This window comes from Methanohalophilus sp. (assembly GCF_030156785.1).
Lineage (GTDB): Archaea > Halobacteriota > Methanosarcinia > Methanosarcinales > Methanosarcinaceae > Methanohalophilus.
Genome location: NZ_JASGLW010000010.1, coordinates 1 through 57671, shown reverse-complemented (window position 1 = coordinate 57671; position 57671 = coordinate 1). Strand labels below are relative to the sequence as shown.

At 40.9% G+C, this 57671-nt stretch carries 59 protein-coding genes, 3 tRNA genes and 2 pseudogenes (1 of these 64 running past the window's edge); 35 read left to right on the top strand and 29 right to left on the bottom strand.

Translation table 11 applies throughout. The features are described from left to right. From PWQ49_RS06770 to PWQ49_RS06735, 8 genes and pseudogenes are all read right to left on the bottom strand, one after another. On the bottom strand, positions 1-11 hold the start of the coding sequence (locus PWQ49_RS06770; RefSeq protein ID WP_300609256.1) for a 50S ribosomal protein L15e. 580 nt of this gene lie to the left of the window's left edge; 11 of the gene's 591 nt are visible here — the first part of the coding sequence; the start codon lies at positions 9-11; the stop codon falls past the left edge of the window. Positions 12-168: 157 nt separating this feature from the next. Beyond that, positions 169-369 (bottom strand) — tRNA-Trp (locus PWQ49_RS06765). Between the two features lie 73 nt (positions 370-442). Continuing rightward, positions 443-1495: a nicotinate mononucleotide-dependent phosphoribosyltransferase CobT gene (cobT, locus tag PWQ49_RS06760; RefSeq protein WP_300609254.1), complete on the bottom strand. Its 1053-nt coding sequence runs from the start codon at positions 1493-1495 to the stop codon at positions 443-445. A 27-nt stretch (positions 1496-1522) separates the two neighbouring features. After that, positions 1523-2959 (bottom strand): annotated as a pseudogene (gene proS / locus PWQ49_RS06755) (proline--tRNA ligase). 265 nt (positions 2960-3224) lie between these two features. Next, entirely contained in the window at positions 3225-3938 is a 714-nt protein-coding gene (locus PWQ49_RS06750; RefSeq protein WP_300609252.1) for a UPF0280 family protein, read from the bottom strand. Between the two features lie 11 nt (positions 3939-3949). Next, positions 3950-4336 carry a 4Fe-4S binding protein gene (locus PWQ49_RS06745; RefSeq protein WP_300609250.1) on the bottom strand — a complete coding sequence of 129 codons (387 nt, stop codon included), beginning with the start codon at positions 4334-4336 and terminating at the stop codon, positions 3950-3952. A gap of 2 nt (positions 4337-4338) precedes the next feature. Beyond that, positions 4339-5841, bottom strand: a complete 1503-nt coding sequence (locus PWQ49_RS06740; protein WP_300609248.1) for a homocysteine biosynthesis protein — start codon at positions 5839-5841, stop codon at positions 4339-4341. Between the two features lie 106 nt (positions 5842-5947). Then, entirely contained in the window at positions 5948-7609 is a 1662-nt protein-coding gene (locus tag PWQ49_RS06735; protein WP_300609246.1) for an ATP-binding protein, read from the bottom strand. 296 nt (positions 7610-7905) lie between these two features. Between PWQ49_RS06735 and PWQ49_RS06730 the strand changes: the two genes are divergently transcribed. Both PWQ49_RS06730 and PWQ49_RS06725 read left to right on the top strand, forming a co-directional pair. Further along, positions 7906-8631, top strand: coding sequence for an FKBP-type peptidyl-prolyl cis-trans isomerase (locus tag PWQ49_RS06730; protein WP_363321830.1), 726 nt, complete (start codon positions 7906-7908; stop codon positions 8629-8631). 59 nt (positions 8632-8690) lie between these two features. Beyond that, positions 8691-8775, top strand: a tRNA-Ser gene (locus tag PWQ49_RS06725). Positions 8776-9010: 235 nt separating this feature from the next. Here PWQ49_RS06725 and PWQ49_RS06720 read toward each other — a convergent pair. Further along, entirely contained in the window at positions 9011-10582 is a 1572-nt protein-coding gene (locus PWQ49_RS06720; protein ID WP_300609244.1) for a hypothetical protein, read from the bottom strand. Positions 10583-11130: 548 nt separating this feature from the next. Here PWQ49_RS06720 and mtaA point away from each other — a divergent pair. From mtaA to PWQ49_RS06695, 5 genes are all read left to right on the top strand, one after another. Further along, positions 11131-12162 carry a methylcobamide:CoM methyltransferase MtaA gene (gene mtaA, locus PWQ49_RS06715; protein WP_300609242.1) on the top strand — a complete coding sequence of 344 codons (1032 nt, stop codon included), beginning with the start codon at positions 11131-11133 and terminating at the stop codon, positions 12160-12162. Between the two features lie 53 nt (positions 12163-12215). Continuing rightward, on the top strand, positions 12216-12728 hold the full coding sequence (locus PWQ49_RS06710; protein WP_300609240.1) for a deoxyuridine 5'-triphosphate nucleotidohydrolase: 513 nt from the start codon (positions 12216-12218) through the stop codon (positions 12726-12728). 45 nt (positions 12729-12773) lie between these two features. Beyond that, entirely contained in the window at positions 12774-13565 is a 792-nt protein-coding gene (locus PWQ49_RS06705) for a 2-amino-3,7-dideoxy-D-threo-hept-6-ulosonate synthase (protein WP_300609238.1), read from the top strand. 237 nt (positions 13566-13802) lie between these two features. After that, positions 13803-15545, top strand: coding sequence for a glycine--tRNA ligase (glyS, locus tag PWQ49_RS06700; protein ID WP_300609236.1), 1743 nt, complete (start codon positions 13803-13805; stop codon positions 15543-15545). A gap of 75 nt (positions 15546-15620) precedes the next feature. Next, positions 15621-17864: a DEAD/DEAH box helicase gene (locus PWQ49_RS06695; protein WP_300609234.1), complete on the top strand. Its 2244-nt coding sequence runs from the start codon at positions 15621-15623 to the stop codon at positions 17862-17864. On the opposite strand, the gene PWQ49_RS06690 is transcribed toward PWQ49_RS06695, so the two are convergent. The 9 genes from PWQ49_RS06690 to PWQ49_RS06650 all read right to left on the bottom strand — a co-directional run bounded on the left by PWQ49_RS06690 (position 17865) and on the right by PWQ49_RS06650 (position 25849). Then, positions 17865-18383 carry an Sjogren's syndrome/scleroderma autoantigen 1 family protein gene (locus tag PWQ49_RS06690; RefSeq protein ID WP_300609232.1) on the bottom strand — a complete coding sequence of 173 codons (519 nt, stop codon included), beginning with the start codon at positions 18381-18383 and terminating at the stop codon, positions 17865-17867. 196 nt (positions 18384-18579) lie between these two features. Beyond that, positions 18580-19770, bottom strand: coding sequence for a geranylgeranyl reductase family protein (locus PWQ49_RS06685; protein ID WP_300609230.1), 1191 nt, complete (start codon positions 19768-19770; stop codon positions 18580-18582). Between the two features lie 36 nt (positions 19771-19806). Beyond that, the gene (locus PWQ49_RS06680; protein WP_300609229.1) at positions 19807-20262 is read right to left on the bottom strand and encodes a hypothetical protein; all 456 of its coding nucleotides are present in this window, start codon (positions 20260-20262) and stop codon (positions 19807-19809) included. A 12-nt stretch (positions 20263-20274) separates the two neighbouring features. Further along, positions 20275-21750 carry a dihydropteroate synthase-like protein gene (locus PWQ49_RS06675; protein ID WP_300609227.1) on the bottom strand — a complete coding sequence of 492 codons (1476 nt, stop codon included), beginning with the start codon at positions 21748-21750 and terminating at the stop codon, positions 20275-20277. A 77-nt stretch (positions 21751-21827) separates the two neighbouring features. Continuing rightward, on the bottom strand, positions 21828-23000 hold the full coding sequence (ftsZ, locus tag PWQ49_RS06670) for a cell division protein FtsZ (RefSeq protein WP_300609225.1): 1173 nt from the start codon (positions 22998-23000) through the stop codon (positions 21828-21830). 36 nt (positions 23001-23036) lie between these two features. Next, the gene (locus PWQ49_RS06665) at positions 23037-23213 is read right to left on the bottom strand and encodes a type II toxin-antitoxin system ParD family antitoxin (protein WP_300609223.1); all 177 of its coding nucleotides are present in this window, start codon (positions 23211-23213) and stop codon (positions 23037-23039) included. Between the two features lie 598 nt (positions 23214-23811). Further along, complete coding sequence (locus PWQ49_RS06660) at positions 23812-24570, bottom strand: sulfite exporter TauE/SafE family protein (RefSeq protein WP_300609221.1); 759 nt, start codon at positions 24568-24570, stop codon at positions 23812-23814. A 57-nt stretch (positions 24571-24627) separates the two neighbouring features. Further along, on the bottom strand, positions 24628-25242 hold the full coding sequence (locus PWQ49_RS06655) for an FmdE family protein (protein ID WP_300609219.1): 615 nt from the start codon (positions 25240-25242) through the stop codon (positions 24628-24630). A 533-nt stretch (positions 25243-25775) separates the two neighbouring features. Further along, a tRNA-Thr gene (locus PWQ49_RS06650) sits at positions 25776-25849 on the bottom strand. Positions 25850-25920: 71 nt separating this feature from the next. On the opposite strand from PWQ49_RS06650, the gene PWQ49_RS06645 reads away from it, so the two are divergent. From PWQ49_RS06645 to hisC, 8 genes are all read left to right on the top strand, one after another. Then, complete coding sequence (locus PWQ49_RS06645; RefSeq protein ID WP_300609217.1) at positions 25921-26472, top strand: aldolase; 552 nt, start codon at positions 25921-25923, stop codon at positions 26470-26472. Between the two features lie 36 nt (positions 26473-26508). Continuing rightward, positions 26509-27126, top strand: coding sequence for an archaetidylinositol phosphate synthase (pgsA, locus tag PWQ49_RS06640; RefSeq protein ID WP_363321829.1), 618 nt, complete (start codon positions 26509-26511; stop codon positions 27124-27126). A gap of 31 nt (positions 27127-27157) precedes the next feature. Beyond that, positions 27158-27595, top strand: a complete 438-nt coding sequence (locus PWQ49_RS06635) for an archease (protein WP_300609215.1) — start codon at positions 27158-27160, stop codon at positions 27593-27595. A 16-nt stretch (positions 27596-27611) separates the two neighbouring features. Beyond that, a complete protein-coding gene (locus PWQ49_RS06630; protein WP_300609213.1) occupies positions 27612-29072 on the top strand; it encodes an RtcB family protein in 1461 nt (486 codons plus the stop codon). A 234-nt stretch (positions 29073-29306) separates the two neighbouring features. Beyond that, positions 29307-29777, top strand: coding sequence for a PUA domain-containing protein (locus PWQ49_RS06625; protein ID WP_300609211.1), 471 nt, complete (start codon positions 29307-29309; stop codon positions 29775-29777). 436 nt (positions 29778-30213) lie between these two features. Next, positions 30214-31059: a polymer-forming cytoskeletal protein gene (locus tag PWQ49_RS06620; protein WP_300609209.1), complete on the top strand. Its 846-nt coding sequence runs from the start codon at positions 30214-30216 to the stop codon at positions 31057-31059. 23 nt (positions 31060-31082) lie between these two features. After that, positions 31083-32234, top strand: a complete 1152-nt coding sequence (locus PWQ49_RS06615) for an acetylornithine transaminase (RefSeq protein WP_300609207.1) — start codon at positions 31083-31085, stop codon at positions 32232-32234. Continuing rightward, positions 32221-33303, top strand: coding sequence for a histidinol-phosphate transaminase (hisC, locus tag PWQ49_RS06610; RefSeq protein WP_300609205.1), 1083 nt, complete (start codon positions 32221-32223; stop codon positions 33301-33303). Before PWQ49_RS06615 ends, hisC begins: the two co-directional genes overlap by 14 nt. Here the strand turns inward: hisC and PWQ49_RS06605 are convergent. Together PWQ49_RS06605 and PWQ49_RS06600 are read right to left on the bottom strand one after the other, a co-directional pair. Continuing rightward, a complete protein-coding gene (locus PWQ49_RS06605; protein ID WP_300609203.1) occupies positions 33295-33660 on the bottom strand; it encodes a dihydroneopterin aldolase family protein in 366 nt (121 codons plus the stop codon). The genes hisC and PWQ49_RS06605 overlap by 9 nt on opposite strands. A 207-nt stretch (positions 33661-33867) precedes the next feature. Continuing rightward, on the bottom strand, positions 33868-34365 hold the full coding sequence (locus PWQ49_RS06600) for a hypothetical protein (protein ID WP_300609201.1): 498 nt from the start codon (positions 34363-34365) through the stop codon (positions 33868-33870). Positions 34366-34431: 66 nt separating this feature from the next. Here PWQ49_RS06600 and PWQ49_RS06595 point away from each other — a divergent pair, with 66 nt between their 5' ends. Further along, positions 34432-34731, top strand: a complete 300-nt coding sequence (locus PWQ49_RS06595) for a carboxymuconolactone decarboxylase family protein (RefSeq protein WP_300609199.1) — start codon at positions 34432-34434, stop codon at positions 34729-34731. 29 nt (positions 34732-34760) lie between these two features. Here the strand turns inward: PWQ49_RS06595 and PWQ49_RS06590 are convergent, their stop codons facing one another. Continuing rightward, positions 34761-34898 carry a hypothetical protein gene (locus tag PWQ49_RS06590; RefSeq protein ID WP_300609197.1) on the bottom strand — a complete coding sequence of 46 codons (138 nt, stop codon included), beginning with the start codon at positions 34896-34898 and terminating at the stop codon, positions 34761-34763. 249 nt (positions 34899-35147) lie between these two features. Here PWQ49_RS06590 and pyrF point away from each other — a divergent pair, with 249 nt between their 5' ends. The 3 genes and pseudogenes from pyrF to PWQ49_RS06575 all read left to right on the top strand — a co-directional run bounded on the left by pyrF (position 35148) and on the right by PWQ49_RS06575 (position 37977). Next, complete coding sequence (gene pyrF, locus PWQ49_RS06585) at positions 35148-35801, top strand: orotidine-5'-phosphate decarboxylase (protein ID WP_300609195.1); 654 nt, start codon at positions 35148-35150, stop codon at positions 35799-35801. Positions 35802-35914: 113 nt separating this feature from the next. Beyond that, positions 35915-37042, top strand: a pseudogene (locus tag PWQ49_RS06580) (adenosylcobinamide amidohydrolase). Positions 37043-37224: 182 nt separating this feature from the next. After that, positions 37225-37977, top strand: coding sequence for an HD domain-containing protein (locus PWQ49_RS06575; protein ID WP_300609193.1), 753 nt, complete (start codon positions 37225-37227; stop codon positions 37975-37977). A 136-nt stretch (positions 37978-38113) separates the two neighbouring features. Here PWQ49_RS06575 and PWQ49_RS06570 read toward each other — a convergent pair whose 3' ends face one another. Beyond that, the gene (locus tag PWQ49_RS06570; RefSeq protein WP_300609191.1) at positions 38114-38344 is read right to left on the bottom strand and encodes a hypothetical protein; all 231 of its coding nucleotides are present in this window, start codon (positions 38342-38344) and stop codon (positions 38114-38116) included. Between the two features lie 249 nt (positions 38345-38593). On the opposite strand from PWQ49_RS06570, the gene PWQ49_RS06565 reads away from it, so the two are divergent. From PWQ49_RS06565 to PWQ49_RS08350, 4 genes are all read left to right on the top strand, one after another. Then, positions 38594-39244: a thymidylate synthase gene (locus PWQ49_RS06565; protein ID WP_300609189.1), complete on the top strand. Its 651-nt coding sequence runs from the start codon at positions 38594-38596 to the stop codon at positions 39242-39244. A gap of 2 nt (positions 39245-39246) precedes the next feature. Further along, complete coding sequence (gene aroA / locus PWQ49_RS06560) at positions 39247-40533, top strand: 3-phosphoshikimate 1-carboxyvinyltransferase (protein WP_300609188.1); 1287 nt, start codon at positions 39247-39249, stop codon at positions 40531-40533. Between the two features lie 9 nt (positions 40534-40542). Beyond that, positions 40543-41088 (top strand): NAD(P)/FAD-dependent oxidoreductase, encoded by a 546-nt coding sequence (locus PWQ49_RS08355; protein ID WP_363321828.1) that lies wholly within the window; start codon positions 40543-40545, stop codon positions 41086-41088. 249 nt (positions 41089-41337) lie between these two features. Further along, positions 41338-41748 carry a hypothetical protein gene (locus tag PWQ49_RS08350; protein WP_363321827.1) on the top strand — a complete coding sequence of 137 codons (411 nt, stop codon included), beginning with the start codon at positions 41338-41340 and terminating at the stop codon, positions 41746-41748. On the opposite strand, the gene PWQ49_RS06550 is transcribed toward PWQ49_RS08350, so the two are convergent. Beyond that, positions 41742-42245 (bottom strand): amino acid-binding protein, encoded by a 504-nt coding sequence (locus PWQ49_RS06550; RefSeq protein WP_300609186.1) that lies wholly within the window; start codon positions 42243-42245, stop codon positions 41742-41744. The genes PWQ49_RS08350 and PWQ49_RS06550 overlap by 7 nt on opposite strands. A 250-nt stretch (positions 42246-42495) precedes the next feature. On the opposite strand from PWQ49_RS06550, the gene PWQ49_RS06545 reads away from it, so the two are divergent. After that, positions 42496-43812 carry an isopropylmalate synthase gene (locus PWQ49_RS06545; protein WP_300609184.1) on the top strand — a complete coding sequence of 439 codons (1317 nt, stop codon included), beginning with the start codon at positions 42496-42498 and terminating at the stop codon, positions 43810-43812. 46 nt (positions 43813-43858) lie between these two features. On the opposite strand, the gene PWQ49_RS06540 is transcribed toward PWQ49_RS06545, so the two are convergent. Beyond that, entirely contained in the window at positions 43859-44872 is a 1014-nt protein-coding gene (locus PWQ49_RS06540; protein ID WP_300609182.1) for an isocitrate/isopropylmalate dehydrogenase family protein, read from the bottom strand. Between the two features lie 157 nt (positions 44873-45029). On the opposite strand from PWQ49_RS06540, the gene PWQ49_RS06535 reads away from it, so the two are divergent. The 7 genes from PWQ49_RS06535 to PWQ49_RS06505 all read left to right on the top strand — a co-directional run bounded on the left by PWQ49_RS06535 (position 45030) and on the right by PWQ49_RS06505 (position 50644). Beyond that, positions 45030-45872, top strand: a complete 843-nt coding sequence (locus PWQ49_RS06535; protein WP_300609180.1) for a TatD family hydrolase — start codon at positions 45030-45032, stop codon at positions 45870-45872. A 339-nt stretch (positions 45873-46211) separates the two neighbouring features. Beyond that, positions 46212-47222, top strand: a complete 1011-nt coding sequence (gene trpD / locus PWQ49_RS06530; protein WP_300609178.1) for an anthranilate phosphoribosyltransferase — start codon at positions 46212-46214, stop codon at positions 47220-47222. Between the two features lie 5 nt (positions 47223-47227). Next, a complete protein-coding gene (locus PWQ49_RS06525) occupies positions 47228-47407 on the top strand; it encodes a hypothetical protein (protein WP_300609176.1) in 180 nt (59 codons plus the stop codon). A 12-nt stretch (positions 47408-47419) separates the two neighbouring features. Continuing rightward, entirely contained in the window at positions 47420-47905 is a 486-nt protein-coding gene (locus PWQ49_RS06520; protein WP_300609298.1) for a phosphoribosylanthranilate isomerase, read from the top strand. After that, positions 47902-49476, top strand: coding sequence for an anthranilate synthase component I (trpE, locus tag PWQ49_RS06515; RefSeq protein ID WP_300609174.1), 1575 nt, complete (start codon positions 47902-47904; stop codon positions 49474-49476). Before PWQ49_RS06520 ends, trpE begins: the two co-directional genes overlap by 4 nt. Continuing rightward, positions 49473-50072, top strand: a complete 600-nt coding sequence (locus PWQ49_RS06510) for an aminodeoxychorismate/anthranilate synthase component II (RefSeq protein ID WP_363321826.1) — start codon at positions 49473-49475, stop codon at positions 50070-50072. The genes trpE and PWQ49_RS06510 overlap by 4 nt, the downstream gene beginning before the upstream one ends. A 26-nt stretch (positions 50073-50098) precedes the next feature. Further along, complete coding sequence (locus PWQ49_RS06505; protein WP_300609172.1) at positions 50099-50644, top strand: adenylate kinase family protein; 546 nt, start codon at positions 50099-50101, stop codon at positions 50642-50644. Between the two features lie 182 nt (positions 50645-50826). Here PWQ49_RS06505 and PWQ49_RS06500 read toward each other — a convergent pair whose 3' ends face one another. The 3 genes from PWQ49_RS06500 to mer are packed head-to-tail and all read right to left on the bottom strand — an operon-like array spanning position 50827 to position 53361. Continuing rightward, entirely contained in the window at positions 50827-51342 is a 516-nt protein-coding gene (locus PWQ49_RS06500; RefSeq protein ID WP_300609170.1) for a nicotinamide-nucleotide adenylyltransferase, read from the bottom strand. Positions 51343-51346: 4 nt separating this feature from the next. After that, positions 51347-52375 carry a F420H2 dehydrogenase subunit FpoF gene (fpoF, locus tag PWQ49_RS06495; RefSeq protein ID WP_300609168.1) on the bottom strand — a complete coding sequence of 343 codons (1029 nt, stop codon included), beginning with the start codon at positions 52373-52375 and terminating at the stop codon, positions 51347-51349. Further along, positions 52375-53361 (bottom strand): 5,10-methylenetetrahydromethanopterin reductase, encoded by a 987-nt coding sequence (gene mer, locus PWQ49_RS06490; protein ID WP_300609166.1) that lies wholly within the window; start codon positions 53359-53361, stop codon positions 52375-52377. The genes fpoF and mer overlap by 1 nt, the downstream gene beginning before the upstream one ends. A gap of 222 nt (positions 53362-53583) precedes the next feature. Here mer and PWQ49_RS06485 point away from each other — a divergent pair, with 222 nt between their 5' ends. Genes PWQ49_RS06485 through PWQ49_RS06470 form a run of 4 tightly spaced genes read left to right on the top strand, consistent with a single transcriptional unit; the run spans position 53584 to position 54590 of the window. Then, positions 53584-53709 (top strand): desulfoferrodoxin FeS4 iron-binding domain-containing protein, encoded by a 126-nt coding sequence (locus PWQ49_RS06485; protein ID WP_300609164.1) that lies wholly within the window; start codon positions 53584-53586, stop codon positions 53707-53709. 38 nt (positions 53710-53747) lie between these two features. Then, a complete protein-coding gene (locus tag PWQ49_RS06480; protein WP_300609162.1) occupies positions 53748-53984 on the top strand; it encodes a DUF2180 family protein in 237 nt (78 codons plus the stop codon). 11 nt (positions 53985-53995) lie between these two features. Continuing rightward, a complete protein-coding gene (locus PWQ49_RS06475; protein WP_300609160.1) occupies positions 53996-54214 on the top strand; it encodes a DUF2180 family protein in 219 nt (72 codons plus the stop codon). A gap of 25 nt (positions 54215-54239) precedes the next feature. Next, positions 54240-54590, top strand: coding sequence for a carboxymuconolactone decarboxylase family protein (locus tag PWQ49_RS06470; RefSeq protein ID WP_300609158.1), 351 nt, complete (start codon positions 54240-54242; stop codon positions 54588-54590). Between the two features lie 372 nt (positions 54591-54962). Here PWQ49_RS06470 and PWQ49_RS06465 read toward each other — a convergent pair whose 3' ends face one another. Further along, the gene (locus PWQ49_RS06465; protein WP_300609156.1) at positions 54963-56114 is read right to left on the bottom strand and encodes an ATP-grasp domain-containing protein; all 1152 of its coding nucleotides are present in this window, start codon (positions 56112-56114) and stop codon (positions 54963-54965) included. A gap of 16 nt (positions 56115-56130) precedes the next feature. After that, positions 56131-57171 carry a 60S ribosomal export protein NMD3 gene (locus PWQ49_RS06460; RefSeq protein ID WP_300609154.1) on the bottom strand — a complete coding sequence of 347 codons (1041 nt, stop codon included), beginning with the start codon at positions 57169-57171 and terminating at the stop codon, positions 56131-56133. Between the last annotated feature and the right edge of the window lie 500 nt (positions 57172-57671).

The window sequence follows — 57671 nt, the reverse complement described above, 5'->3', positions numbered from 1 at the left end:
GGTTTGGACATTTTTTCCACCTGTGCTCCGTTCTTTATGATTCAGCCCCTGAGAGGCCACATGCCAACGGGTCTCTCCCCGTAAACGGAAACTCTCGATAATAGATGATACTTACATTTAAAGGTTGTTGTCACGCAAAAAAGCCGTACAAAATAAATAAAAAGAACGTGGGGTTGGTGAGATTCGAACTCACGATCGACGGGTCTCTCCGAACCGCTGCACATAGCAGCATTTGAAGGTTCTGGTGAACACATATCAGTGCTCCAACGGCTCCTCACAGACCTACCCCGTCGGATAAGTCTCAGTAGACCCGTTGCTCATCATTTATCCGCTGGAGCCCGTCGCCATTCCTGGCTAGGCCACAACCCCTCGCTCATGCGTAAGGGATCATGTGGATGCAATTCATCAATAATATAGTTAGCGGTAGGAAAAGGTAATACGCTCACTCCTTTTCCTCAATCAGATCCGCAAGTTCCTCACAGATCTTTTCTACTTCCTCGCGTACCTGTTCGCGGGTAACACCTAAAAGATGTGCAAGGTAAAGCGCTCCTCCGGCACCTACACCCTCTTTAACATGACCCTTTTCATACTGCTGCAAACCCACATGACAGGATTGACCATATCCTGGGTCAACATGGAACATTTCTGCACCAAGCTGATCAATCAAATAGTTGAATGTGGCAGACTCGTCATTTGCCACGTAACTGGTGGTTACAATTGATAGATTATCCGTATTTATACCCAGATGCTTGATGATAGCAAAAACCGCAGCCATTTGCGTCCCGCCTGCAAGGATAATGCGACGATCACCTATACCTGAAACAAGACCGGCAACTGCAGGCATCATGGGATCGCCAACACAATGAATAGCCTCAAAAGGATCGTTTCTAAGGCTTCCATGAGTTATCCCGGAAGACTTAAGAGCCTCATTTACAACTTTTTCCTTTAGGCTTACAGGGTTTACAGAAGAACTGCTGCTGACAATTCCATCATAACCCATAGCATCCAGTACCGCCCAAGCAGTGGTGGTTCCTGCAGGAATGCTTTCCCCGATTACAAAAAAATCGTATTTTTCCCTGAGTTCCTTTCCAACAGTTTCCGCCTTTTCAAAAATTCCCTGAGGATCTTTAACCGCAACTTTATTGCGTATATCGGCCCCAGCTTCTACTTCAAGATCAATCATCGGAACTTTGGGAGTGAGCTTCATCCCTGATCTCACGAAAACATGGGGAACACCCGTAAGGCTTAGTACTGCCCGCGTAGTAAGTCCCGGAGTGGGAGTATTATACGGTGGAGTCATGGGAAGCACCGGAACACTCACAATGTTCCCGGTTTCCAGAATCTCGGCATCTCCCGCCGGGGTATAATCTGTTAGTTTTGCTGTTTTTCCTGCTGCCGAAAGACCCTCAATGTAAGCGGTCTCGGTGTTTGCCAAAACACAAACAAAGACTGGATTCTCAGGTTTTTTATTATCTCTTGGGAGAAGTGTTTCCATAATAATCACTGGAGATGGGGTTTATGATCAATAAGTCCTTGCAATATATATACTACTTGTAGCTTGTGAACCGCACATCGGACAGGTTTTGGTATCACATGAAGGTTGATCCGTGGGTATTCCAAGAATACCTGCACCAATTACTTCTTCCATCTCAAGGCCACACTCCTGCCTTCCGCACCAGTACGTTCTCACGATTCCTAAAGTAAGATTTTCTTTTATGGAATCGATGGTTTCGGATTCATAGATGTGATCTTCAAGATACTGAAGAGCATTGGAATAAAGGTTTTCCTGAATATCTGCAAAGGTCTTTCGGACTTCGTCAACTATGCCGTCAAGTGGTACAGAGACTTTTTCACCGGTGTCACGTCTTGCAAGTATTGCAGCATTGTTTTTAAGGTCTCTTGGACCAAGTTCTATCCGCAATGGGACACCCTGCATTTCCCAGCGATAGTATTTGGCGCCAGGTCTTTTGTCACTTGCATCGATTCTGACACAAATACCTGCATCTTCAAGTAGTCCCTTTAACTCTTCACAGGCATCAAGCACTTCTTCGGATTCTTTGAAAATAATTGGGATAATGATTACCTGAACCGGAGCAACTTCTGGCGGAAGAACAAGCCCTTTGTCATCTCCATGAATGGAAATCAATGCAGCAAGGGATCTCTCTGAAACACCGTAGCATGTCTGGAAAGCATAAACCTGCTCCCCATTTGGATCTTCATAGGTTATTTCAAAGGTTTTTGCAAAGTTATCGCCGAGATGATGGGCAGTACCAACCTGTAATGTTTTGCCATCAGGCATCAGGGCATCCACAGCAATCGTATAGTCAGCACCCGGGAATTTATCCCAATCAGGGCGTTTGGACGGAAGTACTGGAATTGCTAGTCTCTTGTAGAACTCAAGGTAGATACGTATTGCTTCATCAACCTGTTTTGCCGCATCTTCCCATGTAGCATGTACGGTGTGTGCTTCCTTGAATGATGTGATTTCCCTCAGGCGGATAAGTGGACGTGTGTGTTTTGTCTCATAGCGGAAAGTGTTGACAATCTGGTAGATCTTCAGAGGCAAATCCGCATGGGAGCGAACCCATAACTTATACATTGGGTATATAGCAGTTTCACTAGTAGGACGAAGGGCAAGCTTCACATCCAGAGGAGATGTTCCACCGTGTGTTACCCAGTAAACCTCATCCTCGAAGCCTTTGATATGCTCCGCCTCTTTCATAAATTCATGTTCTGGGATCAATAACGGAAACTGTGTTTCCTCATGATCCTTATCAAGAAGCTAACGCATGATGTTATAGACTTTTTTCCGGATGGAATAACCAAAAGGATACCAAACATACAATCCTTTTACAGGATACCGTACATCCATGATCCTGCCTAACTGTAGCAGTTCATTGTACCATTCACTGAAATTCTCTTTTGGAGGTAAAGTTGCCTCTTTTTCCTGTTGGGTCATAATGTCACCGGGAATTGTTCCAATGTAATTAGCCAGAATAGACAGAAATGTTATTTAAATGCTATTCAACTGTGTGTTGATGAGATTGGGAGATTAAATCGCTGGAGAAAAGCTGACAAAAAGATCGTGGATAGAGTCTATTTTGAAATAGAAGATCAAGGGATGGTTGTAAAGCCCCATAAGGGGGTCTCCATTCAGGTAGCCATCTCACAGGAAGGGCGCTTTGATGGGATAAATATCTGATATCGATGATATATCCCGTTTTTCATCCTTTTGTAATACAATCAGGGTCCACTTTTGCCCGTACAATTTCGGGAATATTTCCCCACATACCTATATTCTCTCCCTGAATAACCACAGCACCATCGATATCATTTACTCCTTTAAGGACTCTGAAAGATTCTTCAACACCCCTTGATCCGATTTCAGTGGCATTTCCAAGTGCTGTAGCGGCTGCGTCTGCCAGTGATACATTATCTGAAAAAACAATGGCTGCATCTGCCATTCCGAAACTAATAGATGGCCCGACTGTTCCCGAAGATGTGCATATACCTTTAACATGGTCACTTGGCTGGACTACAAATGCCAGATCTTTAACTGGTGATGTGCCGGCATAGATTCCTACGAGAAGTGGTCTGTCGGTGATATAGGCAATATCGCCCCCATTATCTACCATTGCATAAGAAGCTCCTGCCTCTACCATTGCTTCTACTGCAAATGCTGAAATTGTTCCGGCTACTGCACTCATCGGACCAATTCCAACCTGTCTGGAAGCATCAGCCATCCTGAGAGCAATTTCAGGTGCATTGTCCAGACAGTCATGTGGTTCAAGTGTGATCTTAAAATAAGGATCCTTTAATATATACTGCTCAAGGAGGAGACGGCTTGAAATAATTGATTGTTTGGCAACTTCAATATATTCCTGCTCATCGGCCTTTATTGTGACAATAGTTTCTTTGAGTCTATAAAGCTCTTTCATATTTATTATCCTTAAACCTCAAGAATAAGAGCATTGTGAGGACACATTTTAAGGCAAGTTCCACACTGAATGCATTTGTCAGCATCTATCTGGAGATTCCATTCTCTATCAAATGAAAATACCTTCACTGGACACACGGAAATACAGGCGCCACACTCAACACACTCTTCTTCATCCCTCATGATTGGATTGTCAAGGATTGCAACTTCAGCACCCCGTGAAATCAGAGCATCTCTTATTTTAGGGAATTGCGACATCTCAACTTCTGCTATGATTTCCCCGTGATTTGAATCAAAATGTGCTTGTGAAATGTTGAGGATTGTTCCAGTTTCAATGATAGATTCCGCAATGATTGGCTCCCCAACAATGTCTGCTGAAATATTGACTTTGATCATCATTTTTACTGCCTCCTTGCAATGAGTTTACTTATATCATCACTCGTCACTATACCAATGACTTCCTGTTTGCTATTCAGCACAGGCATTGCCGAGAGACCATTAAGATCAAGATTTCTGGCAGCTACTTCAACCGGATCTGTGGCATTGGCGGTAATTACTTTTTTTGTCATGATATCTTTCACAAGTTTATAATTTTCTTCTGCAACTGCCTTTGAAATATCCCACGCAGTTACAATTCCTGCAATGGTTCCATCTTTTTTTACTACAGGAAGGTGAGTATATGCATTTTCCACTATAGTTTTTGCTGCCTTGTGAAATGTTGCATCCTGATTAATGGTAATAACCTCTGTTGACATTATATCCTTCACAAGCAAGTTGCGATCTCTTTGTTTCATGGGTTTGCAACTCGTATTTTTTGGGAGTAATTCAACAGGTTCAGAAACAAAGAAATCTCCACCTTTTATCCATTGCTTCAACTCGCCTGCAATTTTGCGTGCCATCTTGAAACTTGACATGGAGGAGGTGGGAATATCTTTTCCGTTGATTTCAACAGTACCGGATCTAAGTTCTTCGTATGTAACTTCGGCCAATTTTGGCCTGTCTCTGCTTGGAACCCCATAATCCAGCACATTAGTTGTAATATCTGCATCTGTTATTGCGGTAGCTAAAGCCACTCTCTCGTTTATTATAGGTATTGGAATTCCCATGCCTACATAAAGCGAAGTGCCATATCCTTCAAATGTAGCTGCCCTGATATAATCAGAACTCATTTCTTTTAGATTTCCACGTACCATTAGAGTTCCGAAATTATTCTGTGGGGAATGTTGGGTTCCCTCACCAATGATGTATCCCTGGGAACCGCCGAGGAATATTCTGGAACCTATGCCAATCGTTTCATAATTAGGATCGTTACACAAGGGAGAAAGAACGCCTGCTCCAGAATAGGTTACATTTCCACAACTGGGTAATAAGGTGCCCATATAAGTGTATATTTTGTGATTAGAACCGTTGGTTGCAGCATTGTATTTTTGATATGCATTACGAGGATTTATCATAATTGCCTGGTTGAGATCGTAGATGTTAAGAGTGGTGTCTAGTAATTTTCGTGGATAACAGTCAGTGCCATATGCAGTGGCATGGACATCGATGGATTTCCCCCGGATAAGGTCTTCTATTACATGGGCACCGCCATAGTTCATCCCTTCTGTTTCGGAGAGCTGAGTCGCTCCAATAAATGCATCAACAGCTGCAACGCCTGTATATGCCTCAACTTCATTGAGCCATATTTTACTCATCTTGATAGGAGGTTCTGAGTGACCAAAATTAAGCCAGACACCGGAAGAACACATAGCTCCGAATGTGCCTGTAGTAACGACATCAACCTCTTTTGCAGCTCCATCGGCTCCCAAATCTGCTACAATATCCACCATCTCTTCAGCAGTTACAACGTTAACGCTGCCATCTTCAATTCGACTATTGATTTCTTTAATCGATTTCTCAACCATATTCCAACCTCATTGTTCTACTGCAGTAATAGTTGCCGGCGTATATATTACTTCTGGTTATATTATTGAAATCTAAAAATTACATTTGACATTGTGGATAAAAAACTCATTTTGGAAGGAGAATATGTGTGGTTGTTCCAACTCCTTCCAGACTTTTCACCCAAATGGTTCCATAGTGTACTTCAACAATTTTCTTGCAAACATGGAGTCCAAGCCCAACACCGTCATAGGATCTCGTTGTAGAGCCATCTATCTGATAGAAAAGATCAAAAATACGGGGAATTTTTTCTTTTGGAATTCCAATTCCATTATCTTTGATCTTTATATGTATATTATTATCATCTTCCTTGATAGTTACTTTTATCTGACCTTCTTTATGGATGAATTTTATTGAATTATCAATAATGTTTACAAACATTGTAGTAAGGCGCTCACGGTCTCCATGAATCGAGGACAGTTGCTCAGGTAAGCTGGAAATAATTTCTATGCCCTTGCCTTTGGAGTGGGTCTTAACAATATCCATAGCATCCTGTATGATTTCCCGTAAGTCAAGGGGTTCAAAGCTATACTTATAGTTTCCCTTTTTTTCCAAACTTATATACAACAGGGAGTCAATCAGGCGTTTTAACCTTTCTGAATTGCGCACAACTGCAGAATTTGCCTTCTTTTGCTCTTCATTCAGTTCTCCAAACCTTCCCTTGTCCAGAAGCTGGCTGAATCCTTTTATGGAAATGAGTGGGGTTTTGAGTTCATGAGTTAAATTTGCAAGGAATTCATTCTTGAGTTTGTCAAGAGATTTGAGATCTTCGTAAGCTCTCTGAGTTACTTCGAAAAGCTGTGCATTTTCAATGGCAACTCCAATGTGTTTTCCTACATGCTCAAGAACCTGCAGGCTCTGTTTACAAATCTTACGTTCTACTGGAAAAGTAAGTTGTACAAATCCAATTACATGCTCTTTTGAATGCAAATGGAATAACAAATGCGTGCGTCTTTGTATCTCTCCGCCTACATTTACGGTTCCTTCGGCAACAAGAGGTCTGAAGGGTGTATCAGCTGATCCCTTTAAAAGGTTTTCAACAACTGAATAATGAATTTTCTCGGGATATTCTCCATTAGGACCAATATACGCCCTCAAAGCAGCTTCTCGGGATTCATGATCAATAATGTAAACGCCCCCTGCACAGATGTCAAGTAAATCTCCCATTTCCATAAGAACTTCATTAAGGAGATCATCCACATCAAGTGATTGCGAAGCAAGGCTTGAGGCTGAATATAGAATTGCAATATCCCTCTCTTTTTTGAGTAAAGTTTTTTCTGTCTCTTTCCGGGATGTGATGTCAATAATAATGCTGGAATAATTCAGATCATTTTCATTTTTATGGCAAATAGCCGTTTCAGAAACCCACTTTATAGCACCTGAACTATCATATAAACGGTATTCAAAAGACACACATTCTTGTCTTCCTTCTATAAGTTTGAGCAAATGTGCCTGAACATATCCAAGATCTTCTGGATAGATAAGATCATCAAAAGCTAATTTACCGGATTTTAGCAAATCTGCATCATAGCCAAATTGGCTTATGTTTTCAGATAGAAATTCAAGTTTCTTTCTTTCGTTACCCTGCCAAAAAAGAATAACTGCAGGACTGTTATTAATCAAACAACAGAGCATCTTTGCCATGCTTTCATTATTTAAGAATTCTGTCACTGCTTGGGGCGGTATGTACATAGCATCCGCTTCAAGTTTGCTCTTTAGAGCAGTAACCATTAGATTCATCCCCTCATATACTGGCTGAAATAGATAAATACGCACTTGATTTTTGAAGTATATAAATATGGACATGTTTTTCATTGTAGATTTTAATATTTTTATAGTAATATTAATTTGACATATTATATTATTAGCAAAATGATAATGGAAAAATAGATATGTGGTATTTTCATGCTTATCCACTAATAGCAAAAAGTTGCTTTGCCTTTGTTCCAAAAAGTTATATAAAGGCAGAGTTCTATAGCCAGAAGACCTCTAAACATTTACCATACTTGAAATATACAGAGTTGATTATGTTGACAATCGAGAAAGGCGATTTTATAAAAGTTTCATACACAGGGAAGTTTGACGAAGACAACATCTTTGACACAACTGACGAAGAACTCGCAAAAGAAAACGATATCTATAACCCTCGTGGAGTATATGGCGGCGATGTAATTATTGTTGGTGCAGGACACACAATCCAGGGCCTCGATGAGGACTTCATCGGTAAGAAGGTTGGTTACTCCGGAACTGTGGAAATCCCTCCAGAGAAGGGGTTCGGTGCACATAATCCAAAACTTGTAGAATCCATTCCAGTAAACCGCTTTGAGAAGAAAGATGTTTCTCCAGGAATGAATGTGGAAGTTAATGGCAGACGCGGTGTTGTAGTCAAAGTAATTGGTAGGCGTGCACGTGTGGATTTCAATCATCCTCTTGCCGGTAAAACTGTAACATATAACTACACAATTGATGCTAAACTTGAGGACGATGTTGCCAAGATCAAAGGGCTGCTGACCTTGTACACCGGAATTCCTGAAATAGAGGTTTCCATTGAGGGCAAAACTGCGGTAATTGAAGTCCCTCTGGGTCTAACTTTCAACCAGCGCTGGCTCATGGCTAAAGGTCAGATTGCAACCCAGATTATTGATAATGTCGGAATGGAGAAGGTTCAATACGTAGAAACTTATCCAGCAGAAGCTGTTACTCCTGCCGCAGAAGAAACAGAATCTGAAGACACTGAAACCAGCGAAGAATGATTTATCTTCGCTATCCTTTTATAGCATTAATACTGTTGTCAGTACACTCATTTCCTATTGCTGAGGTAGCCAAGTGGACTACGGCGCCGGTCTTGAAAACCGGTGGTGCAACGCGCCGCGGGAGTTCGAATCTCCCCCTCAGCGTAAAATTAGAAGTTCAATGCTTACACACGTTCACCTGCTTGGTTTCTTGTATATTAATGTACAGAGTCAAGATACAAGAAGTTGGTAAGCATGCAATTGTACAAGTACAAAAAGATCTCAGCAGCTGAAAAGCAAATCGCTGACTCTACTTATTCTGCCACAAAAAAGGAACTTATTTTTCAATTTAATAATTTTAAAAATAACAAAGAAATTGGCACTTAAGTGCCAATTTGGTTCACTCACAGAGTTCACACATCGGGTCGTACGTGAAGTATGTTGCCCAGTTATTACCCTCAAATCCCTGAGGATCTTCGCAGTCAGCTCCCCAAGCGCTCTCATCTTCTATCTGTTCCAGATAATTTATCTGTATAAGATAGTTGAGTCCAGCTTTATTGTCACCGCGGTTGTCAGCAGTTATCAACAATTTGTTTTGTCCGGCTATTGGATATATATCGTGAGAGGTTACATTACTCCACACTGCATCTTCTCCAATATATTCATCATTGAGATAGAGCACATAAGCATCGTCACATGCAATCTTTATTGATCCATCTATATGTGCGGCATCATCTGGTATCTCAAACATATGTGTGAAGTTTACAGTTTCAATAGGATCTACTGATAGTTCATATGGGTACCAGATCCAATCTCCACCTTCATAATCACTATATCCTAATGAACTTGGTTCGCCAGGCCATCTTGGTCCAATATCTGCATCTTCAACTTCGATTGCCAATCCTGTGCCACCGCTAGCATTTGTCCAATTTACGTCTGCTGCATTACTAAAGAACTCTTCCTCAAATCCGCCAATCTTTACAACGGCTGCATGAGTTGCTATTGTAATATTGTCACAGAATCCGTCGGGCAGATCTGTAAGTGGAATTGTTTCTAAATACTCTGTCACATAGTGAAGGTTATCATTTCCATAAGCAAACTGTCCTGGTATTGGATTGTTCTTTTTGGTTTGAGGAATATCTGAAGCTTCGATTCCAATATCAAAGTGTGTCTCAGTGAAATACCAATTCTCATAGCTTTCATTGATCATATATTTCACATACAGGTTTGCGCAGTCATGCCAAACATCGACTGTACCTATTGGAATGTCCTGACCTGCAAATAGGCAATATGTTGAAAGAGTTGAGAGAGTTGGATCATATGCGTCGAAACAGATGTTGTCGATTGCGGCACCATAATCAGTTCCTGCTTCTCCTCCGTTAAGTGAGAGTTTTACACTAGCAATTCCTAGGGCTTCAACTTTCAGAGGAACTAATCCATTTTCTGCATCGTATGCTGGACCTACCGCACCTGCACCAATTGTGAAGCTGTCAGTATCGATTACATTATCATCGATGTCATATGCCACCAGAGTTGCATTAAGATCTGAAACACTAGACGGATTCCAGTCACCAAAGTCAAAGAGTTCAAGTGAGAAATTGTTTGCAAGAATTGTTCCGTTGAATGTAAATTCAAATACGTCTCCACCATCTTTAGCTCTAGTTGCAGGGAGAGCAACACCATTGCCTGTCAGATATCCTTGGGGATAAACGTTTGAAGCCGTCCCATCGTTGGCATTGTAGGCAATAACTGTAGAATCATTCTCAGCAACAAGTAATGCATTATCAGTAGTGCAGTCTATCATTAGTATGTCGCTCCAGTACATTCCTTCTACTGAATCTGCAACATCAACTCCCATTGATGCGTTGTCTTCGAAGTCTATACAGATCATCTCGGCTGAAGCACTGGAGACTAATGTTATTGATGCTAAGGCTATAAGCCCAAGCAATGCTATGGTTCTTAATTTCTTCATATTACCCCACCTTTGTTTGTTTTAACAGTAATTATATAATTACTCCCAGGATATTTAACAATATCGATATGCAGCGGTGCATTATAATTATTATAATGAGCATAGAGTTAGATATTAGCTAGGTGTATTAGAAGCAATCACCTATCGCCATCTGACCTAAATCCCTTCGGATTACAATACAGCATATGTCAGCGTATTGATCGTCATGGGTACCGGTTGGAAAAGCTGTCAGCTCATCTTTCGAGATCGATCAGCCATTGCGCCCCTCTTCCCCTCAGCGTTATATTGATAGTTCCATAGTACCAAATTTTGAAAAGGTTCAATCCTTTGTGTGGTTTAACTCCTTTAGTGTAGAACTGAACTCCGAGTTTTAAGCCGTTTTGAATGTCGAAAATAAGTCATTTAATATTTACTGACATATATGTCCCACCCATGAAAAATATGTATCAGCAAGTTTAAAATAAATTCAAAACTAAATTACACCTGAATCTACTGGCACAATCATTATTTCTTGATAGCAGTATCAAAAAGAACGCAGATGAAAAATCATGATAGACATTACATTAAGAGAAAGGTTCATAAAATCCGTGAAAGGAGAAGCGGTTGACAAAGTTCCGGTCTGTTCCGTAACCCAAACCGGAACTGTAGAACTCATGAATCTGACTGGTGCTCACTGGCCTGAAGCACATTATGATGCTGAAAAAATGGCCACTTTAGCAATTGCGGGATATGAAATTGCAGGATTTGAAGCTGTACGCTGCCCTTTTGATGGAACTGCAATTGCACAAACTCTTGGATGTACAATTAATGAAGGAACATCAGACACCCAGCCAAGCATTGTTGATTTCCCCTGTAAAGAGATTGAAGACATTCAAAATATCGCCATTCCAGATAATTTCCTTGAAAGTGAAAGGATATCCACAATCCTGAATGCTACGAAGATTATCAGGGAAAAAGTTGGTGATGATGTACCTGTAGTTACAGGAATGTTAGGTCCGGCTGCTATTTCATTTGCCCTTGCAGGAGCCCGGAACTATCTCATGTGGTCAGTCATGGAACCAGATGCCTTGAAAGAATTGGTGCAAATTGGAACAGAGGTTTGCATTGAATATTCAAACGCTCTCTTTGATTGTGGAGCGGATGTGATTTGCATCCCTGATTCCGAAGCCGGTCCTGATCTGGTACCCCCGGAATTTTTCAAGTCAATGATACTCCCAGAATACAGAAAAATAGCATCAGGAACAGATGGGCTGATGATATTACACATCTGCGGGGATGCAACTGCAATTCTCGATTTGATACCGGAATCCGGATTTGAAGGAATCAGCATTGAAGAAAAGACGGATGTCGGATATGCCAGAGAAATTATAGGAGACAGAGCATGCCTGATAGGAAATGTTTCGCCTGTGCGGGTTCTTCTTATGGGCTCTACAAAAGATGTGAAAGAAGATGCAAAATATTGTATTGATAAAGGTGTAGACATACTTGCACCCGGATGCGGGCTTGCACCTCATACCCCGCTTACAAATATGAGAGCGTTTGTAGATGCAAGAGACGAATATTACAGTCAACTTGATTGAATCAAAAATGATTCCCAAAAGGGATAAGAACTTTTGGTACCTAAACCAGATACATGGCACTACTCTCAAAAAACAGATTACTGGAATTGATTCACAGCAACCAGCCGCTTGTAGAAGGAATGAAGGATGAGTGTCTTCAGGTACAGCCTAACGGAATCGAACTTACCCTTAAAGAGATTCATTTGATAGAAGGTATGGGAACAGTTGATTTTGACAATTCCGAAAGAGTCATTCCCAAAACCACACCCCTTAAATTCAGTTCTGACGGCTGGATTGAACTTGGGACAGGCATATACAAGATTATTTTTAATGAAATCGTTAACATCCCGAAAGATACGGCAGCTCTTGCAACACCACGTTCCAGTATCATACGATGCGGTGCCACCTTAGAGACTGCGGTATGGGATGCAGGCTACAGAGGGCGTAGTGAGTGCCTTTTGGTTGTTTTTAATAAAGACGGAATTCGGCTGCAAAAAAATGCACGCGTAATCCAACTTGTATTCTATTCAATGGAAAGTGCCGTGGATAAAGGATATTGCGGTCGCTACCAGAATGAGAATTGTTAAGCACATTCACAAAAGATATGTACAATGATGCCTTAATGCAAACATATGAGTGAAATTGGAAAATCAGTGAGGATAGAACGTATATTCGATCGTAATACCGGGAACACCATCATCATTCCCATGGATCACGGTGTTGGTGCCGGACCTTTAAAGGGACTTACAGACTTACCATCAATCGTTAACAAAGTAGCGGATGGAGGGGCAAACGCCGTACTGGGCCATATGGGACTTCCAAAATATGGACATCGCGGATACGGAAAAGATGTGGGGCTAATCATTCACCTTTCAGCATCAACTTCTCTTGGTCCTGATCCAAACCACAAGGTTCTTGTAACTACTGTGGAAGAAGCAATAAAGGTAGGTGCAGATGCAGTTTCTATTCACATAAATGTAGGTGCAGATGACGAAGCAAAAATGCTTCAGGATTTTGGTCACATTGCCAGAAAATGTGATGAATGGGGAATGCCATTGCTTGCTATGATGTATCCCCGAGGACCAAAGGTTGCCTCGGAACATGATGTTGAGTATGTTAAACATGCTGCAAGAGTAGGAGCTGAACTTGGAGCAGATATAGTTAAAACAAATTATACCGGCGATATTGATTCATTTAAAGAAGTTGTCAAGGGCTGTCCTGTACCTGTTGTTATTGCAGGCGGGCCTCAAATGGACACCGATGAACAACTTCTGCAAATGATCCATGATTCTCTCATTGCAGGAGGAAAAGGCGTAGCAATTGGAAGAAATGTATTCCAGGCTGAAGATCCAACTAGAATGGTACAGAGAATCCACAAAGTTGTTCATGGTGGAAAAAGTGTGGAAGAAGCTATGAATTCATAAGGGATATAAAATAACAAGATCAGGCATTGGGTACTATACCCAGATAAATGTATATTTGTGGTGAGGTGGTAGCGGTGTTGATAATAAATGCCTGTCTTGTATAATTTTTTAGCATCATAGTAATCATATATTCAATATACTTATCATCATATTTTTGCCTGCGATAACATTAAATGCTATGGAAATATGGAGGAGGTATCTCCTTATTACTATTAACAGCTATCATGAGGAACCATCATGGACATGTATGAACAGGTAATTGAACTCGCTAAAAGACGTGGTTTTTTATGGAATTCTTTTGAACTCTACGGAGGCACAGCCGGATTTTATGATTATGGTCCTCTCGGAAGCACTTTGAAGCGTAGGATTGAAAATATATGGCGCCAGTTGTACGTGATTGAAGAAGGATTCATGGAAATTGAAACACCCACAATCGGTATTGAAGAAGTTTTTGTAGCTTCCGGCCATGTGGGTGGATTTTCCGATCCGCTTTGCGAGTGTACCGAATGTGGCGAGGCATACAGAGCAGATCACCTAATTAGCGGTATTATAGAAACTGCCGATGCGCTTTCAAACGAGGAAGTTGACAAAATAATTCTAGAGCATAACATTACCTGTCCCGAATGCGGTGGCAAGCTTGGAAATGCCACTGAATTCAACCTGATGTTCCAAACAAAAATTGGTCCCGGAAGCGGACGTAACGGTTACCTGCGTCCTGAAACAGCACAGGGAATGTTTGTAAATTTCCAGAGACTTGCGAAATTCTATCGTGAAAAGCTCCCATTTGGAACAACCCAAATAGGTAAATCCTACAGAAACGAGATTTCCCCACGCCAAGGAGTTATACGTCTGCGGGAATTTACACAGGCAGAAGCGGAGATTTTCATAGACCCCTCTGAAAAAACACATCCAGAAATTGCACGTTTTGAAAATGATGTCCTTACACTTTACTCACAGGATGCACAGAAAACGGGTAAACCCGAATCAATGACAATTCGTGAAGCAATCGACAACAATATCATTGCACACGAATTCCTCGCATACCAGATTGCACTTGCTAATAATTTTCTGCAGCGCATAGGAATTTCCCCGGATAAACTCCGTTTTAGGCAACATCTGAAAGACGAAATGGCTCACTATGCTATCGATTGCTGGGATGCCGAGATCTGGATGGAGCGGTTCGGATGGGTTGAAACCGTAGGAATTGCAGACAGAACCGATTATGATCTGATGGCCCACGCCAAGATGAGTCAGGAAGAGCTTGCAATCTATAAGGAGTACGATCACCCCAGAATGATCAGGAAATTTGTAGTTAAGCCGGATATGGCAAAACTTGGACCATTATTCCGGAAAAAAGCAAAAGCAGTTGCTGATGAGCTACAGAAGCTTGATGAAGAATCTCTGTCACAGGAAGAGATCAGTGTTATCGTAGAAGGTGAGGAATACAAGATACCATCCGAACTCATTACTTTTGAAGAAGTGGAAGAAAAAGTTAGTGGAGAAACTGTCGTACCTCATGTTGTCGAACCATCCTATGGTATTGACAGGATTTTCTATGCATTGATGGAACATGCTTTTAACACCGAAAAAGTTGCATCAGATGATGCAGAGGAAGAAGAAAGAACAGTCCTGAAATTAAAAAGCGAAGTTGCACCGATTCAGGTTGCTGTGCTACCCCTGATGGGCAAAACAGAGCTATCTACACCTGCAAAAGAGATCGTCAGGAAACTAGCCAACCGCGGAATCCTTGCATCATATGACGAATCCGGGACTATCGGAAGACGATACCGCCGTAATGATGAAATCGGAACACCGTATGCAGTTACCATCGACTATGACACACTTAAAGACAATACGGTGACAATTCGCGATCGCGATACAATGAAGCAGGTCCGTACTTCAATAGATACACTTGAGAATACACTTTTCGAACTGATTCATGAGAAAATCAGGTTTGAGGACGCAGGCGTCCCTCTATAATAGTTTTAGCTCCCCTTTCCAAAACATTAAAAGGGGAAATCCCCTATTTTTTATAAAAATGCTTTCTGCGAGACCATGCAGTACATAAATCATCCATTAATCAAACCGGACACAGTTGAACAACGACTCTACCAGCTTGATCTGACTTCCCGTGCACTATCTTCCCCGACACTTGTGGTCTTGCCCACTGGACTGGGGAAAACAATTGTCGCACTTCTTGTTATTGCTTCAAGACTTGAAAAAGTAGGAGGCAAAGCCCTGGTACTTTCGCCTACAAAACCTCTTGTGGAACAGCACGCCGACTTTTTCCGTAAGGTCATGAACCTTCCAGAAGATAAAATTCTCACATTTACAGGCATTATCCCACCATCCAAAAGGGAAGAACTATGGAAAAACGGGAAGATAGTTGTATCAACACCGCAGGTTATTGAAAACGATCTTCTTGCAAAACGTATTGACCTAAGAGAAGTTTCTCACATTACATTTGACGAAGCACACAGAGCTGTGGGAAAATACGCTTACACCTACATATCTGAGCGTTACTTCAAGGAAGCTATAAACCCGCTAAGCCTTGCGATTACTGCAAGCCCTGGAAGCACTGATGATAAAATAACCGAAATATGTAAAAATCTTCATATCAAAAATATTGCAGTAAAAACTGAAGAGGACTCTGACGTAACTCCGTATATTCAGAAAAAAAACATTGAATGGATTCAGATCAACCTACCGGATGAGATGAAAAAAATTAAAGACCTGTTGAACAAAGTGCTTGATGACAGGTATAAAAAACTTGCCGATCTCGGGATTCGTACACCATTTGGAAAAAAGACATCCAAAACAGAACTTCTTGCACTCCAGAGAAAAATGCAGGGAGAAATACGAGGAGGTAAACCGGATCCTACTGTGTTTAGTGCATTATCAATTATTGCAGAAATCATGAAAGTGAACCATGCCATAGAAGTTACGGAAACACAGGGAATTGAAGCCCTTGACAAATACATGGAAAGGCTTGAGAATGAAGCCGGCTCAAAAAACGCAAGTAAAGCATCCAGAAGACTTGCAGAAGATCTTCACATACGACAATTATATCACCGCCTCAAGGAATGTGGATCTGAACATCCAAAACTTGAAGCAGTAAAGAAAATTGTAGCTGATCAGCTTGAAGAAAAACCAGATTCCAGAGTGATTGTCTTCACAAATTACCGTGATACAGCAGAAATTGTTACAGCTGCACTGGAAGAAGTGAGTGGCATTTCCCCTGTCAAGTTTATAGGTCAGAGCTCAAAGTACAAAGATAAGGGACTTACACAGAAACAGCAGGTTGACATTGTAAGCAGATTCAAGCAGGGTAAATATAATGTTCTTGTTGCAACATCCGTAGCTGAAGAAGGTTTAGACATTCCATCCACGGATCTTGTACTATTTTACGAGCCGATCCCCTCGGAAATACGCAGTATTCAGAGAAAGGGACGTACCGGAAGAAAGAACGAAGGCAGAGTCGTTGTCCTTGTTACAAAAGGAACCCGGGATGAAGGTTACTACTGGAGTAGCAAGCGAAAAGAGAGAAATATGCAAAACAGCATTCGAATGTTGCAGGATTCAACTGGCAACACCGCGGAGGAATTAAAGACACCTGTAGAAAAGCAGCAAAATCTGACAGATTTTGAATACAAGGATGATATTCAAGTTATTGTAGACCAACGTGAGATCAGGAGCACAGTTGCACGCAATCTGGAAAAAATAGGAGCAAACCTCATCCTGAAAACCCTTGAAGTAGGAGATTATGTTGTCAGTGACAGACTTGCCATCGAGAGGAAAGATACCGGAGACTTTCTGAACTCACTCATTGAAGGGAAATTATTCGAGCAGATTTCAAACCTTTCCAAGGCTTACAAAAAAGGAATCTTGATCCTTGAAGGAGATGGATTGTTCAGCAGCAGGATGATAAGTCCTAATTCCATACATGGAGCATTACTCTCCATCAACCTTGACTTCGGAATCGACGTTATTTACTCAAGAGATGCGGAAGATACTGCTTCCCTGATTTACCTTGTTGCAAAACGCGAACAGGTAAATGAGAAAAGACCAGTCCGCGCACATGGGAAAAAGACTGCGCGTCTGCTTTCGGAACAGCAGGAATACATTGTATCATCAATCAATGAAATAGGCCCTGTTGCCGCAAGAAACCTGCTAACACATTTTGGATCCGTGGAAAAAGTAATGTCTGCAAGCGAAGAGGAACTTCGAAAGGTAAAACTCATTGGACCAAAAACGGCTGCAAAAATAAAAGAAATTGTTTCCAGTGAATACAAGGCATAATTAGATTTTTTTTACACGTTCAGCAAGGGTCAGAGTTCGTTCGATTAAATCAAGCCTTTGTGCCAGTTTGCTGATATCACTTTCCCCAACCAGCTTTAACGCAATATCTTCAATATTGAGCAAAAGAACTTTTTTAATATATTGGAATTCAACATCCTTTGTAGAAACTGTAGAAGAAACCACATCATTAACAGCAGGTTTCTGTAGCTCAGTGGACTTCACGGAAGCAGAAACTTCTTTTGATGAAGTGGATTCAACTCCTGCAGGAGATGTCGTAGCAGCCGATGATTGAGACGATGCAGAAACAGGTTTTTCTTCATTAGAGGCTTCTTTAGATGAAGTAATCGGTTGCTCGCCAAAAGTACTGCAAACAGGACATAATATTTCACCATGATAACGGAAAAATGGAGCCCCGCACACATTACAATGCTGTGCAAGCATGGTCCCCCCAGATTCCAATAGCCTTGAGATCTGTTTGACTTTATAGTTGTCATCTTTTATGCTTTCAGAAACTACCATGTGACAACTTATAATGTGCCTAGTATATATTCTTTATTTGACTCTGTAGAAAACCTATTTTTAAATACAATTTAGTTACTAGATTATTTATAAAAAGAATGCACCCATATTTGTTTGATCAAGAAAACACAAGGGATTAATGGTGTTTTGTTCCAGATTTAAAATCTGGAACTTTCAATTAAATCAGAGAGCTTTGTTAATTAAGTCCAAAATTCAGCTTTAGGAGTGCTTTCTTCACTGAAGATGGGAGTCTGCCGCACTGTATCTCTTTCATTTGATCCGGAGATATTAACCTGATAGCCGTTGACATGAGTGTATCGGATTTCATGAGGTTATCCATTAATTTACGTATATATACAGCGGTTTTGATCTCAAGTCCCATTTGTTTTCTCCAGCGATTTTCATACTCTTCAAGCCTGCATTTCCCATTCAGGTGATCAGCAGCCACTTCCCCGGCAATCTTTCCTCCGACCATAGCCGTAGCAATTCCTCCACCGTTTGTTGCAATAATTTGCCCTGCAGCATCTCCTGCAATAAGAGTGTTTTTTGTTGCAGTTTTTGAAGGGGCACCCCCAACCGGCACAAGTCCCGCTACAACAGAAATTATTGTACCTCCCTCCAGTTTTTTGGAAGCCTGTGGATGTTTATGCATAAAGCGATTCAGGTAATCCCGTGCACACATATTTTCATCAAAAAGTGCTTCCCTTACACCCACTCCAATGTTTGCATTGTCATCTCCTTGGGAAATAATCCATGCATAGCCTCCTGGAACGTAGTTTTTTCCAAAATACATCTCTACAGCATCCTTGTCAACCTCAACCCCGGAAACTTCATATTCGAATGCTGTTCCGACCCCCATAGGGTCACGTTTCCTGACCAGACCTCTGGATTTTCCAACAAGGGAATTGGGTCCGTCAGCCCCAATAAGGACTTTGAAATTGTAATTAGCTTTTCCAAAAATTCCATCTGTAATGACGGTATGTTGGCTAATTTCTGTGACATTAGTCCCGATTAGGACTTCAGCTCCTGCTTTAGCCGCTTGTTTTACGAGATATCTGTCGAATTTACGTCTATCTAAGGCATCGCCTTCGACTTTAAAACCTTTAGAATAACCATCAGGAGCAATAAATCTCTGAAAACTTGTTGATGTGTGAACACATGATTTCGAGTACTCGAAAAGCTGATATGGGAGTTCGGCATTTGGCAGTAATTCCCTTAGGGTCTCTTCATGTGTCAGGAAACCTCCACATTGTAGGGGAACACCAATATCCTTTTTCTTATCTATCAAAAGAACGGATGCTCCCGATTGCGCCGCATAGGCAGCAGCAGTTGCACCTGCCGGACCTGCACCCACTATTACAACATCATATTCGTCAATTTGAGACATTTGGATACCTTTGAGATGAAATTTTTTGGGGACTGCTTAGATTCCTCCGCCGATTTGCATCAACTCAAATTCAATGTCATCCGGTACTTTTACATTGAATACAAAAATCCTGTAGCGTAATTTCTTAGCTTCCAGAATTGCATTTTTCTGCTGCGGATTAAGTGAGCCTTCAGCAGATGCAATGCAAAACATTTTATGATCGTTCATTGCAAGAAAATCAAAATTATCAGAGTATGCATTCAGGAAATCCACAAGATCTTTCAGTTCATCCCATCTTTTACACATATGTATGCTTTTGGTCGCAGAATTCTCCACATGCCAGTCCTTGCTCATGTACGGGTATTCTCTGTACTGATCCTCGATATCTTCATATGCTTTGAATATTCGGTCCACATCTTTTTTCAGGTTAACCCACTTCCAATTCATCTCTGAAAAATATTTTTCAGCCAGTATCTGCGCAATTTCTGTTTTGTCCTGACTATTAAGCTTCAATTTTTCACCTCGTTAGAAAACATCATCCTGCTCATAACTTCTGTTAAATTGGAGTGCAATTTCGGCTTTTTTAAGTTCCATTCCAAGATAGCCTGCGTGATCAAGTTTGCTGATCAATCCCTCACTTATAATAGAATCGAGAACCTCTGATGCATTTTTACCAATTATGGTAGCCCTCTCATGTTCTGCAACAATATAGCCCCTGCCCTCAGGATCATGTGCGATTCCTATCCTAAAAGGTCCTTTTGGATCAAGCTCCCAATAAGTATTAGGTTTTGCTGAAATGAAATTTTCCGGTATTTCTCTTTCTTTTCTTTTTCGTTTTTCTTTTATGCAAAATAAATCAAAACCGAGATCTTTCGGGGGACTCTTGCGGATTTCTGCAAGCTTCATCATTGCAGCAGCAGTTTTTAGTTCTGAAATGGAACCCTGTGTTTTGTCGCTGTATTCTGGAGTGAAAAGAATTGAAGAACCAATGTCTGCGGCAATTGTAGAGAGCAGGGCATTGATTCCTATAGAATCTGCGTCAAAGAGTTCGGTAACGTTTCCCGCTCCAAAGAAAAGGGGTATCCCTGGATATTGTTCTGCAACATTTTTGTATCGAATAATCGATTCCGTGAAACCATGACCTGCTGGATCAAGAATCGGGTCAGCAATGATTTTTTTGATCCCGTATTCCCGGCATTTTTCCATATTTTTTATAAGAGTGTCACAGCTTTCACCCGGATCAGGTATTACAACCACAGCGATCTCTTTTTCTGCTATGTGCTTAGCAGTTGAATCAATATTTGAACTGTTCAGGCTTAGTACAAGATCAACACCATTTTCCACTGCGCAAATGATGTGCTCGGCAATTGTTGTATCTATACTTAAGGGTCCTTCCGTAACTTTTCGTGCTATCTGGACTGTTCTCTCGACGTCCTCAACCGAGCTTGTCATTGAGATGCCAAGATCGATAATATTCGCTCCTTCTTCAAGAAAATGTTTGATTTTTTTCCTGAGCTCAACCTCATCCATAGATGCGGCATCAACAATCTCCGCCATGACTTTCATGCCGGAATTTCCTCCGATTTTAAGATTCCTGAGATTAAATACAGAGGATGCATTATCTTCCAGATCATGTAAGGTTTTCAACGCTTCTTCTTTCCTGATTCCATCAATCAATTCACAGGCAGGTATTTCTGTGGAAAAGGTTATTTCATCTGCATACCGGATTACGGTGTCCAGATCATATGCATGTTTTGAACCACGATAAATGGGGCAGCCTATTTTGTTGGCAACGCCGGAGAAATCTCCAGATACAAGTCCGGGGACAAGCAATATATCGAATTCGCCGGATCGGTGGTTCTTCATGTATGCATCCAGAAGTTTGCCGGGAGTTATGAATGCTGCAACCTCGGTGTCAATTAGCAGGATTTCAGCGTTATTGCCAACGGCATCTTTTACTGTATCTATAGCAAGATGACCTGTGGCTATCAGGATATTCATGAGTATAGAAAGTTCAGTGAAGATAAAAAAAGTTATTCCAGCCGAACAGGGAACCGTCCCTATCCGGCAAAGGAATTTTAGTTTATTATATCAATTATAGAGCCGCCGTTCCCGGAGTTGTTGATTGGTTCAACAATTGCACGCTGCCCATTCTTTACACGTGTGTAGCTTCTTGATGTGTTGCGCACAGGATTCCTTTTTTCGACAATATCTGTCTGGTATTGAGGACCAAGCACCTGTGCTGACTGCACTCCTGTCATGATGGCCATTACCCTGATCTTTCCTTCATAGTCATCCCTTATCCTTGCTCCCCAGATTACATTTGCACTGGGAGCGAGTTCATATGTAAGGGAAGATGCAACTTCTTCTGCTTCCTTGAGGCTGAGGTCAGGTCCGCCTGTGATGTGTACAAGGCTTCCGGTAGCACCACGATAGTCAACGTCAAGGAGTGGGTGATTCAGGGCTGCCCTTACAACATCATCACTCTTATCCTGGTTTTTGCTCTCGCCTACAAGCATTACTGCAACACCGCCGCACCCCATGATTGCACGAATGTCTGCATAGTCAAGGTTAATCAGGGACGGTTGAGTTATTGTTTCTGTGATACCTTTAACGGTTTCAGCGATAAGCTGGTCCATTACTGAAAATGCCTGCTCAATTGGTAGGTTGGGCACGTATTCCAGCAATCTGTTGTTGTCAAGCACAATTACGGTATCAGCAGCCCTGCGCAATTCTTCAAGTCCTTCTTCTGCTTTGACTGTCCTTGCACGTTCAACACGGAATGGACTGGACACCATTCCTACTACAATTGCTCCCTGCTCTTTTGCAATTTCTGCAACCACTGGAGCAACACCGGTACCTGTTCCTCCGCCCATACCGGCTGTAACAAAAACGAGATCGCTGTCCTTGAAGACTTCTTCAAGTGTTCCACGAGCGAGATCCGCAGCCTTTGCACCGACTTCGGGATATCCACCAGCACCAAGTCCACGTGTTAATGTTTTTCCAACAAGGATTTTTTTATCGGCACGAATATGGTCAAGATGCTGTTTGTCAGTATTTATTGCAATGGTTTCAGCGCCTTCAATGCCGATATTATAAAGTCTATTGATGGTATTGTTTCCAGCTCCACCACAACCAACAATGGTTATTCTTGGCATTCCGAATCCAAAATCATCTTCATCATCTAATACTTCTCTAAACTGCTTTTCCTGTTCTGTTAGTCTTAAAGCTTCCTGCACTATTGACTGCATGTGTTCATCCCCTCTTAGAATACACAAAAAAGTCTGTTATGATAGGGCTTCTATCATCTCCGATCTACGAAGAAGCTTTTCACCCCGCTCATCAATTAATTCTCTTACTGCTGTCCGAATTGCTTCGCTTGCAGATGGAAATTTACCCTGCGCTACCATATAGCTAATCATATCAAGTTGCTGCTCCGGCAATCTGATTGTGATCCTTTTCATGATAACACCGTATGTCCGACAGTAGTCAGCTTAAAAGACGACGGAAAGCCGACATCCATCTGCAATCCATCAGTCTATAAAATCTGACTTGTGTCTTACCTATCTTTTATACATATTTATATATAAGACTATCGACAATTGTCGGAAAGCACATAGTCACTGGTGTGTCGGATACGTATTTTTATATTCACTTATTTAAATAATTACTTACATCGATTATTTTGATTATTCTATCAAAAGGCGTAATGCAGTTATCTCATAATTTTCCTGAAATCGAGGGTAACGATCAAATCCAGATTCTGTCAAAATCCTTAATATTCTGGCACGAACTTATTTAAAAATATTATCAAATGTTGTTACACGATATTGTATTATGCTAAATTATTTTAATAATATAGCTTTTATTTAAAAATAATTTGTGAGAAACGTTTGCTAATTATATTGCACTGCTTGCTGATCGAGAGTACTATATTACGCAAGGTTGTACTTTGAATTCCTCATAAAACATTAAAAGATATAATCCCTTTGGATCAATTTTTCTCAATTTATAATTTATATCGGAAAGCATACGGGTCATATGCTTCCCCACAAATTAAAATCACATCAACCCATAAACAAGTTTGATAGCCATTATCCACAAAACCACAGCAAACATCTGTTTGATTGTTTCTGATTTCATTTTGCTATGCATTAAATGTGAACCTACCTGGCCTCCTATGAATGCAGCTATTGCTGTATAAATCATGAGATTCGTGTCCAGATGTCCTGTAGTCAGATGACCAAAAAGCCCTGAGAAAGAAGAGAACAATACAATAAAAGCTGATGTGGCAGAAGCACGTTTTGCTCCATAGCCAAGTGCTATCAAAACAGGGACTATGAATACGCCGCCACCAATTCCAAGAAGTCCTGCAATAATACCAATTACAAAACCTAGAAAAATACCAATGGTTAAACTCTTCCTATTATCTGTAGAGATGGATGAAATTTCAGATTCTGTATTTTTTCCCCCAGAGAATAACATTCTTACTCCGGCAAAAACCAGCACGGCACTGAGTATCCATAACAATATTTCAATGGGGACAAACTTAGTAAAGTAAGCACCAATAGGTGCTCCTATAATGGAAGCTATTACAAAAGGAGCTGCTACATGGAAGTTTATCATTTTTTTCCTGTAATACGTGATTGCTGCTGAACTGGTAGTTATACCATTGAGAAGCAAGGCGGTAGGTATTGCTATGAGCATATCGATGCCAAGCCAGTAAAATAAAGGTACATATACCAGGGATCCACCTAGACCGAGCATTGAAAATATAACGGCTAAAAAAAAGATAATTACAGCAATTACGATGACATCCATGCAACCAAATCCAGATGTTATTACAATGGATTAAATAGGATTTAAGTGCAATTGCACTTAAATCTGATGCACCTTTTCCAGGCATGGTCGGCAGACTATCTCGTCGTCGAGCACACGTGCATATTTTTCGATCACCATTTCTTTACATTTGGAACACTGTACTCTTTTGAATTGAACCACTGGTGAATCTACTTTGTAGTCAAAAACTTCGCTGACTTCAATGAAATCAGAATCTGGCATTGACATAATCATATTGATTGCTGGTTGTGAGATTTCAGTGGGTACTTTTGATGCAGGAACACCAGAACTCCTTTGCTGGATGAAAGGAGATTTCTCCATTTTAGCAAACAATTCAGGTAGTGCATGTACCCTAACTGCCTTGTTATCTTTAGTTGAGATAAGGGTCAGTGCAATTTTACCAGCATATGTTTTCTTGATATTTCCTTTTCCAAATGTACATCCTGTAGCAACCTGCACTCCATCTCCAAAACAACCGGCACAGTGTGCATCACCTATTTCTACAAGGGCCATAAGCTCTCCATCTTTTGCTCTTGATACACCAAGTTTTTCCATGGCTGCCCAGGCAAGTCTCAGTCCAAGTGGCATTCCTGGACAACGGTGTCCATGGAATTTGAATCCAATTTCAAGCGTTTCATCTTTACTCATTTCCATATTTGATATCTCCATTGCTGATTTGTAAGATTGTGGGGTTAGCCCACAAAACATCTAATTTACAATTGTTTTACCAGTACTTAAAAGTAGTGGTTTCAAATAAATTTGAAACATGGGGGATATTATATGCCATCATGGAACATGATATTTTACAAACAAGCCTACTCTCACATAAATTGCAAGTGTCTTGAATAATATAGGCCAACAAGTACGATAATAGGTGCAGTATTTTCTTACCTTTCTAACTCACGGAAAGCTTATTGACAATTCTCTTATCCTTGATACAGAATAGACTAGAAGTATCGAAAAAACATTATAGACAAAGTGGTTGCAAATACCAAAGATATGATTATCGGACCCTGTGCGGCCAAAGCTATAGGAATAAGCATACCAAAGAAGAGTACAGCACTGAAAGGGCAAAATGAAACCAAGCAGAAAAAGGCCCAAATACACTTTATTTTCTAATTTTTTCCCAGTGTGTACTGATTACACCATATCCTTTAAAAGAAGATATACCAATAGTAAGTACATGAAGCCCCGGGCGTGATTTGAACACGCGACCTAGTGATTACAAGTCACTCGCTCTGCCAGGCTGAGCCACCGAGGCGTATTGAACTACCCCTTACATACAGATTATAGCAAATAAATTTTATGCTTGCTTGCACATATATAGCATTCATGTGGCATGAAATGGCGCGTATCGGAAGCAAGCTTGTAAACCACGGGTTGGTTGAATCGAATTTTGGGAACATCAGTGTCCGAAAAGGTGAAAATTTTATAATCACCCGCACTGGTTGTTTTCTCGATGAAATTACTGAAGATACCGTTGTGGAAGTACCCATAGATCGCAATTCCTTTCTGGACAAAATCGCCTCCTCTGAAACTATAGTACACCGGCAGATCTATCGCAATACCGATGCAGGAGCAATTATTCATGCACACTGTCCGTACTCTGTCATTCTTTCCTTGCTTCAGAAAGATAGCAGCATCTCGCCAATTGACAGTGAAGGAGTTCTTTTTCTTGGAAATGTCCCGATTATCAGAGGTAATATCGGAAGTGAAGAACTGGCTGAAGCAGCTTCACGGGCTCTTTTAAACCATCATGGAGCTATCATCTATAGTCATGGAACGATTGCCATCGGAAAGGATCTTGATGAAGCTTACGTATTTACAACCCAGATAGAACATTCATGTAAAATACGATATTTTTATGATCTGGCACGCAAATAACGGGTAAATGCTATTTACACTGAATGTGTAAAGGAAATGGCACCTATGACTCTTGAAAAATTTCGTCCGATAACCGCCACCTATGTGGAATCCATAGCTAAAAAGGCAATATCCGCAGGATTTACTCCAAATTATGTATCCCTTATTTCACTCATTTTCTCCATGCTGGCAGGAGTTGCATTTTATTATTCTCTGGAAGTTGCACTTTATGCTTTTGTGGGTGTTATATTCGTAGCTTTAAACTCTTTTTTTGATGCATTGGACGGTAGCATGGCAAGATATATGGGCAATGCCAGCAAAAAAGGAGATTTCCTCGATCATGTCATTGACAGATACGCCGACATGTTCATAATCGGCGGGATATTTTTTGGAGGGCATGTGGATTGGGAAATCGGAGTAATCGCACTTGTCGGTGTCCTGCTTACAAGCTATCTGGGTACACAGGCACAGGCACTTGGAATCGGTCGCTTTTATGGTGGCCTTATGGGTCGGGCTGACCGACTTGTACTCATAATGGTTGCTGCAGTTGCTTACGTTATTTATGCACAGCCACTGGCAGGTTACACCATCCTTGGCTGGTGTGTAGTAATTCTCGCATTTACATCACATATTACAGCTCTCCAGAGAATCTATAGTGTGTGGAATAAACTGTAATTCTGCAATACGAAAAACTTGTAGGGATAAGATGGCCGTCGGTACAAAATATGAATACATGGAACACACCGCTGATGCACGTTTTCGCGCTTACGGGGAAAATCTTGAGGAGGCGTTTGAGCATGCAGCGGAAGCCATGTTCAATGTTATGATTGATACTTCAGATATTCCATGCAAATTTTGCTTGCCTATTGAAGTGGAAGCCCATGATCTGGAAATGCTGCTTGTAGAATGGCTTTCCGAACTTCTTTACGTCTTTGAAGTCGATTGCATCGTATTAAGTAGTTTTTCAGTGTCCAGCATAAAACAGAAAGATGAAATCTACTCACTAAAAGCAACGGCATGTGGAGATAAGATAGATCTTAACAAACACGAGTTTGAAACCGAAGTAAAAGCAGTTACCTACAACAACCTTTGTATAGAAGAATCCGAGGGTAATGTGATGGTACAGGTTACACTGGATATATAATGTGGGGGTAGAAAATATGGCACAAACTACAGATCTAACTACCAAATTAGAGAAAATCGATGATGATATCTGGGAACTTCCTGTATCCTGCAGGGATGGTATGCGGGTTCCAGGGAGGATATTCCTTTCCGAAGCTCTTCTTGGAAACCTTGAGAACGAAGCAATTGAACAGGTTGCCAACGTAGCAACACTGCCGGGTATTCAAAAATATTCCATGGCAATGCCGGATGCACATGTAGGTTATGGTTTTCCTATTGGTGGAGTTGCAGCATTTGATGAAGAAGAAGGCGTAATAAGTCCCGGAGGTGTGGGATTTGATATTAATTGCGGTGTGAGGCTTGTTCGTTCCAGTTTGCAGAAGGAGGATGTAGTACCTCATCTTGATCAGCTGTTAAATGGACTTTTCGATGCAGTCCCTTCAGGACTTGGTTCCAAAAGTAAAATACGGGTTTCAGAGGGTGAACTTGACGAAATATTTGTTGCAGGTTCACAATGGGCTGTGGAACATGGATATGGTGTGAAAGCCGATATTGAACATTGTGAAGGAAATGGTCGCATTGAAGGATCACTTCCAGATCAAATCAGTAAAAAGGCAGTCAAACGGGGTCGCCCACAACTGGGAACTCTGGGAAGCGGAAATCATTTTCTTGAATTGCAATGCGTGGATGAAATCTATGACGAAGAGACCGCAAAAGCTTTTGGTCTGGAAAAAGGGCAGATCACTTTCATGATACACTGCGGTTCCCGTGGTGCAGGTCACCAGGTTTGCACTGACCACCTCAAAGTGTTAATGAGTGCCGCAAAGAAATACGGGATCCAGCTTCCGGACAGGCAGCTTGCGTGTGCACCGGCACAGTCAAAAGAAGCACAAGAATACTTCGGTGCAATGGCTGCTGCTGCCAATTATGCATGGACAAACCGTCAGGTTATAATGCACCAGTCCCGTGAGATTTTTGAAAAAGTGTTTAATATGGATCAGGATGAGCTTGGGCTTGATCTGGTGTATGATGTAGCCCACAACGTTGCAAAGCTTGAGAAGCATGAAATTGATGGAAAAACGAAAAGAGTATACGTTCACCGCAAAGGTGCAACCCGTGCCTTCCCTGCCGGTCATAAGGATGTTGCAAAAGCATACAGGGATGTCGGTCAACCGGTTTTAATTCCTGGAAGTATGGGTACTCCGTCTTATGTTCTATGTGGAAATAAAACGGGAATGAATATCTCATTCGGAAGTGCCTGTCACGGTGCCGGCAGGGTAATGAGCAGATCCCATGCAAAAAAGAGTTTTTCGGGTGAAGATATTCGGATGCAGCTTGAAGATCGCGGAATACTTGTAAAAGCTGCTCACCCATCGGTTATCGCGGAAGAGGCGCCAGAGGTTTACAAATCAAGTAGTGAAGTTGTTGATGTAGTCCATAGGGTAGGAATTGCAAGAAAAGTAGCAAAGCTCCTTCCACTTGGCGTTGTAAAAGGTTAATGAGAATTAAAATGGAAAATTGAAAATGAAAATCGGAGGAAACGGATATGGTTGAGGGGATGAATGGTTTGCTTGGTTACAGTCAGTTCTGCAATGCTAACAAACTTGTACCCGTTTCCTCTATACTCAATTGGATATTATCTTATTTAAAAGGTTTCATGAAAATATATATGTCCAATTGCGCTTCTTGATCCGACCGATATAAATATCAGGTTCACATCATCGGTTCTAACTATGGTTTCAAACGACAATCTCTTACAGCAAGTACGTGTCATGGCAGATTACCAGTTTGGTAAAGGTTGCGGAGAAACACTTTTTCCCGACGATGTAACTTTCCTGCTTTCAAGGACAAAACGCGTGCGCCAGATCCTTTCAGGTAATTCCAGAATTGCTACTGTACGTGCCAAAGATGGCACACTAACATTGAGTATTGAGGCTGCATCTATACTTCATTCTTTTCTTCCTTTTCCAAGACAGCGTGTTGTGATATGTGAAGATGCTGTTCCTTTTGTTTCAAAGGGTAAAACAGCATTTGCTAAACATGTTCTGGAAATAGATCCCAACCTAAGATCTGGTGAAGAGGTTCTTGTAGTGGATGACCAGGACACATTACTCGCTACTGGTCAATTGCTATTGTCAGTTTCTGAAGTTCTGGCTATGGATTCTGGAGCAGCTGTAGATGTAAGGGTTGGAATTGAAAAATAAGCAATTTTTCAATTTTCAGTTTGCTTTGTATAGGTGTCTACTATTTTATGCTTGGTAATATTGCTTGCCATTTCAAATCTGGAAAGTTTTTAATCCTTCCATTGAATGAGAAGATCAATATACCAGCGGCTACTCTCATCGTTTATAATTTCCCGCATTATTGGAGAGTTTTGAATCTATTCACATTTATCAATTGTCATATTAAAAATTACCACTTTTTGTTTTAATAATTTCCTATAAAACAAATGAAGTAATTAAACATGTAAAAAAGAAATACTGTAATCAAATTAAAATTGAATTGTTGTCGTGCTATTTTCTGGAACAACTAGATATACTAATATAACAAAACAATGCCGATATATAATCTCCATCGGAGTGTGAGATCATAGACGATGAACAACCCCTAAAAACCCTTGTGATCCCAGACGGGACAAAGATGGAAGAACACACTATTGTTGTTAATGGCGATGTTATTATTGGCAACCATTCTGATCTGGGTTATGGGTTGATTGCAAATTCCGTTATTTTAGGAGAAAGGGTCAATGTGACAGGGGATATTGCAACAACATCAGATGTCAGGATAGACATCTGGTCCTGCATTAACGGAAGTGTCAGGACTGATGAGAACGCTTATATCGGTGATTTCGTCAACATCGGTGGAAAACTTGTCGTTAAAGGAGATCTCGATGTTGGCAATGATGTACGCATCGAAGAAGGCTTTGAAGCTCGTGGATGGATAGTAGTCCGCAATCCAGTTCCTGTAGTTGTATATATTTTCCTATACATTGCTGAATTACTCCGTATGGGTAAAGGTGAAGAAGTCGAAAAAGCCATAGACGAACTTTTTTCTGACGATGAAGAAGATCTGGGTGCAGATATCATGATTATTCCCAACGGTTCACGTATTTCCGCAGATTCCATTAGGGTTTCCGGAAATGCAAAAATAGGTAGTGATTGTCTCCTTGTGGGGAATATCCGTGCAGAATCCCTTAAGATGGGTGACAAAACAACACTTTATGGAAGCATAAGAGCTCCAGGAACTGTTGAACTCGGGGAAAATAATGCCATACACGGGAATATTGTGTCCCAAGGCAAAGTAATTATCAACAAAGGGACTCATGTATTGGGGCAAATTAACGCACTCTTAATCAATATTCATGAATCTGCACGAGTGGATGGTGTTATGAAAGCCAGTGCCGGCATCTCATTCATACGGGATGAAGAACACAACATTAATGATAATGAACTTATGAGACTCGATATCCCAAACACTCCCGAATAAATTTTTTTGAAAGGTGTTATCAGATGGCTAGCTATAGTTCAATTTCAGAAAAGGATTCAAAATATGTCATGCAAACATATACTCGCCAGCCAATAGCCCTTGAGAAGGGCGAAGGCGCAGTTGTATGGGATGTTGAAGGAAAGGAATATATCGATTGCGTTGCAGGGATAGCTGTTAACAATGTAGGTCACTCTCATCCCGTGGTTGTGAAAGCAATCCAGGATCAGGCGGCAAAGCTAATCCATGTTTCAAATCTCTATTATACTGAAATGCAGGCAAACCTGGCAGAGAAGCTTGTCACACTCACTGGTATGGATCGTGTTTTCTTCTGTAACTCCGGTGCAGAAGCAGTAGAAGCTGCCATGAAACTGGCTCGCATGGTAACAGGAAAACATGAATTTGTGGCACTGAAAGGTGCATTTCATGGCAGGACTATGAATCCACTGTCTGTAACCTACAAAGAAGCTTATAAGAAGCCCTTTGAACCTATGCCAGTTAAGGTTACATTTGCCGACTTTAGTGATGCTGATGACGTGGCTAATTCCATCGGTCCGGATACAGCTGCTGTAATTATTGAACCCATACAGGGCGAAGGTGGAATTAATGTACCTTCAGAGGGTTTCCTTGAGGAAGTACGTAAGATTTGTGATGATACTGACACTCTTCTGATCTTTGATGAGGTACAGACCGGTTTTGGCCGTACCGGGAAATGGTTCTGCAAAGAGCATTCAGGTGTACAGCCGGATATTATGACAATGGCAAAGGCAATGGGAGGCGGCCTTCCCATGGGAGGAATTGCTGCCCGTGAAGGTCTCACTTTCACAAAGAGTCAGCATGCTTCCACTTTCGGTGGAGGTCCTCTTGTATGTGCCGCTGCTCTTGCATCAATTAAAGTGATGGAAGATGAAAATCTCATTGACAGGTCACGTGAGATGGGTGAATATTTCCGGAAACAACTCATTGAGCTTGGACGTGATGATTTCGTGGAGGTTCGTGGTAAAGGATTAATGATTGGTGTGGAAACAAATCGTCCATGTGCTGATTTTGTCAATGCTGCCCGTGAGATGGGTGTGTTGCTAAACTGCACATCTGACACCGTCCTGCGGATTGCGCCTCCACTTATTATTTCAAAGGAACAGATTGATACGGTGGTTGATATTCTTGGAAAGGTCTGATCTGGTAAAACCTGAGATTCGTTCCATAGCACCCTATGTTCCCGGCAAATCCATTGAGGAAATCGCAAAAAAGTACTGTTTGTCCGCAGATAGTATCATAAAACTGGGATCCAATGAAAATGTCCTTGGTCCATCTCCTAAAGCTATAGATGCAATGATAAAACATGCCGGAAATGTCAACATATATCCTTCGGCAGATGCCTGGGAGTTGGTTGTTGCTATTTCCGAATATACAGGCATGCCTGAAAACATGATTGTAGCATCCGGTCCTGGAATGGATGGACTGCTTGATGGTTTAATGCGGCTATTGATTTCGCCAGGAGATGAAGTTGTAATTTCCAGTCCTACTTTTTCCTATTATGAAGTCTCTGCAATAGCCAACGGGGGAACTCCCGTATTTGTCAGGCGGAACGATGATTTCAGCATAGATATTGATACATTGAAAACTGCTATTACTGATGCTACTAAAATGGTGTTTATCTGTTCTCCCAACAACCCTTCAGGAAATTCGATATCAGAACAAGAGCTTCGAAGTATTGTAGAAGATGTTTCTTGCCTTGTTTTCGTCGATGAGGCATATGTTGAATTTGCAGAACAAAACTTTGCTTCGCTTGTGAATGATTACGATAATCTCATAATTGGGCGTACCCTTTCAAAAGCATTCGGACTTGCAGGATTGCGTATTGGCTACGGGATTATGCCTGCCTGGCTTAAGGTTGAATACATGAAAGCTGGAACTCCTTTCAATGTGAGCAGCCCGGCAATAGTAGCCGGTGTTGCAGCACTGTCTGATAAGGAACATCTCAATCGCAGCATCGAATTGGTACGTGAAGGGCGCAAATATCTGGCGGATAACATCCCTTTTCCAGTTTATGATTCACAGGCAAATTTTGTACTGGTGGACGTGTCTCCTGTGAAAGCAAAGGATGTGTGCGAACACCTGCTAAAACAGGGAATTATCGTAAGGGACTGCACTTCTTTCAGGGATGCGGGAGAATCACTTATCAGGGTGACAATAGGTACGCTTGAGCAGAACCGGAAAGTTGTTGATGGATTCACTTCATTTTGAAGAGCTTTCCACCTTTTCTATTTTCATGAGCGGATAGTCGAGTTCACGTTCATATTCCATAGATGCGTAAAGGCGCATGTTTTTATAAGCAACAATTAGCTTCACAGTTAACATCTGTCCTTCCAGTTCACAATAACCAAATTCATCATTGAGTTTGGATTTAACCATGTCTCTGTCTATGTGGACGGTGATGTTTTCGACATATGGCTGGACAGAAATACTTTCTGCAATTGCTTTTTCAAGGCTTTTGATTGTGTGTAGGCTGATAGGTGAACCCGTGAACTGGTGGTAAAGTGCTCCAAGTTTTATTCCGGCTTCAAAAGCTGCTATCTGTGCATCCGTTATTTTTTCAGACATGATATCAAAGTTGGATTGTGGTGATAAATATAAAGATATTGGGTTTTGGAATCAAGGAGGTGTGTATAACCTATTACGTTTCAGGTGCTACTAGCTGGAATGCTGACATGACCCAATAGCTGAAAGATCGGGTGTGACCCCCATATCTACTACAGCTTTTGCTTCTTTATATTAACCGAATGGTTCTGTCAGAAAGTCACTAACCATTTATTTTGGTCCGGAATAATAGTCCTGCTGCTTAGCTATCTTGTGATATTTCTTTGTGGTTTGAATAAACCAGCAAAGGTTTCTGTCACAGTTCTTTTTGCAAGTATCTATTATTTCTTCGTATTTGTCAGGCATTACTAAATTCCCTCCAAAACTGATTGATTGGATGGTTTCAATAGTCGTATTTTGGATATTGTCCGTAAAGGTGGAAGATAGATATATTTGTTTAGCTTCAAAAGTACATATCCTATGAGATACAAAATCCTTAATACTTTCTACAGGAGGGAACTGTTGGATAAAACCCGATGGTTCTAATTCCAGCCAGACCTGCAATGATGTGGATAAAGAATGGTTTTTGTGATTTGAACCTTGTGCCATCCGTTCCTCAGGACAGGAGTTATGGTGATTGTAATGTTCTTTTTTATTAAGGAGGAAATTGAATTCATCAGCTATATTAGATAATGCAAGTTCAATTATAGCTGCTTTTTCTTTCGTCACAATTGTTTAATTATAAGCAGTAACAATTCACTTGTTAAATCTCAAAATAAAGGAGGAGTCTATAAAATGTCCGAAAATCCACTTGAAGTGATTAAAAATGCAGATCCCGAATTTTTTGCTCTTTTGGAAAACACCAGACAGAACGCTCTCTCAGAAGGCAGCATACCACTGAAATACAAACTTCTTATTGCAATGTCCCTTGACGCTGCTGCCGGTGCAGTGAATGGGGTACAGAACCTTGCAATAGGGGCTATGAACGAAGGAGCAACAAAAGAAGAAGTTATGGAAGCTCTGCGAATAACGCAGTATGTTGCAGGAGTAGGTAGTGTATACACCGCAGCAAATGCCCTGAAAGATATATTGTGAAATTATAGAATGCAAGAAGAAAAGGGTGCTCATTTCCCCTTTCTTTTTTCCTTAGCGAGTTTCTTTTTGGCATCCTTATTGCCACTAGCCGCCAGCTCTTCCAGCTTTGCCAGCTTTTCCCTCTTTGCAGCTTTTTTCCTGTCTAAATCTTTTTTTGACATTGCCATAATAAAATACCTTCATTGCATTTCTCTTATGCAGGATTACATTTCGGTATCGGGTGTATTTATGAGTTTCTAAAATGTGTGCGGATATAAGAACTGAATATGGCCTTATAAATACAATCTCTTCTACCAAAGCATACCGCAAATCATTCCTACAACATCACACAACCTCCTTCCATACTACCTGTCTACCAAACCTTAAAGAACAATACACTCCTAAAAATTGCATACTTGAAATTACGAGGTTACTCCATGGAAAGAAAAACCGGGCTTATAGTTGCACTTGATATGTTAGACAGTGAAAGCGCTATCAGGATTTCTTCTGAAGTAGCGGAGTATGTTGATGCCATTAAGGTCGGGTATCCCCTTACCCTATCCACCGGGATCGGGATCATTTCCAAACTCTCTGATTACGCACCGGTAATCGCTGATTTTAAGGTTGCTGATATCCCCAATACCAACATGCTGATTTGTGCCGAGGTATTCAAACAGAATGCAACCGGTGTAATTGTTCACGGTTTTACCGGTGAGGACAGCCTCAGGGCATGTGTAGAAGTTGCCAATGACAATGATGGTGATGTCTATGTCGTATCCGAGATGAGCCATCATGGAGGGGAGCGATTCTTCCAGCCTGTTGCAGAAGAGATTGCTGAAATGGCTAAGCTTCTGGGTGCCACAGGTGTGGTGGCTCCGGCTACCCGAACTGAAAGACTGCATTCAATAAGGCAGGTAATTGGCGATTCACTTTCGATAATATCTCCCGGTGTGGGCGCACAGGGAGGGAGTGCTTCAGATGCAATTGCTGCAGGAGCCGACTGGGTGATAGTAGGTAGAAGCATTTATAATTCAGATAATCCAAAAGAATCTGCAGAAAAAATAGCTTCCGAAATTAAAGCATATTTGTGATCCGATTGATGCCTGTGATGAAAAATTATTCTGAATAAATGATGAACCCTATGAGTCCTGAGGCAGATACCTGATACCGGATCACTTGATTAGTTGAACTATAGCAAGGTACTATGATGAGTAATTTATCTGATGAAAATACAGCTGTAAAGGTTCTTTTTGAGACATCTTCAGGTGAGCGTATATTGCTGCACGATGATTACAATCTGGCAATATACCTCCCTCCAGGAAGGATTTGTATTAGTACTTCCTGGCTTAACGGCGGGATTAGCGAGGGTCTTGAAGCTGTAGTCAATCATTGCATTCCCCGAAAGTTATGCCATGAACAAGAACTTGAAGGTGGTTCTCTTGAGAACTACCTGAGGATTGTTGCTTCGAATTTAGGCTATGATCCTTCTTCGACTTCCGTATTGCTTACTGCAGCGAGCATGAAGCATGCTTCCGTAGTTTCCCATTCGTATAGGGGACTTGAAGTTTTGGCCATAGTGACTGCGGGTGTGGAAGTAAATGGCTGCCGTGTAGGGGATCCAGCTTCCTACTATCAGGAAGATGGAAAATGGAAACCTTTTATTGGAACAATAAACATCATGCTTCTCATAGGGGCTTCTTTACCACATTATGCTCTTTCACGTGCAATAATAACTGCCACCGAAGCTAAAACCGCTGCCCTGCAGGAACTTATGGTTTCGAGTCAGTATTCTTAGGGACTTGCCACTGGCACAGGTACTGACATGCTGGCAATTGTTGCAAATTCTGATAGCGATCTTGAATTAACTGATGCAGGTCCACATTCCAAGTTGGGAGAGTTGATTGGAAAATGTGTTTTTGAAGGAGTTCATGATGCACTTCGTAGGCAATCAGATATTTCACCATTGACCCAGAGGGATATGCTTGTGAGACTGGAACGCCTTGGAATTAATGAGGCTTCTTTTTGGAAAGCTTCTACAAATTTTGATGGCGAAAACAGGAAAAGACAATTTATTAGCTCCCTGCGGAAATTTTCCATTAACCCTGCGGTAGTTTCGGCTACTGCTTCTATAATTCATCTGGTAGATGAAGTATCATGGGGTTTGCTTCCGGAAAAGGCGGCAAGCGAAATTGCTATATCTTACATGAAAAACCTGCCACAAATCATCGAAAACAAAAAGATTTCAATACCCGATGAACTTTTTGATAGCCGGGATTCCATCCTTGACAACTGGATTCGTGCCGTAGCATGGACAATAAAAAATAAGTCGTAAATAATAATCTAAAATTTTCTGATTCAAAAAATTTCATCTTTCTGAAATAGAGGAGTTCTAATGAGGCTAAGTGAATTTGTGTCCAAATATAATTTGAAAACTGAAAAAAAACCGCTGGGTTTACAGATCCATATAGGTGATATACAAGATCCGGATTTTCGATTCCTGACACGTTTACTTATATGCAAGAATGGTCAGATGGATCTTCACGAAAAATCTGGGTAAGCCAACCATACCGCTCAATAATTTTCTACGAAAAGGGTATGGTATCGGTTTATGAATATGTACGCAATGCGGATTTTCGTCTTAAGGCCCTTGAAATAAGTGAACAATATGCTCCCAGAGATGAAACTAGCTTTACTCCGGGTACTCTCCAAAGTGCTTTTGAATTTGCCCGTGCTGCTCATCAAAACCAGTACAGAAAATGTTCCGGTGCACCGTACGTAACACATCCAATGGATGTTGCTTCTATCCTTCTCAAAAATGGAGCACCTGACTCTCTGGTAATCGCAGGATTTTTGCACGATGTACTTGAAGATACGAAAACAGATAGTTTGGCTTTGCGTTATTCCTTTGGAGAGAGAGTTTTTAGTCTAGTGAAAGCGGTTTCGGAGATGGACTCCAAAGGTAACTTGGTTGTGCATGATCAGTCCAACTGGAAAGAACGCAAAGAACAATCTCTTGTGAAACTTAAGAATGCGGAGCGTGATGTCAAACTTCTAGTCTGTGCTGACAAGCTTGCTAACATTAAGGAGATGTTTGATGATCTTGGCTATCTGGGTGATAGGATGTGGGACTACTTCAATGCCGGGAAGGATGATCAGGAATGGTATTACAGGTCTCTGGTTCAAGCGCTGCAATCTGGATCACATAGCGTTGAGGACACAAAAATGTTCCAACAACTTCAGAAATATATAGACCTTGTTTTCCGCTAAATTATAAATGTTCTTTTCCGAGAGAAGTCTATGTGTAAGGTGTTTAATTGGTATTTCATGTTGTTCTGACAAATGAAAAGGCTTGCTTATTTACTTGGCTTGCAGGTTCTCACAATATTGAAACATCAAGAAAAATCTACATGCCACATCCACCGGAGTGTTTCCCCAGATAAAAATCCTTAAGGAAAATCAGTTTGTAGAACAGGATGATAATTGTTGAACCTGTTTCAGAACTTATTCTTATACTTTTTTCAGCAGAAATGCTAATGCTTAGTGGAAAAACTTCACAGGTAACGCAGGCATGAACTTTTTTGCCTTTTTTTCTTCCGTCCATTGTAAGCTGTCTAATGTCACTTTTTATTTTCAATGAAGCTACTGTCTACACAAACCGTTTCAAGTGATAGCTTTACCTTTCTAATAAGCTGAATCTCTAAGAGCTTCTATAATTCTATTCAATACCCCCTCAACTATAATTAGGAGATGCCGTATTTATGTTTTTGAAACAGATTCTATATACCTGAGATAGCTCTGGCATTTGTGTTTGATTTGCCAACCGTTTTTAGGAAATATCTTATACTTAGAGGCATTAATTCTCTTTGAAATTTGAGGTCTCTCCATGGGGCAGGAAACACCGATTGGGCGAATCGTCCGTGCAAACACTATTACTGATGCCTGGTATAGAGGATTGAATATTATCTGGAATCATGGTAAGATTATTACTGATGAACGAGGAAGCAAAATCAAGGAATTTATGAACCTGATGATAACCATCAAGGATCCTTACACAGATGAAATTCCTGCTGATATCGCATGGAATAAGGAAAGGCTTGATGAATATGCAAAACAGTTGATAACAGGTGAGAATTCCCAGGACTTTGAGTATACATATGGTCAGCGGCTGCGCAATTGGGATAATAGGGTTGATCAAATCGATTATGCCATAAAAAAGCTAAAATCAAGCCAGAGCACCCGCAGGGCTACCGCAGTTACCTGGATTCCTTATGTTGACACAGAGGTTGATGAAGTTCCCTGTATGATCCTTGATGATTTCAAATTGCGCGACGGGAAAGTACATCTTACAACCCTTTTCCGAAGTCATGATTTTGCAGGGGCTTATCCTGCTAACCTTTATGGACTTTCAAGGTTGCTTAAATACGTTGCGGATGAGAGTGGTTATAAACCAGGGACTATCACAACTATCAGCGTATCCGCTCACATTTATGAGCATGACTGGGATAAAATTGAAAAAATATTACAGGGTATCTGATTATGAAAGTATCAATTTGTCGCTCTGAAGTTAACGGGGAAGTTTTTGCACCCCCATCAAAAAGCTATACTCATAGGGCTATCACAATAGGTTCTCTTTCAAAAGAGTGTGTTGTTGAACGCCCCTTGTTATCGGCAGATACCGAAGCCACCATCCATGCATGTGAGATGTTTGGTGCGAAAATTACCCGGCAACAAGATTCCCTCTTGATAAAAGGTGTCAACGGTATGCCAAAAATCCCAGATAATGTTATTGATGTAAGAAATTCAGGGACTACATTGCGATTTATGACTGCAATATCTGCCTTAACAGATGGTGTAACTATTCTTACAGGAGATAATTCCTTGCGTACCCGTCCTAACGGTCCATTACTTGACGTACTTAGGGATCTAAGTGTTGATGCATATTCCACACGTAATAATGGCTGTGCTCCGCTTGTTGTTCGCGGAGGTATGAAAGGTGCAATTGTAAAAATAGACGGTTCGATCAGTTCACAGTTTATTTCAGCACTTTTGATTGCTTGCCCTCTTACAACTCAGAGTACAACCCTTTCAATAAAAGGTGAACTCAAATCCCGTCCCTACGTAGATATGACTCTTGAAGTTCTTGAAAAGGCAGGTGCAGAGATACTTGAAGATGATAAGTATAATGTGAAATTTATAATTCCTGCAAAACAGCACTATAATCTGGGTACGTATCTTGTTCCAGGGGACTTTTCCTCGGCTTCCTATTTGCTTGCTGCAGCTGCAATCATGGGTTCAAGTGTGAGAGTTAAGAATCTGTTTCCTTCAAAGCAGGGAGATTCCAGAATTATTGAAATATTAAGGGATATGGGTGCAAGAATTGACTGGGATACGGAAAGTGGTATTGTTTCAGTAAGAGGTGGGGGTGAGCTGAAAGGTATTCATGTGGATGCTGCTGCAACGCCGGATCTGGTGCCCACAATTGCTGTTCTTGCAGCTGCAGCCAAAGGTGAAACTGTTATTGAGAACGCAGAACATGTTCGTTTTAAGGAAACAGATCGGCTTCATGCAATGGCTTCTGAGTTAACGAAAATGGGCATTACCGTTGTTGAGGAACATGACAAGCTTATTATTAAGGGCGGAGTACTAAAAGGTGCAGAAGTGCATGGTTGGCACGATCACAGGATAGTAATGGCATTGACGGTAGCTGGTTTAGTTGCAGGCAATACGACAATTGATACTGCAGAATCCATATTTATTTCCTATCCAAACTTCTTTGATGATATGCGCTCCATTGGTGCGAATGTAATGGTGAGTCAGGAATAAGGAATCCTTATGATCTATGATGTGGCTGTGATTGGTGGAGGACCAAGTGGTACCATTGCTGCCAGATACGCAGCCATGCATGGTGCAAAAGTTGCATTGTTTGAGGAGCATTCATCAATAGGTTTTCCCGTTGAGTGTACCGGACTTTTAAGCACAAAAGCTCTTCAGGAATGCGATATTTCTCCAGATACTTCTTTTGTGATTAATACTGTACGGGGGGCTTATGTCCATGCTCCAGATGGCACGTGCATACCCATCGACGGCAGGAATACACGTGCCTATGTTGTTTTAAGGAAAGTTTTTGACAGAAAACTTGCCACAATGGCAGCAGATGCTGGTGTAGACATTTTCCTTAAATCACATGTTCACAATCTGGCTTATGAAAATGGGTTAAATACAATACATGTAACCCAAAAAGGGTTACAGGTTAAGTTCAAATCAAAAGTTGTAATTGCTGCTGACGGCCCTCGTTCAGAAATTTCGAGGATAGTTGGAATACCAAAACCTGATCGGCTTCTTCCTGGAATCCAGTTTGAAGTGAAAATGAAACCATAGAAAGCTGAGTTTGTTGAATTATTTGTAGGCTCAGTCGCCCCGGGTTTCTTTGGATGGATCGTGCCTTTAAATGAGAATCTGTGCAGGATTGGGATGGCAATTGAAAAACAGGATGAATGTGTTAAGTAGTATTTTGATAAATTCATCGATGCTCTTGAAAGTAAATATGATCGAATTGCCGTAGGCTCGCAGGATTTTGTAATTGGTTCGATACCACTAGGATTACCAGCTACTACTGTTGCAGATGGTTTGATTGTATGTGGTGATGCTGCTGGACAGGTTAAACCTATTTCAGGAGGTGGAATTTATACTGGTGCTGTTTGTGCAAAGATCGCAGGGAAAGTAGCTGCTGAAGCTGCACTTGAAGGAGATTCTTCAGTTTTCCGCCTTTCCGTTTATGACAAAGAATGGAGGAAAGTACTAGAAAAGGAATTAAATATAGGTATGAAGGCTCATAATTTTGCAGCTAAACTTGCCGATCCACAATGGAATAATTTATTAAATTCACTGGATAATCCTCAACTTTTGAGACTCATAGAAGAATATGGTGATATGGATCATCCCTCTATTTTACTGAAAAAATTTTTGAACCCCCTCAATTCCAGACATATGGCAGGCTTGCTGAAAAGTTTTGTAAAATCAGTTTTTTTGAGTCAGTAAATACTGACACCTTTCACACTTTTGATTTCCATTATTTTATCAACTAATCCACCAGGTATTTTCGAATCAGTTATTATTGTAAGCCGAGCTTCATCGGTAAAATATGGGTCATCTGAGACTGCCTGGCGAATGCTAAGGCCGTTTTCAGAAATAATCCTCGAAACATCAGCAAGGATTCCTATATTTGCTGCATCATCGGGTGTTATTATAAGAACACCAAGGCCAAGTTGCGGTGCCACATCTCTTAGGAAGGGTATTGAAAGGACATTCTGAAAAATATTTTTTAATAACTCATCAGAAAGTATGGTATCTGTTGTGGCATCTACAACACGTCGATCAACGCCCGCTTCCCTTGCAAGCTGAGTGTGAGCAATTTCAATGCTTCCTGACACTACTTTTCCATCATCATTAACCTGAAATCCTCTCTCAAAAAGAATCCTCAGTACCTTCTGCTGAGCAGGATGTTTCTCGAATTTCTGAAGTAGAATTTGCCACATATCATTCAACTTGCACTTTCCTGTATATAGAAGTTAAGGTTAAGATACAAAAGAAAACGGTTGCCGCCTTCTTTCATATAAGGTTATTTCAAATCAAGAAGAAACACATTTAAGGAACAAAGCCTTTTATGAAACATATAATGACTGAAATGGCTTTTTGAGCAGATTGATTGTATAATCGGACTTAACTATTTTATTCAACTATCCCCCCACGCTGAATAGAAACATTTGCAGAGAAAGGAGGTATTTTGTGAAGGTATATATGGACTACGACGACTTGCCCATGATTAAACTCCCTCATGACCAAGAAATTTGCATCAGTGACAGTACTATTCGAGATGGTGCACAGATGCCCGGTATTGTTCTAAAAAGTGGACATAAATTGACTATTTATGATTATTTGCATGAAATAGGTATTGAAAAACTTGAGACTTTTGTATATAATGAGAGGGATCAGAAAGCAATCAGGCTCATGCTTGACAGGGGTTATGAATTTCCAGAAGTAACCGGGTGGGCACGCGCGAATACCGCGGACATTGATCTGGTTCTTAAAATGGACGATATAAAGGAAACTGGAATTCTTATGTCAGTTTCTGATGCTCATATTTTTGAAAAAATGGGCCTTCCAAGTAGAGAAGCTGCTGAAAAGAAATATCTTGAGGCACTCCAGTATGCCGTTGATCACGGTTTAAGAACACGTGCACATGTAGAAGATATGACACGTGCCGACAATTACGGATTTGTTTATCCTTTAATCGAGAAAATAATCGATATAGATCCTGAATGTATCATTCGTATTTGTGACACCATCGGATATGGTATTCCATTCGAAGGAGTTGACGAGCCCTATGGTATACCGTCTATGGTAAAATATCTCAAGGATAACCTTGGTGTAAAAAACATCGAAACACATTGTCATGATGATTTTGGATTGGCAGTATCCAACTCTCTTGCTGGTTACTGGCACGGTGCAAACTGGTCTAACGTTACATTTTTAGGTATAGGAGAGCGTGCTGGGAATGCTGAGCTGGAAAAACTACTAATCTTCCTGTGTCGCAGGGTTGAAGGTTTTGATAAATACAACCTTGAAGCCATTTCAGATTTTGCTAATTTCATGCAAAAGGAAATAGGTATTCGCGTACCTCGTAATAAATCGGTAGTTGGTTCGAACGTATTTGCCCATGAATCTGGTATACATGCTGCAGGAGCCATCAAAAATCCATTTACTTACGAACCATATCCACCAGAAATAGTCGGAGGAAAAAGAATTTTCCTTGTGGGTGATTCCTCTGGAATAGAAGTTATTCGGTATAAGGTTCAGGAGGCACTCAAGGAACTTCTTGGTGTTCAGATTACCATCGAAAAAAAAGACCCTCGCCTGAAGTCTATACAGAAAGATATACAGAAGCTTTACAACAAAGAGAAACGTGTATCATGTATCTCGGATGAGGAAATTCAGGGGTACGTTGAAAAGTACTTCCTATTCGAACCTGTAGTACAAAAGAACATGAACCGGGAAGCAACCTATTCTGGTGAAGCAATTTCCCGAAAACCACTTAGAAAATGAAAAATATTATAAGGCGATTTACGCCTTATAAAACCATCTTTTTTTCTTAAATTTTGCTTATTATAGCATCTGTCATTTCGCTGAGTTTTGCAGTGCCACCAAGATCATAGGTGACTGTTTTTCCTTCTGCGATGACATCTTCTGTAGCTTTGAAAATTGCTTCTGCGTTTTCTTTTTCACCCAGGTAATCAAGCATCCATGCACCAGCAAGAACAGTTGCCACAGGGTTCACTTTGTCCTGACCTGCGTACTTTGGTGCGGAACCGTGTGCAGGTTCAAACATAGCGAAATCATCTCCGATGTTTGCGGAGTAGATTAGACCAATGCTTCCAATCAGTGCTGAACATTCCTCGCTGATTACGTCCATGAACAGGTTGGTGGATAACAACACTTTTTGGTTGAAAAGCTGTGGGTTCTTGACAAGCTGCTGTGCAATGTTATCGATGTGGTATTCCCAGATATCAATATCAGGATATTCTTCAGCTACTTTGTTGACTTCCTCAAGAAAAGTTCCACAGGTTTGTTTAAGGATGTTGCTCTTGTGAATTGCAACAACTGTGTCGAAGTTCCTGTTCTTTGCTTCCTCAAATGCATATTTTGCAATATTGCGACATGCGGGTCTTGTAATCTTACGAATAGCAATGTAAACATCATCTGTCAGCTTGACTTCTTCACCTATGTACATACCTTCGGTACCTTCTCTGACGCAGATAAAATCAACATCTCCTAATGGATGGTTGGTGTTAGGGAATGTTTTTGTTGGTCTTACGTTGGCGTAAAGATTGTATCTCTGGCGAATTGAGACTGCAACGCTTTTTGGGGAGCCTGCGCCCCCGGGGGTTGTTGTTGGTCCCTTAAAGCATGCATCCGAATCGTCTAGAATTTCCCATGTTTCATCTGGGATAAGGGAGTTCCCACCGTTTTTTTCCCACCATTCTGCACCTGCTTCACAGGTGACGAATTCTACGTTTGTTCCCGTCGCTTCAACGACCTTTAACATTGCATTCACAAGTTCAGGTCCGACTCCATCTCCTTCAATTACTGCTGCGGTTTTACTCATATAAATCACTTTTAATTTGTTAGCTTTATATAGTGGTAGTTGGCTCCCTTAATGCCTCCATCATATATATAAGAAGCTATCGGAATATTTTCAGGTTTTTTATCATTCTATAGTATCAAGGCTACAGTTTTACATGATAAAGCCCATACTCTATATTATGACAGCACAATTTCCTATAACTGATGAACATATTCACATTGATCCCCGCGCAAAGGGGCTAAGAGCAGTTCGTGAATTCAAGAATGCAGGTGGAACACACATGATTGTTGTCTCCAAACCCAGCTGGACATTGGGTGTAAATGTATCAACGGCTGAAGATTACAGGATTGTGTTTGACGAAACCGTGGAAATTGTAAAGCAGATTAATGAGATGGGTGTAGGTGCGTATTCTGTGCTTGGAGTTCATCCCGCAGAAATCTCAAAACTAACCGAACGTATGAGTTTGGAGGAAGCTTCTTCTCTTATGAAAGCAGGTCTTGATATAGCTGCAGGTTATGTGGAGAAAGGACTTGCTGTAGGACTTAAGAGCGGCCGGCCGCATTATCCAGTTTCTGACGAAATATGGAAAGCATCCAATGAAATCATGTCTCATGCATTTGATCTTGGAAAAGACTTAGGTTGTGTGGTTCAAATACATACTGAAAGTGTGGGTGAACCGGAACTTCGGGATATAGCTTCCATTGCAAAAAAATCAGGATTCCCTCTGGGTAAAGTCGTTAAGCACTATGCTCCTCCACTTGTAGATGTTTGTGAAAAAATTGGTTTATTTCCGGGAGTACTTGCCGGCAAAGGTGCGATTGAGAAAGCTCTTTTGCAGGGAAGTCGTTTCATGATGGAAACTGACTATATTGATGATCCAAAAAGACCGGGTGCAGTCCTTGGTCCAAAAACGATTCCCCGCAGAACCTTGAAGCTTGTTGAGGATTTTGGTGACGATATTTTTTGGAAAGTCCACAAGGAAAATGTTGAAGAGGTTTATGAGGTAGAGATAAATCTTTAAAACCTGTTAACCTCCAATTACTGAGATTGTTTCAAAAATATAATACTACTTCTCCTAATTACAGTTTGAGGTTAGAGAAGAGGATTTTCACATAGCCTAGATTTGGGCTTTTTTATAATAATTTTTTGTATTAGATTCAGAATGTTATGTATATAATTGTTCATCATTTTATCAGTGTAAAATATTGTATACTGATGCAAATACTGGTTTGTGATCGAAATCTGTCTGCTGCAATAAGGCTGGATCTGAAAAGCCTTCTGTAACGAAACTTATAAATATAGTGTGTTCAATCATACATTGATGTACAAAAATGAACATTGATATCAAATTGTGGTTATTATGAAGCAATATTTACAGAAAATTACGAACAATGAATCTCTTTCAGAGGATGAGGCATACAGGGCAATGCAGTACATTTTTACTGAAGCTTCAGATGCCCAAATCGGGGCATTCCTTGCAGCATTGAATGTCAAGGATATAACTGCAGAAGAACTCACAGGATTTGCAAAGGCAATGCTTGGTAATGCAAATGTTATCCACCCTGAGGTAAACGGCCATCTTGTGGACACATGTGGAAGTGGCGGAGACAGGCACAATACAATTAATATTTCCACGGCTGCTGCCATAGTAACAGCAGCTGCCGGTATTCCGGTTGCTAAACACGGCAATCGTTCTGCCACTTCTCTTTCAGGTAGTGCAGATGTGCTTGAAGCGTTGGGTGTGAAAATTGATTGCAGTCCCGAAGATGTTTGCTCAACAATAGAAAGTATAGATATTGGCTTCATGTTTGCTCCGATGTTTCATCCTGCGATGAAAAGGGTTGCAGGTGTGCGCAAAGAACTGGGAATAAAAACCGTCTTCAATCTTTTGGGTCCGATTGTAAACCCCACTGAAGCTCCAGCTCAGATAATAGGTGTATACGACAGGAAATACTGTCGTCCCATGGCAGAAGCATTGAAAAGGCTGGGTAAAAAACATGTCCTTGTTGTTAACGGGGACGGAATGGATGAAATTTCAACCCTATCCGAAACATGTGTCGTTGAACTAAAAGACGATATTGTATCCTCGTATATTATGACTCCTGAAGATCTTGGTCTTCCGAGGGCATCTGCTATTGAAATCGTTGGTGGGACTCCTGAAGAAAATGCAGCTGATATAATGCGTATCTTGAAGGGTGAAAAGGGACCTAAAAGAGATATTGTAGTTGCAAATGCTGCTGCCTCGATTTACATTGGCAGAACTGACATCTCCATGCGTGAAGCTGTATCAATTGCTGAAGAAGTCATTGATAGTGGAAAAGCACTGGAAAAGCTTGAGCAACTGGTTAAACTTACGAACAGGGGGGCATAAGCTATATGGACCCTGAAGTCAGGGTTAAAATATGTGGCATGCGAAATGCCGAAGATGTTGAGATTGCAGTAGCCTGTGGTGCGGACTCAGTGGGATTTATAACCGAGGTTCCGGTAAATACGCCTCGAAACCTCAATATTTTGAAGGTTTCTGAACTCATAGGATTGGTCCCGGAATCAATATAGTCCGTAATTGTGATGATGCCATCCTCAATTGAACATGCATTAAACATGATAGAAACTGCAATGCCGGATTGCGTTCAGGTACATTCTTCTTTGGAAGCATCAACACTTCGTAGCATTAGGAATCAATCAGATGTCCAGTTACATCAGGTATTTTCACTTCCGGAAAAGGCAAACATAGAACATGCAAGGGAAATTGTAGATAAGGCGAATTTGCTTATTGATGCAGATCTTGTTGATGGAATCGTCCTAGACACTGGTTCTATAAATGGCGGGGGTAGTGGCAAAGTACATGATTGGAACATAAGCCAGGAAATAGTCAACAAATTGGATTTGCCTGTGATAATTGCAGGCGGGCTGACTCCAGAAAATGTTGCTTCCTGTGTGAAGCAAATAGTCCCTTATGGCGTAGATGTATCTTCTGGTGTCGAAAAAGATGGACGGAAAGACAAAACGCTTGTATGTGAATTTATTGAAAATGCAAGGTGTAACAGTTTATGATGAATTTTGATATTACTAAGGAAGAATTTATAGACCTTGTCGGGAAACGCTCCGGATCCTGTATGGTCCTGCTCATGGCAGATGTCCCTGCAAATTGCACTCCTCTCCAGCTTTACACTCTGATACATGACAAACCATTTAGTTATCTTCTTGAATCTGTGGAAAAGGAAAGCAGGCATGCACGCTTTTCTTTTATCGGTGCAAACCCTGAATTTGTACTTTCAGTTTCCGGGAAGACAGTATCAGTTGAATATCTACATATGGATAGTTTTGTGAAAACATCCGTTGAAGGGCTAAAGGAAGTGTGTGAAATCCATAATGAAACAAAAAAAGGGTTTATGGGAGTTATCAAAAAAGGATTTAATCCACTTGATGCAATTCGCTCTTCTTTTATAACTTCAAAAAACGTCCCTCTTTTGAATGAGAAAGATTTTGGAAAGCAGACTTTCCTAGGCGGGGCAATTGGGTATCTTGGTTATGATCTGATTTATGAATGCCTGCTTGATCAATCCATGCCATTTGATTCGGAAATACCCGATGCTCGGCTGATGTTCTGTCAGGAGACGTTCCTTTTTGATCACATGGAAGACAAGATCTATCTTGTTTTTTCTCCTTTCATTGCTACTGAAGATAATCCTGCTGAAATATACGATAGCATCATGAAAAGAGCTGCAGAGATGCAGGATCTTCTTGCTAAGGCTTCAGAATCCCAGTTGCAACCTGCGAATCAGGATACAAAACCTGTACCGAAATTGATTGGCTGCAGCATGGATCAGAAAGAATTTGAAGCTGCTGTGCGCAAGTCAAAGGAGCATGTGTTTGACGGAGATATATTTCAGGTTGTAATATCCCGTAAATGTGAAGTTTCATCTGCAGATTCGTCTTTCCAGCTTTACAGGAAGCTCAGGGAGATCAACCCCAGCCCATACATGTACCTGCTTGATCTTGATGAGATGAGTATAATAGGTGCAAGTCCGGAAACTCTTATGAGTATCTATAAGAGGCAGATTTCCACAAACCCCATTGCAGGAACATGTAAGAGGGGGAAAAATGAAGAAGAAGATCTCTTCTTTGCTTTTGCTATGTTAAATGACGAAAAAGAAAAAGCTGAACACATCATGCTTGTAGATCTTTCACGAAATGATGTGAGACGGGTATCAAAGGGCGGAACCGTGAAAGTAGAAGATTTTATGAAAGTTGTCCGTTATTCTCATGTCCAGCACATCGAAAGTACTGTTATTGGCGATCTGCGGCCAGAATGTGATCAGTTTGATGCAGTTGTTTCCTTGATGCCTGCGGGAACCCTTTCCGGTGCTCCAAAAATCCGGGCTATGGAAATAATTCGTGACATTGAGGGTGCAGCAAGGGGTGCTTATGGTGGAGGTGTAGGGTATTTTTCCTGGAACGGTGATCTTGATTTTGCAATTACCATAAGAACAATTGTGAAGCAGGGAAATATTCTTAGCATACAGGCAGGTGCTGGAATCGTTGCAGATTCCGATCCCGCTTCAGAGTACAGGGAAACCGAGAGCAAAATGGCAGCTATGCTTGGAGCAGTGGGTGTTAAATGATGGAAATTAATGTGGTTTTTATCGATAATCGTGATTCATTCGTCTGGAATCTTGTGGATGCTTTTTCTGTATTTAGTGTGGAAACCCATGTGGTCCCAAATACAATTAGAGTTGATGAGATAAAATCCCTTTCACCTGATGCGATAGTTGTGTCTCCAGGTCCCGGAAGACCTGACAACGCCAGAGATATAGGCAGTTGCATTGAAATTATCAGGGAGTTTGCACCCACGATTTCGATTTTGGGCGTTTGTCTTGGGCATCAGGCCATAAATGAAGCATTTGGGGGTCATACTTCCAGAGCACAATGTGGTCCTATTCACGGGAAAACATCTGAAGTTTACCATCAGGGCTCTGCATTATTTGATGGTATACCCAGTCCTTTTGCAGGAGGGAGATATCATTCCCTTGAGATTTCTGAGCTTGCCCCCTCACTGAAGGTTATTGCGGAAACAAAAGATGGTACAATCATGGCGGTAAAACACAAAGATTACCTTACATTCGGTATTCAGTTCCATCCGGAATCGGTTCTCATGGAAGAAGGTTTGAAAATCATCGGAAATTTTATCACAATTGCCCAATCAGAGCACAATCCTTAAAATTGTTGTTGAATTACTTCCTGAATATGTTCATAGCTCTCACAGGCACCCCGGGTACTGGTAAAACATCAGTTGCCGATATTCTCGAAAATAACTATGGTTACTGTGTGGTTCATCTTAACGATGTTATAAAAAATGAGCACCTTTTTGACGAAGTGGATGAGGATCGGGATTGTGTGCTTGCAGAAATGAATCAGATTGCCAACTATCTGGATGAGCATTTTTCAGACAAAGACGATAAAATTATTATATTGGACAGTCATCTTTCCCATCATTTTGCACAACAGTGCATTGTTTTAAGGACTGCACCTGCTGATCTAAGGGCACGTTTGGCTTCCCGCGGGTATAAAGATCGCAAAGTCGAAGAAAATGTGGATGCAGAGTGTCTTGATGTTATTCTGGTTGAAGCAGTTGAGATGTGTGAAAGTGTATTTGAGGTTGAAACTACATGCAGGGATGCAATTGATGTATCTAAAGACATTCATGAGATTATAACTGCACTTTCTTCAGGTATATCTCCAGATTCACGATTTTTGCCGGGCTCATTTAACTGGATTGATGAAATTCCCTGAATCAGTTTTATGCTATCTTTCTAGATCACATACGTAACTCTAAAAGATTTCTTTATATCCAACATTAACCTTTTAAAATTTAGGGGGATTAATAGAGTTTTTACCCGCATCCAAAAGTCGGGTTTATCCGGCTAGATCCGACTTTGGAAGGGGACTGTTTCTCACACTTGTACTAAATTTGATTATGCGTCACTACGTGAAATGTTACGGAGTCTTTGGACTCCATTAATTTCATCGAGAACGTCAGCAACGGCATCCGGAACCAGTTTTCTCCATTCTTCTCCTTCAAGCATAAGTTTACGGATCTCTGTTCCTGAGTATTTCTGGCGATGGAACATTGGCGGAGTCCGTGTTTCAATTCCTGCTTCTTCAAAAAGTTGGAGAATAAGGGGATTATTGGAATAAACTACATCAAATGGTGGTGTTCTTGCAGTAACGTATGATACCCACACAGAGTTTTGCTGGATATCATCAATTGGAACTGCATAATGAAGTATGTCGGTATCCTCAAGGGAATGCCGAATCATCATTATGCGCTCACCTGCAGTAAACGGATCCGCAACTTCGTGGCTTTTTTGGGCGCTTCCTATTCCAATAATAAGCTCATCAAATTCTTTTTCTATATTATTGATGACGGAATAATGACCATTGTGGAATGGCTGGAACCGCCCTATATAGAATGCCCTTTTTAATTGCATAATCTCATCTGATGCCGCATCCGTTAAAGGAGAATTTTTCGCATACTTCAAGATAGTGTCCGGAATTGTTATTGTGTTTCATTGTGGCAAGTTTCTGAATAAGATCCATTCCGGGTTTCGGATCTTCAATAATCTCAAATTCATCCTTCACTAAATCGAAGTATTTTTCTCCTACGTCAGTACGTATCATCACACTGTTCCAACCGTCAGGGGTACCAACAGATCCAATGGAGATATCTGCAGACACCGCCGTATAATCACAGCAATGGTGGCAGGGATTCCTTGCATGTGGAGCTACCTCTGCGATTTTCACACTGTGCTCTTCACCATCTCTGGTGTATGCCCAGAATTTACCTTTCCCAAAGTCAAACTTAACGACGTCTTCTGCCTTAAGGCCCATTATTTCCGGAATTATTTTTTCGGTAAATGTGTCATGGTAAAAACTTTCCATGCAAAGCAGTCCAAGAATGAGGACTATCTTATCATTGACATTTTCCGAAATCAGGCGAGCACCATGTGCCTGGCATGGAACACCGACAATTGCGATTTTATCGTATTTCTTAAACGGTTCCCGGAGGCTTGAGAGCACAGAATCATAAGTGTACTTTGTTCCTTTTGCTCTCAGGAAATCATCACCATTGGTGAATACCTCAACTTCAGTTTCCCATTTATCATTTCGGCTAATGGATGCCACGCAGTCAATTTCGCCTTTGTTAAACAACGAACGGACTATGGCAGTAGTAACTCCACCATCCTGTCCTTGGATGTCGCTTTTGGCTCCGAAGAATCTTTTTACGTTTGCAAATTCATCTTCCACATATCCGTCAATGACAGGGCAGATACGACTACATGTAAGGCAATCTTCACAAACATTTGGAGCTGCACCAAAGGAATACAGGTCCAGATTATCTGGATCCCGGATTTCCGCCTTTTTTCCCATGGTGATGGCCCCGGCAGGGCATGATGAAACACATGCCCCACAGGCAGTGCAGACGTCGTATTCAATGACTTCTGCAATTTTTGGATGAACCATCAGTTTCCTCCGATGATTTCCTTTCCGATGAGTTTTATTGCTTTTTCTTTGTTAGGTCCGATTGGTGATCCTGCAACTATCTGAGTAACTCCAATGTCCATCAATTCATCAATCCTTGCTTTACAGTCTGCAGGAGTACCACAGATTGAGAATGCATTAATCATATCTTCGGTAACAAGGTCTCCCATAAGTGCTCCGAAGTCACCTTTAGCAATTGCGCTGCCTATATCAGCTTTTGCTGCAACATCGATTCCATGACGTTCAAGAACCATGTCCGGTGACCCTGCAACGATGAATGCTACTACAACTTTTGCTGCACTTACAGCTTTTGCTGCATCCTTATCTATAGAGAAGCAAGCGTATGCTGCGACATCAACCTCAGAGGGGTCCCTGCCGGCTTTCTTTGCACCAGCTGCAATCTTGTCAACAGCTACTTCGAAGTCTTTAGGGTGAGATGCGTTGATGAGTACGCCGTCTGCAATTTCACCTGCGAGTTCAAGCATTTTTGGACCCTGTGCACCCATATAGATAGGTATATCTCCAGTCTTGAATGCCATCTTGGCACCGCCAAATTTGATCATACTGCCATCCATCTCGACTTTCTTACCTGCAAAGAAAGCTCTGAGGGCTTCGATTGTTTCCTTGGTGGTGGTAAGAGGTTTGTCCCAAGATATTCCCATTGCATCAAAGGTTGCCTTGTCACCTGGGCCAATTCCGAGAATTGCACGACCGCCGGAAATCTCGTTAACAGAGCCAATGCTTGAAGCTGTAATAGCAGCATTACGGGTGTAAGGGTTTGTGACACCAGTACCAAGTTTGATGGTGTTGGTGTTCATTGCAAGGAAAGCAAGGGTTGTGTAAACATCACGATTGTTGTAGTGGTCGGTAATCCACACGTTGTCAAATCCCTGCTGTTCTGCAAGCTTTGCATAGTGAGCGATTTTAAGAACCGGATCGCTCGGTACAAATTCAATTCCAAAAGTCATATGAGTCACTCCTACTTATCAGTGATTAACGTTATTGAAGGAAGACATACATATATTAAAACCTTATTGGTTTTGTGCCGTAGTGTCCGTTTTGGAGTTGCTTTCAAATCGTGCTGTCCCTCGACATTATAAGAAAATTAGTTGTGTAGATGGGCATACCGATATCAATAAATATAGTTTTATCCAATCTTTATTTTGTAAATAAACTACAGGAGGAAGTCAATGGGAGTATCAGAAGTAGGTCAAAAATTCAGGTGTAATATATGTGGTAACGAAGTTGAGGTCACCGAAGTGGGCGGGGGTACACTCGTTTGTTGTGGTGAAGAAATGGAATTGGTTGAAGAATAAATTTTTCATATATTTTTAAAATAACCAGGTGATCAGCAATGAAATGTCACGAATGCGAAAAGGAGGGTAAACACTCTGATACCGTGGGTATTTGCATAATCTGCGGAAGAGGTGTATGTAACGATCACCTTGTAAGGGAACAAGTTCCGGTCTGGGAAGGGGAGTATCAAATAAGGCTCAAATGTATGGGAGATGAATGCGAACTTAAGGATATGCAGCCACTTCTCAAAATAGTCTGTAAGCCATGCCATGAGGCTCTCAAAGATAACATCTGAGGTGATCTCCAATGATGAAATGTTATGATTGTGCAGAACAGGGAAAGGAAGTTGAGGCTTCCGCGGTCTGCATTGTATGTGGTAAAGGGCTTTGTGTCGATCATTTTAAGGAAGTTAAATTACCGGTGTCAGTGGGGAAACCTCCTGAGCTAAAACGCTTGCATAAAGGACTTCCGCATTTCATGTGTGACTATTGCTTTGACACCATGGTTGAAGACTCATTCGACTAAAAGTATTATGGAGGTTTTGAAGAAAATGAATGAACACGAAGAGGTTGTAAAAAACATTGGGGACAAGATGGGTTTCACACCACAAATACTTGAAACTCTTAAGGATATCGATCCGTATTTTGTGAAGAAATACAACCGGTGCAATGAGAAAATTCTCACTGACGGAGCAATTCCTGCAAAGTACAAGATATTAATGGCCCTCGCTGTGGTTGCTTCAAAACAATGTGAATCATGTACGATATCTCAGATGAAAAGTGCACTGAATAACGGTGCTACAAAAGAAGAGATTATGGAAACCATGGAAGTAATTTCCATTACATCCGGAGCCCCTGCAGTGGCTGCTTGCAGGGATGCACTAAAGCTCCTGAAAGACTGAACCATTTTAAGAAAGCGGGAAATTCATTAAACCGGATTTCCCTTTACATTTTCCGGATTTTCTCTATCTTTGAATATTTGTAACTGTAGAGTGGAAGCTATTATCCTTGCTACTTGCATTTGCTATATATCGATAAAATTTAAGTACTTTTTAGACATGCCATTAAATCTCTGATCTAATAAGAGTTCCAGATTTTAAATTATGGAACAAAATACGATCATCCCCTTGTGAATTCTTGTGTTGAGTAAATACTAAAAGGAAATTATCCTTTTTGCAATAATAAAAGTTAGAATTGGAGGAAGTGGTTTTCTAAAGAGTCTGTTTTTTGGATTTTATACACATTTGTGTAGAATGAAATACCAAATAGTTTTATCATTCAACTTTTGCGCAACTCCTTACAATTCTGGAGGCAGAATATAGCTTGTCCATAACCTCCTTCCGGTTTTTTCCTGTTTCTAATATTGACAAAAACGGCTCATCTTGATATGCAACATGACCCTTTTTTGGGATGTCAGCAAGTTTCATACTGTTTGACAGTTTCTCAATATTTTCTCCACTTTGCAGGGGTTGACCGTCAACATAAACAATGGCTTTTGCTGCAAATTTGTTTTCAGCAATTATCTCTGGGAGAATGCCTTCAAAAGCTTTTTCGTGTGCTTCAAAGATATTCATTCCAGTTGCCATTTCAACACTATCAAGACTTCCTTGGAATCTGGCATTTATTTCCAGAACAATCGGACCGTCTTCAGTAATCAGGAAATCCACACCATTTGAACCTACAAGACCAAAATGCGTGCAGAGTTTTTCTGAAATTGCCATCATTTCATCTTTGTAGCTGGTCTCAAAGGGCGTGATATTACCACAGTATGCAAACGGCACTCTGGTAAGCCACGGGATTCCAATGAGCTGCTCGTTTACGGCGATTGCAACCGCTTCCTTGCCGGTTGAAATGACTGAGACGCTTGCAGGAGTCCCGGTCACAAATTCCTGAAGAATCATGTTTTTCCTTGAAAGGCCGGGATTGCAATTCGCAACTTCTTCAAGTGCGTCATTAATTTCGCTTTCAGAGTGAACAATCCGGTTGAAAACACCTCCTCCTCCACATTTTGGTTTCAGGATCATTTTTTTTCTGATTTCAGGATGAGAATCCATATCCCATGTTTCAGGATGCGGTATTCCTGTTTTGTATAATTCATCAGCAAATTGCTTCTTATCAGAAACCCTTGACATTGATTCAATGCTATTGTTCAGAACAGGAATCTCAAAAAATCTCCTTTCAAATGTCTCAAAACCTGAGCCAAGAATCACATAATCAAAGTCAGTATTAAAAGATTTGATTATACCTGCTATTTTGTCAGTATCCGGATTGCGTACATCTTCCTCATCAATCTTGCAACAATCCACTGTCAGTTTCTGTAGATCCTGATCACAAAAAGCATCAATTGCAAACACTTCATAGCCTGCCCGATGGGCTGAGCTTACAATATTGCGGCTGCTGTAACCAATGACAAGAATTTTTTCCATACATAATCTTCCCTTTTTATGGCAGAGGGATAATACCAACTTCTGTTTTGAGTATGGGAATCTCGATTCCCTCCTGATCAGAAAGAAAATAGGGCTTTTTGATTGTGATTGTCTGGTAAGTTTTCGGATCAAGGATCATCGCAGTATCATTTTCTAATGCAACAAGGACTGCTTTAACAGCATCTTTTTCGTTCCCAAGATACTTTGCATCACTGATTTCGTCATGTTTCATGAGAACCCTGTCACCGGTTGTCAGATCAATTCCTTTGACCATTTTTTCCGAGATCTTGATCTGGATATTTCTTCCGTTGAGATCTATCACATCACCTTTTTTGTATTGTGGAAGACGCAGTGAAAAAGTGACCCTGTAGATGTTTTTCCCGTCCTTCATTCCAAAAAGTGTAGGTGATTCGGTAAAGCTTCCTCCCATTTCTGAGATTATGGCCTTACATATATTACGTGTGGCGTGAGTTGAACCGATATAAAAATCGCTACCTTCCTTGAGATCCAGTGAGTTCGAGAGAAAAGCGAGTTTATCCCCTTTCTTTTGAAGACGATTCAGATTTGAATAAATAATACTTTCGCATTTTTTCTTTTCTTCATCGGTAACTTTTCTTCCGGCAGCTCTTAGCTGGAGGATTCCCTCAAAATACCCTGCTGAAATACGGCTACATATATCGCATGCATTACGTTCGATACGGACTTCCGTTTCTACTTCATCTTCAACAGGCAATCCGTCAATGTCTGCACTAATGTAAAATTTTATGCGGTATATATAAGGGCTGACTTTCCTTGGCTCAACGTCCAGTTCAATATTTTGAGCCATTTCATGGATGAAAAGTTCACTTTCGGCTTTTTCAATTGCAGTATCCTCAACCTGTTTTCCGTCTATCCATCGGCCACGCTCAAGGATGGCATTACATTTAGAGCAGACGGTGATATGCATGACTGGAGCTATTTGTGCAAGTGTAAATATCTTGAAGAAACATTCCTCGCACACGTTATTATATAAAGTATCAGCGTTTTTCCCGCATTTGGGACAAATTAATTCGTGCATTGGTGTAAAAGAGTATGTGGTTAGATATTAGTCTTTTGTGTGGAAGCTTTATTTGCCATTCTAATATTAGTTGATGAATTTTATCATCTAATGAATAATATGTATGTTTCATAATTAGGTTGTTTCAAAATATAAATGCAGCATCTCCTAATTATAGTTGAAGAATATTGAATAGAATTATAGAAGCTCTAGAGATTCAGCTTACCAGAAAAGTAAAGCTATTAATTGAAACGATTTGTGTAGACAGTAGCTTTATTGAAAATAAAAAGTGACATTAAACAGCTTACAATGGACGGAAGAAAAAAGGCAAAAAAGTTCATGCCTGCGTTACCTGTGAAGTTTTTTCACTAAGCATTAGCATTTCTGCTAAAAATATAAGAAGAAGTGTTATGAAACAGTTTTAGAGATTTCTGATTAACTCCTCTTCTCACCCAAACTAAACAACAATATTTATATCTAATCAAGATAAATTTAGTTATATGAGTACTTTCATTAATTTC

What these genes read in the sequence shown, in the direction of transcription:
- aroA (WP_300609188.1), top strand. Translation starts at nt 39,247, where the DNA reads ATGAAAGTATCAATTTGTCGCTCTGAAGTTAACGGGGAAGTTTTTGCA.
- mtaA (WP_300609242.1), top strand. Translation starts at nt 11,131, where the DNA reads ATGATAGACATTACATTAAGAGAAAGGTTCATAAAATCCGTGAAAGGA.
- PWQ49_RS06565 (WP_300609189.1), top strand. Translation starts at nt 38,594, where the DNA reads ATGGGGCAGGAAACACCGATTGGGCGAATCGTCCGTGCAAACACTATT.
- PWQ49_RS06710 (WP_300609240.1), top strand. Translation starts at nt 12,216, where the DNA reads ATGGCACTACTCTCAAAAAACAGATTACTGGAATTGATTCACAGCAAC.
- PWQ49_RS08355 (WP_363321828.1), top strand. Translation starts at nt 40,543, where the DNA reads ATGATCTATGATGTGGCTGTGATTGGTGGAGGACCAAGTGGTACCATT.
- PWQ49_RS06480 (WP_300609162.1), top strand. Translation starts at nt 53,748, where the DNA reads ATGAAATGTCACGAATGCGAAAAGGAGGGTAAACACTCTGATACCGTG.
- PWQ49_RS06575 (WP_300609193.1), top strand. Translation starts at nt 37,225, where the DNA reads ATGCAAGAATGGTCAGATGGATCTTCACGAAAAATCTGGGTAAGCCAA.
- PWQ49_RS06705 (WP_300609238.1), top strand. Translation starts at nt 12,774, where the DNA reads ATGAGTGAAATTGGAAAATCAGTGAGGATAGAACGTATATTCGATCGT.
- mer (WP_300609166.1), bottom strand. Translation starts at nt 53,361, where the DNA reads ATGACTTTTGGAATTGAATTTGTACCGAGCGATCCGGTTCTTAAAATC.
- PWQ49_RS06540 (WP_300609182.1), bottom strand. Translation starts at nt 44,872, where the DNA reads ATGAGTAAAACCGCAGCAGTAATTGAAGGAGATGGAGTCGGACCTGAA.
- PWQ49_RS06645 (WP_300609217.1), top strand. Translation starts at nt 25,921, where the DNA reads ATGTGGCATGAAATGGCGCGTATCGGAAGCAAGCTTGTAAACCACGGG.
- PWQ49_RS06690 (WP_300609232.1), bottom strand. Translation starts at nt 18,383, where the DNA reads ATGGTAGTTTCTGAAAGCATAAAAGATGACAACTATAAAGTCAAACAG.
- PWQ49_RS06470 (WP_300609158.1), top strand. Translation starts at nt 54,240, where the DNA reads ATGAATGAACACGAAGAGGTTGTAAAAAACATTGGGGACAAGATGGGT.
- PWQ49_RS06460 (WP_300609154.1), bottom strand. Translation starts at nt 57,171, where the DNA reads ATGCACGAATTAATTTGTCCCAAATGCGGGAAAAACGCTGATACTTTA.
- PWQ49_RS06720 (WP_300609244.1), bottom strand. Translation starts at nt 10,582, where the DNA reads ATGAAGAAATTAAGAACCATAGCATTGCTTGGGCTTATAGCCTTAGCA.
- PWQ49_RS06590 (WP_300609197.1), bottom strand. Translation starts at nt 34,898, where the DNA reads ATGGCAATGTCAAAAAAAGATTTAGACAGGAAAAAAGCTGCAAAGAGG.
- PWQ49_RS06505 (WP_300609172.1), top strand. Translation starts at nt 50,099, where the DNA reads ATGTTCATAGCTCTCACAGGCACCCCGGGTACTGGTAAAACATCAGTT.
- PWQ49_RS06745 (WP_300609250.1), bottom strand. Translation starts at nt 4,336, where the DNA reads ATGATGATCAAAGTCAATATTTCAGCAGACATTGTTGGGGAGCCAATC.
- trpD (WP_300609178.1), top strand. Translation starts at nt 46,212, where the DNA reads ATGAAGCAATATTTACAGAAAATTACGAACAATGAATCTCTTTCAGAG.
- PWQ49_RS06735 (WP_300609246.1), bottom strand. Translation starts at nt 7,609, where the DNA reads ATGGTTACTGCTCTAAAGAGCAAACTTGAAGCGGATGCTATGTACATA.
- PWQ49_RS06625 (WP_300609211.1), top strand. Translation starts at nt 29,307, where the DNA reads ATGGTTTCAAACGACAATCTCTTACAGCAAGTACGTGTCATGGCAGAT.
- PWQ49_RS06630 (WP_300609213.1), top strand. Translation starts at nt 27,612, where the DNA reads ATGGCACAAACTACAGATCTAACTACCAAATTAGAGAAAATCGATGAT.
- PWQ49_RS06615 (WP_300609207.1), top strand. Translation starts at nt 31,083, where the DNA reads ATGGCTAGCTATAGTTCAATTTCAGAAAAGGATTCAAAATATGTCATG.
- trpE (WP_300609174.1), top strand. Translation starts at nt 47,902, where the DNA reads ATGATGAATTTTGATATTACTAAGGAAGAATTTATAGACCTTGTCGGG.
- PWQ49_RS06485 (WP_300609164.1), top strand. Translation starts at nt 53,584, where the DNA reads ATGGGAGTATCAGAAGTAGGTCAAAAATTCAGGTGTAATATATGTGGT.
- PWQ49_RS06660 (WP_300609221.1), bottom strand. Translation starts at nt 24,570, where the DNA reads ATGGATGTCATCGTAATTGCTGTAATTATCTTTTTTTTAGCCGTTATA.
- PWQ49_RS06740 (WP_300609248.1), bottom strand. Translation starts at nt 5,841, where the DNA reads ATGGTTGAGAAATCGATTAAAGAAATCAATAGTCGAATTGAAGATGGC.
- PWQ49_RS06665 (WP_300609223.1), bottom strand. Translation starts at nt 23,213, where the DNA reads ATGAAAAGGATCACAATCAGATTGCCGGAGCAGCAACTTGATATGATT.
- PWQ49_RS06535 (WP_300609180.1), top strand. Translation starts at nt 45,030, where the DNA reads ATGACAGCACAATTTCCTATAACTGATGAACATATTCACATTGATCCC.
- PWQ49_RS06605 (WP_300609203.1), bottom strand. Translation starts at nt 33,660, where the DNA reads ATGTCTGAAAAAATAACGGATGCACAGATAGCAGCTTTTGAAGCCGGA.
- PWQ49_RS06520 (WP_300609298.1), top strand. Translation starts at nt 47,420, where the DNA reads ATGATGCCATCCTCAATTGAACATGCATTAAACATGATAGAAACTGCA.
- PWQ49_RS06595 (WP_300609199.1), top strand. Translation starts at nt 34,432, where the DNA reads ATGTCCGAAAATCCACTTGAAGTGATTAAAAATGCAGATCCCGAATTT.
- PWQ49_RS06635 (WP_300609215.1), top strand. Translation starts at nt 27,158, where the DNA reads ATGGCCGTCGGTACAAAATATGAATACATGGAACACACCGCTGATGCA.
- PWQ49_RS06675 (WP_300609227.1), bottom strand. Translation starts at nt 21,750, where the DNA reads ATGAATATCCTGATAGCCACAGGTCATCTTGCTATAGATACAGTAAAA.
- cobT (WP_300609254.1), bottom strand. Translation starts at nt 1,495, where the DNA reads ATGGAAACACTTCTCCCAAGAGATAATAAAAAACCTGAGAATCCAGTC.
- PWQ49_RS06525 (WP_300609176.1), top strand. Translation starts at nt 47,228, where the DNA reads ATGGACCCTGAAGTCAGGGTTAAAATATGTGGCATGCGAAATGCCGAA.
- PWQ49_RS06620 (WP_300609209.1), top strand. Translation starts at nt 30,214, where the DNA reads ATGGAAGAACACACTATTGTTGTTAATGGCGATGTTATTATTGGCAAC.
- PWQ49_RS06730 (WP_363321830.1), top strand. Translation starts at nt 7,906, where the DNA reads ATGTTGACAATCGAGAAAGGCGATTTTATAAAAGTTTCATACACAGGG.
- glyS (WP_300609236.1), top strand. Translation starts at nt 13,803, where the DNA reads ATGGACATGTATGAACAGGTAATTGAACTCGCTAAAAGACGTGGTTTT.
- PWQ49_RS06655 (WP_300609219.1), bottom strand. Translation starts at nt 25,242, where the DNA reads ATGGAAATGAGTAAAGATGAAACGCTTGAAATTGGATTCAAATTCCAT.
- PWQ49_RS06685 (WP_300609230.1), bottom strand. Translation starts at nt 19,770, where the DNA reads ATGTCTCAAATTGACGAATATGATGTTGTAATAGTGGGTGCAGGTCCG.
- PWQ49_RS06475 (WP_300609160.1), top strand. Translation starts at nt 53,996, where the DNA reads ATGATGAAATGTTATGATTGTGCAGAACAGGGAAAGGAAGTTGAGGCT.
- pgsA (WP_363321829.1), top strand. Translation starts at nt 26,509, where the DNA reads ATGGCACCTATGACTCTTGAAAAATTTCGTCCGATAACCGCCACCTAT.
- PWQ49_RS06500 (WP_300609170.1), bottom strand. Translation starts at nt 51,342, where the DNA reads ATGCAATTAAAAAGGGCATTCTATATAGGGCGGTTCCAGCCATTCCAC.
- ftsZ (WP_300609225.1), bottom strand. Translation starts at nt 23,000, where the DNA reads ATGCAGTCAATAGTGCAGGAAGCTTTAAGACTAACAGAACAGGAAAAG.
- pyrF (WP_300609195.1), top strand. Translation starts at nt 35,148, where the DNA reads ATGGAAAGAAAAACCGGGCTTATAGTTGCACTTGATATGTTAGACAGT.
- fpoF (WP_300609168.1), bottom strand. Translation starts at nt 52,375, where the DNA reads ATGGTTCATCCAAAAATTGCAGAAGTCATTGAATACGACGTCTGCACT.
- PWQ49_RS06750 (WP_300609252.1), bottom strand. Translation starts at nt 3,938, where the DNA reads ATGAAAGAGCTTTATAGACTCAAAGAAACTATTGTCACAATAAAGGCC.
- PWQ49_RS06465 (WP_300609156.1), bottom strand. Translation starts at nt 56,114, where the DNA reads ATGGAAAAAATTCTTGTCATTGGTTACAGCAGCCGCAATATTGTAAGC.
- PWQ49_RS06510 (WP_363321826.1), top strand. Translation starts at nt 49,473, where the DNA reads ATGATGGAAATTAATGTGGTTTTTATCGATAATCGTGATTCATTCGTC.
- PWQ49_RS06695 (WP_300609234.1), top strand. Translation starts at nt 15,621, where the DNA reads ATGCAGTACATAAATCATCCATTAATCAAACCGGACACAGTTGAACAA.
- PWQ49_RS06550 (WP_300609186.1), bottom strand. Translation starts at nt 42,245, where the DNA reads ATGTGGCAAATTCTACTTCAGAAATTCGAGAAACATCCTGCTCAGCAG.